Annotated in this window: 55 protein-coding genes and 1 pseudogene (2 of these 56 cut by a window edge); 27 read left to right on the forward strand and 29 right to left on the reverse strand. The window is 64.1% G+C overall.

Features of this window, described 5'->3' with window-relative positions; all coding sequences use genetic code 11:
* The 3 genes from NVV79_RS08525 to NVV79_RS08535 form a co-directional block, all read left to right on the forward strand.
* Nucleotides 1-474, forward strand: the 3' portion of a protein-coding gene (locus NVV79_RS08525; protein WP_303988062.1) for a TIM barrel protein. 381 nt of this gene lie to the left of the window's left edge; 474 of the gene's 855 nt are visible here — the last part of the coding sequence; the start codon falls outside the window, past its left edge; its stop codon occupies nucleotides 472-474.
* Complete coding sequence (locus tag NVV79_RS08530; RefSeq protein WP_303988064.1) at nucleotides 471-1541, forward strand: Gfo/Idh/MocA family protein; 1071 nt, start codon at nucleotides 471-473, stop codon at nucleotides 1539-1541. Before NVV79_RS08525 ends, NVV79_RS08530 begins: the two co-directional genes overlap by 4 nt.
* A gap of 114 nt (nucleotides 1542-1655) precedes the next feature.
* Nucleotides 1656-2249: a hypothetical protein gene (locus NVV79_RS08535; RefSeq protein WP_303988065.1), complete on the forward strand. Its 594-nt coding sequence runs from the start codon at nucleotides 1656-1658 to the stop codon at nucleotides 2247-2249.
* 13 nt (nucleotides 2250-2262) lie between these two features.
* Here the strand turns inward: NVV79_RS08535 and NVV79_RS08540 are convergent, their stop codons facing one another.
* Complete coding sequence (locus tag NVV79_RS08540) at nucleotides 2263-2967, reverse strand: GntR family transcriptional regulator (protein WP_303988067.1); 705 nt, start codon at nucleotides 2965-2967, stop codon at nucleotides 2263-2265.
* Nucleotides 2968-3093: 126 nt separating this feature from the next.
* Here NVV79_RS08540 and NVV79_RS08545 point away from each other — a divergent pair, with 126 nt between their 5' ends.
* Both NVV79_RS08545 and NVV79_RS08550 read left to right on the forward strand, forming a co-directional pair.
* A complete protein-coding gene (locus NVV79_RS08545; protein ID WP_303988069.1) occupies nucleotides 3094-3852 on the forward strand; it encodes an enoyl-CoA hydratase/isomerase family protein in 759 nt (252 codons plus the stop codon).
* Nucleotides 3852-5012, forward strand: a complete 1161-nt coding sequence (locus NVV79_RS08550) for an ABC transporter substrate-binding protein (protein WP_303988071.1) — start codon at nucleotides 3852-3854, stop codon at nucleotides 5010-5012. Before NVV79_RS08545 ends, NVV79_RS08550 begins: the two co-directional genes overlap by 1 nt.
* Here NVV79_RS08550 and NVV79_RS08555 read toward each other — a convergent pair.
* On the reverse strand, nucleotides 4996-6054 hold the full coding sequence (locus NVV79_RS08555; protein ID WP_303988072.1) for a Gfo/Idh/MocA family protein: 1059 nt from the start codon (nucleotides 6052-6054) through the stop codon (nucleotides 4996-4998). The two genes, NVV79_RS08550 and NVV79_RS08555, sit on opposite strands and share 17 nt — an antisense overlap.
* Before the next feature lie 114 nt (nucleotides 6055-6168).
* Between NVV79_RS08555 and NVV79_RS22580 the strand changes: the two are divergent.
* From NVV79_RS22580 to NVV79_RS08575, 4 genes and pseudogenes are all read left to right on the forward strand, one after another.
* Nucleotides 6169-6441: pseudogene (locus NVV79_RS22580) on the forward strand (D-galactonate dehydratase); the annotation flags it as partial.
* Between the two features lie 88 nt (nucleotides 6442-6529).
* Nucleotides 6530-7333: a mandelate racemase/muconate lactonizing enzyme family protein gene (locus tag NVV79_RS08565; protein ID WP_303988077.1), complete on the forward strand. Its 804-nt coding sequence runs from the start codon at nucleotides 6530-6532 to the stop codon at nucleotides 7331-7333.
* Nucleotides 7334-7564: 231 nt separating this feature from the next.
* Nucleotides 7565-8362: a FadR/GntR family transcriptional regulator gene (locus NVV79_RS08570; protein ID WP_303988079.1), complete on the forward strand. Its 798-nt coding sequence runs from the start codon at nucleotides 7565-7567 to the stop codon at nucleotides 8360-8362.
* Nucleotides 8363-8379: 17 nt separating this feature from the next.
* Nucleotides 8380-9465, forward strand: a complete 1086-nt coding sequence (locus NVV79_RS08575; RefSeq protein ID WP_303988081.1) for a glycoside hydrolase family 88 protein — start codon at nucleotides 8380-8382, stop codon at nucleotides 9463-9465.
* A 39-nt stretch (nucleotides 9466-9504) separates the two neighbouring features.
* Here the strand turns inward: NVV79_RS08575 and NVV79_RS08580 are convergent, their stop codons facing one another.
* A complete protein-coding gene (locus NVV79_RS08580; protein ID WP_303988082.1) occupies nucleotides 9505-10404 on the reverse strand; it encodes an SMP-30/gluconolactonase/LRE family protein in 900 nt (299 codons plus the stop codon).
* Between the two features lie 14 nt (nucleotides 10405-10418).
* Nucleotides 10419-11189: an SDR family oxidoreductase gene (locus NVV79_RS08585; RefSeq protein ID WP_303988083.1), complete on the reverse strand. Its 771-nt coding sequence runs from the start codon at nucleotides 11187-11189 to the stop codon at nucleotides 10419-10421.
* A gap of 145 nt (nucleotides 11190-11334) precedes the next feature.
* Here NVV79_RS08585 and NVV79_RS08590 point away from each other — a divergent pair, with 145 nt between their 5' ends.
* From NVV79_RS08590 to NVV79_RS08625, 8 genes are all read left to right on the forward strand, one after another.
* Nucleotides 11335-12315: a substrate-binding domain-containing protein gene (locus tag NVV79_RS08590; protein WP_303988085.1), complete on the forward strand. Its 981-nt coding sequence runs from the start codon at nucleotides 11335-11337 to the stop codon at nucleotides 12313-12315.
* Between the two features lie 69 nt (nucleotides 12316-12384).
* Nucleotides 12385-13884 (forward strand): sugar ABC transporter ATP-binding protein, encoded by a 1500-nt coding sequence (locus NVV79_RS08595; RefSeq protein ID WP_303988087.1) that lies wholly within the window; start codon nucleotides 12385-12387, stop codon nucleotides 13882-13884.
* A gap of 22 nt (nucleotides 13885-13906) precedes the next feature.
* Nucleotides 13907-14953 (forward strand): ABC transporter permease, encoded by a 1047-nt coding sequence (locus NVV79_RS08600; protein ID WP_303988089.1) that lies wholly within the window; start codon nucleotides 13907-13909, stop codon nucleotides 14951-14953.
* Nucleotides 14954-14961: 8 nt separating this feature from the next.
* Nucleotides 14962-15846, forward strand: a complete 885-nt coding sequence (locus NVV79_RS08605; protein ID WP_303988090.1) for a hypothetical protein — start codon at nucleotides 14962-14964, stop codon at nucleotides 15844-15846.
* A gap of 16 nt (nucleotides 15847-15862) precedes the next feature.
* Complete coding sequence (locus NVV79_RS08610) at nucleotides 15863-16651, forward strand: enoyl-CoA hydratase/isomerase family protein (RefSeq protein ID WP_303988091.1); 789 nt, start codon at nucleotides 15863-15865, stop codon at nucleotides 16649-16651.
* Nucleotides 16651-17913 (forward strand): CaiB/BaiF CoA-transferase family protein, encoded by a 1263-nt coding sequence (locus tag NVV79_RS08615; protein WP_303988092.1) that lies wholly within the window; start codon nucleotides 16651-16653, stop codon nucleotides 17911-17913. The genes NVV79_RS08610 and NVV79_RS08615 overlap by 1 nt, the downstream gene beginning before the upstream one ends.
* Nucleotides 17913-18680, forward strand: coding sequence for a glucose 1-dehydrogenase (locus NVV79_RS08620; protein ID WP_303988093.1), 768 nt, complete (start codon nucleotides 17913-17915; stop codon nucleotides 18678-18680). Before NVV79_RS08615 ends, NVV79_RS08620 begins: the two co-directional genes overlap by 1 nt.
* A 48-nt stretch (nucleotides 18681-18728) precedes the next feature.
* On the forward strand, nucleotides 18729-19475 hold the full coding sequence (locus tag NVV79_RS08625) for an SDR family NAD(P)-dependent oxidoreductase (protein ID WP_303988094.1): 747 nt from the start codon (nucleotides 18729-18731) through the stop codon (nucleotides 19473-19475).
* Between the two features lie 49 nt (nucleotides 19476-19524).
* Here NVV79_RS08625 and NVV79_RS08630 read toward each other — a convergent pair whose 3' ends face one another.
* The gene (locus NVV79_RS08630; protein ID WP_303988095.1) at nucleotides 19525-21795 is read right to left on the reverse strand and encodes an NADP-dependent malic enzyme; all 2271 of its coding nucleotides are present in this window, start codon (nucleotides 21793-21795) and stop codon (nucleotides 19525-19527) included.
* Nucleotides 21796-22049: 254 nt separating this feature from the next.
* Complete coding sequence (locus NVV79_RS08635; RefSeq protein WP_303988096.1) at nucleotides 22050-22727, reverse strand: gamma-glutamyl-gamma-aminobutyrate hydrolase family protein; 678 nt, start codon at nucleotides 22725-22727, stop codon at nucleotides 22050-22052.
* A 226-nt stretch (nucleotides 22728-22953) separates the two neighbouring features.
* Here NVV79_RS08635 and NVV79_RS08640 point away from each other — a divergent pair, with 226 nt between their 5' ends.
* The 6 genes from NVV79_RS08640 (at nucleotide 22954) to NVV79_RS08665 (ending at nucleotide 30148) form a co-directional block, all read left to right on the forward strand.
* The gene (locus tag NVV79_RS08640; protein ID WP_303988097.1) at nucleotides 22954-23889 is read left to right on the forward strand and encodes an N-formylglutamate amidohydrolase; all 936 of its coding nucleotides are present in this window, start codon (nucleotides 22954-22956) and stop codon (nucleotides 23887-23889) included.
* The gene (locus NVV79_RS08645) at nucleotides 23882-25480 is read left to right on the forward strand and encodes an ABC transporter substrate-binding protein (RefSeq protein WP_303988098.1); all 1599 of its coding nucleotides are present in this window, start codon (nucleotides 23882-23884) and stop codon (nucleotides 25478-25480) included. Before NVV79_RS08640 ends, NVV79_RS08645 begins: the two co-directional genes overlap by 8 nt.
* Before the next feature lie 91 nt (nucleotides 25481-25571).
* On the forward strand, nucleotides 25572-26537 hold the full coding sequence (locus NVV79_RS08650; protein ID WP_303988099.1) for an ABC transporter permease: 966 nt from the start codon (nucleotides 25572-25574) through the stop codon (nucleotides 26535-26537).
* Nucleotides 26538-26545: 8 nt separating this feature from the next.
* Nucleotides 26546-27436, forward strand: coding sequence for an ABC transporter permease (locus NVV79_RS08655; RefSeq protein ID WP_303988100.1), 891 nt, complete (start codon nucleotides 26546-26548; stop codon nucleotides 27434-27436).
* 2 nt (nucleotides 27437-27438) lie between these two features.
* Entirely contained in the window at nucleotides 27439-29112 is a 1674-nt protein-coding gene (locus NVV79_RS08660; protein ID WP_303988101.1) for an ABC transporter ATP-binding protein, read from the forward strand.
* 31 nt (nucleotides 29113-29143) lie between these two features.
* A complete protein-coding gene (locus NVV79_RS08665) occupies nucleotides 29144-30148 on the forward strand; it encodes a LysR family transcriptional regulator (RefSeq protein ID WP_303988102.1) in 1005 nt (334 codons plus the stop codon).
* Between the two features lie 9 nt (nucleotides 30149-30157).
* Here the strand turns inward: NVV79_RS08665 and NVV79_RS08670 are convergent, their stop codons facing one another.
* The 7 genes from NVV79_RS08670 to NVV79_RS08700 form a co-directional block, all read right to left on the reverse strand.
* On the reverse strand, nucleotides 30158-30772 hold the full coding sequence (locus NVV79_RS08670) for a flavin reductase family protein (protein ID WP_303988103.1): 615 nt from the start codon (nucleotides 30770-30772) through the stop codon (nucleotides 30158-30160).
* A gap of 22 nt (nucleotides 30773-30794) precedes the next feature.
* A complete protein-coding gene (locus NVV79_RS08675; RefSeq protein ID WP_303988104.1) occupies nucleotides 30795-31700 on the reverse strand; it encodes a 2-hydroxyacid dehydrogenase in 906 nt (301 codons plus the stop codon).
* A complete protein-coding gene (locus NVV79_RS08680) occupies nucleotides 31690-33216 on the reverse strand; it encodes a tripartite tricarboxylate transporter permease (protein ID WP_303988105.1) in 1527 nt (508 codons plus the stop codon). The genes NVV79_RS08675 and NVV79_RS08680 overlap by 11 nt, the downstream gene beginning before the upstream one ends.
* A gap of 3 nt (nucleotides 33217-33219) precedes the next feature.
* Nucleotides 33220-33675, reverse strand: a complete 456-nt coding sequence (locus NVV79_RS08685; protein ID WP_303988106.1) for a tripartite tricarboxylate transporter TctB family protein — start codon at nucleotides 33673-33675, stop codon at nucleotides 33220-33222.
* Nucleotides 33672-34184 (reverse strand): hypothetical protein, encoded by a 513-nt coding sequence (locus NVV79_RS08690; protein ID WP_303988107.1) that lies wholly within the window; start codon nucleotides 34182-34184, stop codon nucleotides 33672-33674. Before NVV79_RS08690 ends, NVV79_RS08685 begins: the two co-directional genes overlap by 4 nt.
* A 51-nt stretch (nucleotides 34185-34235) precedes the next feature.
* A complete protein-coding gene (locus tag NVV79_RS08695; RefSeq protein WP_303988108.1) occupies nucleotides 34236-35210 on the reverse strand; it encodes a tripartite tricarboxylate transporter substrate binding protein in 975 nt (324 codons plus the stop codon).
* A 75-nt stretch (nucleotides 35211-35285) separates the two neighbouring features.
* Nucleotides 35286-37355, reverse strand: coding sequence for a 3-hydroxyacyl-CoA dehydrogenase NAD-binding domain-containing protein (locus tag NVV79_RS08700; RefSeq protein WP_303988109.1), 2070 nt, complete (start codon nucleotides 37353-37355; stop codon nucleotides 35286-35288).
* Between the two features lie 133 nt (nucleotides 37356-37488).
* Here NVV79_RS08700 and NVV79_RS08705 point away from each other — a divergent pair, with 133 nt between their 5' ends.
* The gene (locus NVV79_RS08705; protein WP_303988110.1) at nucleotides 37489-38250 is read left to right on the forward strand and encodes an enoyl-CoA hydratase-related protein; all 762 of its coding nucleotides are present in this window, start codon (nucleotides 37489-37491) and stop codon (nucleotides 38248-38250) included.
* Between the two features lie 45 nt (nucleotides 38251-38295).
* Nucleotides 38296-39024, forward strand: coding sequence for a GntR family transcriptional regulator (locus tag NVV79_RS08710; protein ID WP_146290686.1), 729 nt, complete (start codon nucleotides 38296-38298; stop codon nucleotides 39022-39024).
* On the opposite strand, the gene NVV79_RS08715 is transcribed toward NVV79_RS08710, so the two are convergent.
* The 16 genes from NVV79_RS08715 to NVV79_RS08790 all read right to left on the reverse strand — a co-directional run bounded on the left by NVV79_RS08715 (nucleotide 39021) and on the right by NVV79_RS08790 (nucleotide 54513).
* Nucleotides 39021-40280, reverse strand: a complete 1260-nt coding sequence (locus tag NVV79_RS08715) for an aconitase family protein (RefSeq protein WP_303988111.1) — start codon at nucleotides 40278-40280, stop codon at nucleotides 39021-39023. The genes NVV79_RS08710 and NVV79_RS08715 overlap by 4 nt on opposite strands.
* 14 nt (nucleotides 40281-40294) lie before the next feature.
* The gene (locus NVV79_RS08720) at nucleotides 40295-40909 is read right to left on the reverse strand and encodes a fumarate hydratase C-terminal domain-containing protein (RefSeq protein WP_303988112.1); all 615 of its coding nucleotides are present in this window, start codon (nucleotides 40907-40909) and stop codon (nucleotides 40295-40297) included.
* 4 nt (nucleotides 40910-40913) lie between these two features.
* Nucleotides 40914-41783, reverse strand: coding sequence for a fumarate hydratase (locus NVV79_RS08725; protein WP_303988113.1), 870 nt, complete (start codon nucleotides 41781-41783; stop codon nucleotides 40914-40916).
* The gene (locus tag NVV79_RS08730; RefSeq protein WP_303988114.1) at nucleotides 41780-42412 is read right to left on the reverse strand and encodes a carboxymuconolactone decarboxylase family protein; all 633 of its coding nucleotides are present in this window, start codon (nucleotides 42410-42412) and stop codon (nucleotides 41780-41782) included. Before NVV79_RS08730 ends, NVV79_RS08725 begins: the two co-directional genes overlap by 4 nt.
* Nucleotide 42413: 1 nt before the next feature.
* Nucleotides 42414-43589, reverse strand: a complete 1176-nt coding sequence (locus tag NVV79_RS08735; RefSeq protein WP_303988115.1) for a CaiB/BaiF CoA-transferase family protein — start codon at nucleotides 43587-43589, stop codon at nucleotides 42414-42416.
* A 2-nt stretch (nucleotides 43590-43591) separates the two neighbouring features.
* Complete coding sequence (locus NVV79_RS08740) at nucleotides 43592-44257, reverse strand: glutathione S-transferase family protein (protein ID WP_303988116.1); 666 nt, start codon at nucleotides 44255-44257, stop codon at nucleotides 43592-43594.
* Between the two features lie 65 nt (nucleotides 44258-44322).
* A complete protein-coding gene (locus tag NVV79_RS08745) occupies nucleotides 44323-45117 on the reverse strand; it encodes an alpha/beta fold hydrolase (RefSeq protein ID WP_303988117.1) in 795 nt (264 codons plus the stop codon).
* Between the two features lie 89 nt (nucleotides 45118-45206).
* Nucleotides 45207-45980: an exodeoxyribonuclease III gene (locus NVV79_RS08750; RefSeq protein ID WP_303988118.1), complete on the reverse strand. Its 774-nt coding sequence runs from the start codon at nucleotides 45978-45980 to the stop codon at nucleotides 45207-45209.
* A complete protein-coding gene (locus NVV79_RS08755) occupies nucleotides 45977-46621 on the reverse strand; it encodes an alpha/beta family hydrolase (RefSeq protein WP_303988119.1) in 645 nt (214 codons plus the stop codon). Before NVV79_RS08755 ends, NVV79_RS08750 begins: the two co-directional genes overlap by 4 nt.
* Nucleotides 46622-46796: 175 nt before the next feature.
* Nucleotides 46797-47873 carry a tetratricopeptide repeat protein gene (locus tag NVV79_RS08760; protein WP_303988120.1) on the reverse strand — a complete coding sequence of 359 codons (1077 nt, stop codon included), beginning with the start codon at nucleotides 47871-47873 and terminating at the stop codon, nucleotides 46797-46799.
* A gap of 5 nt (nucleotides 47874-47878) precedes the next feature.
* Entirely contained in the window at nucleotides 47879-48784 is a 906-nt protein-coding gene (locus NVV79_RS08765) for a Ku protein (protein WP_303988121.1), read from the reverse strand.
* Nucleotides 48785-48827: 43 nt separating this feature from the next.
* On the reverse strand, nucleotides 48828-51263 hold the full coding sequence (gene ligD / locus NVV79_RS08770; RefSeq protein WP_303988122.1) for a DNA ligase D: 2436 nt from the start codon (nucleotides 51261-51263) through the stop codon (nucleotides 48828-48830).
* Nucleotides 51264-51469: 206 nt separating this feature from the next.
* Entirely contained in the window at nucleotides 51470-51706 is a 237-nt protein-coding gene (locus NVV79_RS08775) for a VOC family protein (protein WP_303988123.1), read from the reverse strand.
* A 233-nt stretch (nucleotides 51707-51939) separates the two neighbouring features.
* The gene (locus NVV79_RS08780; RefSeq protein ID WP_303988124.1) at nucleotides 51940-53208 is read right to left on the reverse strand and encodes an RNA polymerase sigma factor; all 1269 of its coding nucleotides are present in this window, start codon (nucleotides 53206-53208) and stop codon (nucleotides 51940-51942) included.
* Nucleotides 53208-53579 carry a YciI family protein gene (locus tag NVV79_RS08785; protein WP_303988125.1) on the reverse strand — a complete coding sequence of 124 codons (372 nt, stop codon included), beginning with the start codon at nucleotides 53577-53579 and terminating at the stop codon, nucleotides 53208-53210. Before NVV79_RS08785 ends, NVV79_RS08780 begins: the two co-directional genes overlap by 1 nt.
* A 67-nt stretch (nucleotides 53580-53646) precedes the next feature.
* A complete protein-coding gene (locus NVV79_RS08790) occupies nucleotides 53647-54513 on the reverse strand; it encodes an EamA family transporter (RefSeq protein WP_303988126.1) in 867 nt (288 codons plus the stop codon).
* Between the two features lie 253 nt (nucleotides 54514-54766).
* Between NVV79_RS08790 and NVV79_RS08795 the strand changes: the two genes are divergently transcribed.
* Together NVV79_RS08795 and NVV79_RS08800 are read left to right on the forward strand one after the other, a co-directional pair.
* Nucleotides 54767-55828 carry an aldo/keto reductase gene (locus NVV79_RS08795; RefSeq protein ID WP_303988127.1) on the forward strand — a complete coding sequence of 354 codons (1062 nt, stop codon included), beginning with the start codon at nucleotides 54767-54769 and terminating at the stop codon, nucleotides 55826-55828.
* 54 nt (nucleotides 55829-55882) lie between these two features.
* Nucleotides 55883-56556: the 5' portion of an ATP-dependent RecD-like DNA helicase gene (locus NVV79_RS08800; RefSeq protein ID WP_303988128.1), read on the forward strand. The gene runs 415 nt beyond the window's last position; only the first 674 of its 1089 coding nucleotides appear in the window; its start codon is at nucleotides 55883-55885; the stop codon falls past the right edge of the window.

Consider the following 56556-nt stretch of genomic DNA (forward strand, 5'->3'; position numbering starts at 1 on the left):
ATGGTCCGTGATGCGCAAAGCCTGGTCGAAGGCGAATATGGCCTCAAGCTCAGCTTCCATCCTCATATCGGCACTGCCGTCGAAAAGGAGGACCAGATCGACCGCCTGCTGGCCGAAACCGCTATCGATCTCTGCTTCGATACCGGCCACCACGCCTTCTGGGACCAGGACCCGCTGGCCTATATGGAAAAGACCTTCCCCCGCATCGCCTATGTGCATCTCAAGAATGTCGACCCCAAAGTCCGCGCGCGCGTGCTGTCGGGCGAGCTGTCGGTAGCCGACTCCTATGGCGCGGGTGTCATGTGTCCCTTGCCCGATGGCATCGTCGATATTCAGGCCGTCATGCAGCTCTTGCAGCAGCGCCATTTCACCGGCCCCATCGTGGTCGAGCAGGACGTCGCCAGCAATGCCGTCGAGACGCCATTGCAACTCGCGGCCCGCAACCTTGCCTATATGAACGGGATCAATTCATGAGCGCGCCGATCAAGGTCGGGCTGATCGGCCTGGGCGAAGTTGCCCAGCTCATGCATCTGCCACTTCTTGCTGACGACCCGCGATTCTCCATCGCTGCCATCAGCGACGTGTCGCCCAGCCTTCTCGAGCATGTCGGCAACCGCTACGGCGTCGCAGTGCGGCATCTCGATGCTAACAGTCTGTTAGCGAATTCGACCCTCGATGCTATTTTTATCCTCACGCCGGACCACCTCCATGCCGAGCTGCTGGAACAGGCCATCCGCACGGGAAAACACGTCTTCATCGAGAAACCCGCCTGCCTCACCGCGGCCCAGCTCGAACCGATCCTGTCGGTACCGCGCCGGCCGGGCCAGGTGGTTTTCGTCGGCTATATGCGGCGGTTTTCCCGGGCTTTCCTTGCCCTCAAGCAGCGCCTGCCGCCGCTCGAAACCATCCGCCATGTCCGCATCCGCGACATCATCCGCGAGGCGCCATTCTTCGTCGCGCAGACCCGTAACGTCTTCAAACCAAACGATGTTTCTCCCGATCTCATCGCCGAAGGCCGCGCCCGCACGCAGGCCATGCTGCGCTCGGTCATGGGCGAAGACTGCCTGCCGGATGCCCTGCGCGCCTACCAGGTTCTGACCGGCCTGTCCTCGCACAGCTTCTCGGCCATGCGCGACCTGCTGGGGCCGCCCAAAGGCGTGCGCCATGCCACCCAGCACAATGGCGAAACCGTCATTGCCCTCTTCGACTACGGCCATTTCACCGCGCTCTACGAAGCCGTCATCGACGACGTCTCCCGCTTCGACGCCGGCATCGAGGTGCTGACCCAGACCCAGCATTTCAGGATGAATTACGACACGCCCTATATCCGTAACCTCCCGACACGCCTCGAAATTACCACGTCATCGGACACGGAAACCGGCACCGAAATCATCGGCCCGATCTACGAAGATCCCTTCCGCATCGAGCTCAATGCCTTCCGCGACAGCATGGTCAACGGCACCCCGAACAAGACCAGCCTCGAAGACTCGCTCGAGGATTTGAAGCTGTTTGCCGAGGTCGGCCGCCATTTCCGGGCCTAGGCGCTGTAGCGGATTTGCTGAAAATTCTAGGCATGGCCCCAAGGAGAGGCCAAGCTGCATCGTCTTCTTCATAGGCGCGGCAACCGCGCGATTTTGATTCGAGGAGTTTCAGCCATGCCTGCCATCACCCGCTATGCCGCAGCCGCTCTTGTTGCGCTGTCCTTCTGCACCGGGCCGGCGCTGGCCCAGGATGTTACCGATTATCTTGGTGTTCCCGGCCCCATCACCTTCGACGGCACGGATTATCTGCTGAGCTGGTCGTCGCAGCCCAATGCCCAATATACCAAGCAGGAATATGTGCCCGCCGGCCAGACGGTCGAGACCTATGACAGCATGATCATGGTCGAGTTCCTTGCCTCCGAGCTGACCCCGCTGCAGATGGCGGGCGCCCAGGCCAACATGCTCAACGAGCGCAAGGCCACCGATCCGCTGGTCAATATGGATATCATGCAGAATGACCAGACCGGCGAAGTGCTGCTGGACTTCATCGTCTCGGCCAAGGACGAGAAGGGCGAATATATCGTCGAGTGGAACGGCTATCGCTATGCCAGCACGCAGAATGCCGAGGGAGAAGCCGGCGGCATGCTCTTCGCCATCAGCCATCGCGCCTATGGCAATGAGGCATCCCAGGCCTTCATGAGCACGCTCCGTGACTTCAAGGGCACGCAGATAACCGAACTCTCCAGGGCGGCATTGCCCGAGCTATAGGCCGGGTATCACCTCACTGGCGGCTGGAATCCGAATGAGGCGTCAGCCTCTCCTGGCCGTTGAGAATGTGCTGTCGGATCGTCTGGCGGGCAACGCCATGAGAGCCTTGTTCCAGCGCATCGATGATCGTCTCGTGCTCGGCGACCAGCTTGGCAATGTCGGGCACGCCGCGGCCATGCAGGACCTGCATGATGCGCTGGTGATAGGCGAGAGTGCGGTACGCCTCGATGATGAAGGGATTGCCCGACAGGCCGACGACCTTTCCGTGGAAGACGGCATTAAGCTTGACGAAGTCGACATAGCTTTCGAACGTCTTGCCATAGGTGCCGCGGCGCATCTGGGCATTGATTTCGCGCAGTTCGGCGATCAGTTCCGGGTTGACGAGCGGTATGGCCGTTTCCAGCGCACCGACCTCGAGAATAAGCCGGGCGCTGAACAGGTGGTGCAGCTCCAGGGCATCGGGCGGGGCCGCGACGCGATAGCCCTTGTTGGCCTCGAAGGAAACCAGTCGCTCGGCATGCAGCCGCGCCAGGGCTTCGCGCACCGGGATGAGACTGGTGCCGAATTCCTGCGCCAGCGCATCGATGATCAGTCGCTCGCCCTGGGCAATCTCGCCATTGGTGATGCGCTTGTGGATTTCCTCATGCGCGAGGTCGACCAGGCTGCGGCTGCGAATGAGCGTGGCAGGCTTGCGCGGTGTTTCGGGCGATTTGCTCATCGCGGCATCCTCCAGCGTCGGTCATGAATCCGCAAGACTCCGCTTGCGAAATCCCCGATCACTCCATAATCATATATAATCGATTATCATGAAGCGGAAGGCTCTTTCCGCTTGGGGAGCTCCACCATGACCGACCATATTCAGTTCACGCGTATCGACGAGGGCGTTGCCGAACTGGTGCTCAATCGCCCGGAAAAGCACAATGCCATCAGCCCGGAAATGGCGAGCGCCATCCGCGATGCCCGTCGCGCCATCAACGACGACGAGTCCATCCGAGCGGTGGTGGTGCGCGGGGCGGGGGAGAAGGCGTTCTGCGCGGGCACCGATATCGGCCGGCTCGACAGCTTCAAGGACGCCTGGGATTTCCGCAACCGCGTCTGCTACGCCACCGAATTCCGCCGCATCAAGAAGCCGACCATCGCGGCGCTCAAGGGCTGGGCCGTGGGCGGGGGGCTGGAAATCGCCATCAATTGCGATATCCGCATCGCGGCGCCTTCCACCAAGATCGGCGCGCCCGAGGTCAAACATGGCTGGCTCGGCGGCGGGGGACAGACGCAGATGCTGACGCGGCTGGTCGGCTACGGCAAGGCCATGATGATGTGTCTTACCGGCGATACCTATGACAGCGAGCAGGCCTATCGCATGGGCGTGGTCGAGCAACTGGTGGGCGAGGGCGAGGAGGTGGCCGCGGCGCGGTCGATGGCCGCGCGGATCGCCGGGCATACCGCCATTGCCACGATGACGGTCAAGGAAGGCATAAGGGCCGCGCTCAACGGAACGCTGGATGGAGCCTCGCGCTACGAGAACGACCTGATGGTCCTGGCCTTCGCGCTGGGCAACCAGCGCAAGGGGATCGATGCCTTCACCAGCCGGAAGGACGGCTGATGACGCGGATCGTCCTCAAGGGCTTGAGCTGGGGTCATCGGCGCGCGACCGGGCCGCTGGAACCGCTGGTCGACCGGTTCCGGGAGAGCCACCCCGAGATCGAAATCCAGTGGACGGTGCGGCCGCTGAGCGATTTCGAACACCAGGGCCTTGCCGGCGTCGCCGAGCTGTTCGACCTCATCATCTACGATCATCCGTTCAGCGGCGACCTCGTGGCGAGCGGGGCTTTCGTACCGCTCGACCAGCATCTTCCGGGACTGACCACGGACGATGATGCGCGCTTCGCCGGGGCGTCGCTGACCAGCTATCGTTATGCGGGGGCGGTCTGGGGCGCGCCGATCGACGGGGCGACGCAGCACGCGCTCTATCGCGCCGATCTGCTGGGTGATCGCCCTCTGCCCCAGGCCTGGGACGAGGTGCTGGCGCTGGGTCGTATATTGCGAAAGGAAGGGCTCTATCTGGGGCTCGCCGGCGAGACACCGCATGCCGGCCTGGTGGTGGCGGCGCTGATGGCGAATGCCGGCACGCCCTGGTCCACCGATCCGGGTCGGCCGTTCCACATCGACCGGACGGCGCTCGGCGCGGCGCTGGAGCAGACGGCGGCGGTGATGGCACTCTCTCCGCCCGAGGCAATCGGCTGGAACTCGATCGACCTGCACGATCAGATGGTGGCGCGTGACGACATTGTCTATGCGCCCTGCGTCTATGGCTATGCCACCTATGGCGAGGCCGATATGGGGCGCCGGCTGAGTTTCGGGCCGTTCCCGGGCGTGGTGGCGCCCTATCACGCGGGAACGGCGATCGGCGGCACGGCAATAGGACTGTCGCGGCACTGCGCCAACAAGGATGCGGCTTTGGCCTTTATCGAATTCGCGCTGTCGCACGAGGCGCAATGCGAGATCATCCCGGCCCATCACGGGCAGCCGGCGCTTGCCGCCGCGTGGGACGACACTGCGACCGATACCCGCTTCAATGGGTTCTTCTCTGCGACCCGTTCGAGCATCGAGACGGCATGGATCCGGCCACGGCTGCCGGGCTACCCGGTGTTCCAGAAGGAGATGGGCGTGGTGGTGCGCCGGTTCCTCGCCGGGGAGATGGGTATGGCCGATGCGCTCGACGGGATCGAAAAGCTGACCGCCGGGGTCAATCGCGGCGTCTAGACGGCTCGGCATTGCCGGATTTTGCCGAGCGCAGCATGGCGGCCACCACTTCGACGGCCCGCGCCCCGACAAGGGCCGGGCCGGCATTCTCGACGGCGAGGCCCTTGCATAGATCGACGAAGCGGTTGACCGGCTCGATGCAGGCATAGGCGCCATCGCCGGGTGCGACGGGAACGACGATCTCGGTGCCGTCGAGGCGCTGGATCACGCAACGCTCGCGCTCGACATCGAGCAGCAGCATGCCTTCGCTGCCATAGAGGCGCAGGTCGAGCTGGAACGGTTTGCCGTCGGGCACGGTAGCGGCACCGGACAGGGCGGCAGTGGCACCGCCAGCGAATTGCAGCGAGACGGAATTGAACAGATCGGCCCCCAGCTCCGATTTGCCGGTGAAGGCGAAGACGCGCTCGGGGGCGAGGTCGGCGAGATAGAACATGCCGCCCAGCAGGTGGACGAGCTGGCCCCAGCCATAGCCGCCATTCTGCGGATTGGCCCAGGTTTCGGGGTTGGGGCGAAAGAGCTCGTGTTCGGTGCCGGGCATCTGCTGGCCCGACATCAGCTCGCCGATGGGCGAGGCCATGACGGCCGAGATGTGGCGGATGGTCCCGATCTGACCTTCGGCCACCAGGCGCCGGGCTTCGGCGAAATAGGGGCGGAAGTTCCAGCCATAGGGCACGACGACATGGCGTTGCCGCGCTGCGGCCAGGGTGACGATGGCGCGGGCCTCGTCGGCATCCACGGTCATCGGCTTTTCGACGAGTACATGGAGGTTCTTTTCCAGCGCCTGGAGGGTCTGGGCGCCGTGCAGGCGATGGGGCGAGGCGACGATCATCGCATCCATCGGCACGGTTTCGAGCAGTTCTTCATAGGACTCGGTGCCGTAGGGAATGCCGAAGGTTTGTTGAACCTTGGCGAGTTCGTCCCTGCCGAGGCGGCAGACGCCGACCAGCTCGACATCGGGACGCGCCATGAGGATCGGCAGGTGATTGGCCGCTGCCCACCAGCCGACGCCGACGATGCCGATACGAACCTTGCCTTCACTCATGATTTCCCTCCCGCTTTTCCCAAGAACATATATGATCGATTTTATAGGTCAACGGTAGGGACGTTGACGGAAGGGCCGGCGCCACGTCCCAATGCTCGCAAAGAGGAGACGCAGATGAAGATCACCGCCATCAGGACTTTCGTGGTCAATGCCAGGCTGCGGAACTGGATCTTCGTACGAGTCGAGACCGACCAGCCGGGGCTCTACGGGCTGGGCGAGGCGACCATGGAATTCCAGACCCGCGCGGTGACCGGCGCGGTCGAGGATATCGGCATGCTGATCCTGGGGGAGGACCCACGCAATATCGAGCATCTGTGGCAGGTGATGTTCCGGCATCCGTTCTTCAAAGGCGGCATCGTCACCATGTCGGCGCTGTCGGGCATCGACCAGGCGTTGCACGATCTCAAGGCCAAGAATCTCGGGATACCCCTGTGGCAACTGATCGGCGGGCTGAGCCGCAAGCGGCTTCGCATGTATGACCATCTGGGCGGGGGCGACTCGACATCGGTCTATAACAGCGCGGCGTCGGACGCCTTCGCCGAAAAAGGCGGCGCGTTCGCGGGCCGACGGCTTTTCCGCGGTCAAGATTCTTGCGGTCGGCAAGACGGCGCCGCTCGATGGCCATGCCGCGCTCGCCGAAGCCGAGGCGCTGATGGCGGCGGCGCGCGAGGGCGCCGGCGAGGACATGGATATCATGGTGGACCTGCATGGACGCACCACGGCGGCCATGGCCATCGAATATGCCAAGGTGCTCGAACCCTATCGGCCGTTCTTTCTCGAAGAACCCTGCCAGCCGGAAGACTGGCAGGGCACGGCGCGGGTGGCGGCCTCGACCAGCATCCCCATCGCGGCGGGCGAGCGGCTGGTGCATCGGCATGAATTCCTGCACCTGCTGCAGGCCGGCGCCATTGCGGTGGCGCAGCCCGATGTCTGCCATGCCGGCGGCATCACCGAAACGCGCCGCATCGCGACCCTCTGCGAGACGTTCGGGGTGTCGATGGCGCCGCATAATCCGCTTGGCCCCATCGCGACGATGGTCAATATCCATCTCGGCTTCGCCACGCCGAACTTCCTCATCCAGGAGGTGATGCGCTCCGATGTGCCGTGGCGTGACGAGATCATCTCCGGCGTGACGCCGATCGTCGGCGGCTATGTCGAGCCGAGCCAGGCGCCCGGTATCGGCGTCGAGATCAATTTCGAGGCGGCGGCAAAGCACCCCTTCGAGGAGGTCAGGCCGATCCAGTGGTATCACCACGATGGCAGCGTGGCTGACTGGTAGGCCACGACTGTTCCGCAGATTGCCGGCCAGCCTGGCCTGAAGAAGGTATGGGGCATCGGAACGATGCCCGTGGCTTGCTTAGGTGAGATTTCCTCATTCCCGGAAGGCGCGCTTGCGTGCTGCCTTACTTTATATGATAAACATATAAAGTAGCGAAGATGCAGTTGGAGGAGGGGTAGAGGGGCAAGTACACACTTGACGGGAGGCTTTGGAACACAGATCGAATTGGCAATGGTCAGACGCTCAACAACATCGAATCGCGAGGATATGCCGCTTGGCGGGTTGATGCCGGTCCGCGGCATTCTCGGGGAAGTCGTCAGCGACCTCGGCCGCCGCATCGTGGCGGGCGAGTGGAAGACCGACGAGACCCTGCCGACCGAGACCGAGTTGATGAACGAGCTCAAGGTGGGGCGTTCGGTGGTGCGCGAATCCATTCGCATTCTCAATGCGAAGGGGCTGGTGCGCAGCCGGCAGATGGCGGGCACCACGGTGATGCCGCGGTCCGTCTGGCGATTGCTCGATCCCGATCTGATCCAGTGGCGCATGCAGGCGGCCGACCGCAAGGTGCTGCTCAAGGACCTGCTGCAGGTGCGGCTGACACTGGAGCCCGGTGTCGCCTGGGCCGCGACCGCCAATGGCAGCGAGGCCGCCAAGGCCCGCATCCACGCGGCCTGGCAGGGCAAGATCGCCGTGCTGCACGAAGAATCCGTCACGCCCGAAGAACAGCGCCAGCATTTCATCACGCATGATCTCGAATTTCACCGCGCGTTCCTGGCGGCGGTGGGGTCGGAAATTCTCGAGCAGCTCTTTTCGGTGATCGAGGCGGCTTTGTCGCTGATGATCGACGTGCAGATGCAGGCTCGCGGTTCGACCACCGCACTTGTCGGAATGGAAGAGACCAACCAGTTGCATCAGGACGTCTACGACGCCTTTGCCGCTGGCGATGCCGACGGGGCTGAGAAGGCCATGCGGCATCTCATCCAGAGCGCCATCATTGACGCTAACAGGGGTTTTTCGCTCACCGAGTGAGCCCCGCAAGGATCGACATGACAGAACCGACGGAAGCCCAGCGCGAGCTGTTCAAGCGGGTGGCAGAGCGGCTGCAGCAACACGACTTCAAGGGCTGGTTTTACGGCGACTCGGTGGGCTTCGAGGGCCTTATTGCAGCCGGCGACCTGCTCGGCCTCTCCACCTGGCAGGATTTTTCGCAGGGCTTCTTCCGCGCCTGGTCGACCCGGCGCGAGCCCTGGCAGCTCGACGACAATACCGCGCCCGGCCATGTCATGTGCGAGATCGTCAAGCGCACGGGCGACGAGGTGTTGCTGAAGGCCGTGATCGAACTGGCCGAGCATCTCTACTCGCGCCGAAGGGTACGGGGCGTTGCCATTACCTTCGAGGATACGTTGCGGGCGCTGCGCCAGCCTTATGGTGGCCCGGCGCTCGATGCGGCGCAGCAGGAGCAGATGCGCAATCCCGGCGCTGGCACCTGGCTCGACTGCATGCATTTCGACCCGCCATTCTACGCCCATCTCGCCAGGATCGGCGGCGGGGCTGAATGGTCGCAGCGGGCGGTGGACGAGATACTCGCCTATCGCGAGCTGCTGTTCGATGCGGAACTCGGGCTCTACAACCACTTCTGGCTCGAAAAGACCGAACGGTCCTATATTCGCGGCTGGGGCCGCGGGCAGGGCTGGGGACTGCTCGGGCTGATCGACGTCGCCGAGCATGCCGACAAGGGATCGACCCGCTACGGTGAGGTGGTGCGCAACGCCCAGGACTTGGCTGCGGCGATGCTGAAATGGCAACTGCCTGACGGCAATTGGTGGGCGATGGTGCATGAGCCGGAATCCGGCCCCGAATCCTCGACCGCGGCCTTCATGGCCGGCGCCTTCTATCGCGGCATCAGGCTGGGGCTGCTGCCGGCCGAGACTTTCCGCGCCCCCGCCGACAGGGCTTATGAGGCCATGCTCGCCAATCTCGATGCCGACGGCAACCTGCAGGGCGTCTCGGCGGCGGTCTATGCGGCGCTGACGCAGGAACACTACTGGCACGTGCCGCGCGGCTATATCGTGCCATGGGGGCAGGGCCCGGTATTGACCGCGGCGCTCGCCCGGCAGCAGGTCGACCTTTAGGGAGCTTGAGGCGGGGCACCGGCCCCGCCTTTTTCCCGCCTAGCCAAATTCAGCCGCCAACTGGCCTTTGACCCCGGGCCGGCAGACGAAAAGGTTGCCTGCATCGGGCGCGGCGGCGCGTTCGGCCTCGCTCATGCCATAGCTGGCGGTGGTGATGTAGAGCTGGTCGAGATCGGGGCCGGCGAAGGCGCAACTCGTCACCTTGGCGACGGGCAGCTCGATAACCTTGTCGACTTCGCCGCGCGGGTTGAAGCGGACGACGCAGCCGCCATCCCAGCGCGCATTCCACAGATAGCCTTCGGCATCGACGCAGGAGCCATCCGGCGCGCCACGGTCGAATTCGGCAAAGGCGCGCTTGTTGGAGACGACGCCGTCATCGAGATCGAAATCATAGGCGGAGATGACGCCCGAGGCCGTATCGCAGAAATACATGGTGCGGTTGTCCGGGCTCCAGCACACCGTGTTGGACACCCAGATGCCGGTTTCGAACGGGGTGAGCGTCAGGTCCTTGTCGAGGCGATAGAGCGTGCCGGCGCCGGCGATGAGATCGATGCCATCGCCATTGGGCTGGATATTGTTCTGCATGGTGCCGAACCAGAAGCGGCCGCGCGCGTCGGTGCCGGCGTCATTGGAGCGGTTATAGGGCAGTTGCGGCTCGGGATTGAGCAGGTGCGTCAGCTTGCCGGTGGCGTAGTCGAAGCTGCTGATGCCGCTGTGGCAGGCCACGATCAGCCCGGTTCCGTCCTTCTTCGCCCGGACGGCGGTGATCATCTCGGGCATGTCGTAGCTCTGGACTTCTCCGCTGGCCGGGTCGAGGCAAAACAGCCGCGAGGGCAGGGGGACGTCCAGCCACCACAGCCGGCCGCGCCTTGCGTCCCAGTAGGTGCCTTCGCCCAGGACATTGCGGCAGGCGACGGCAGTGGAAACCTCGATAGTCATGATCGGCTCTCTCCCTATTCGTACATGCGGATGGTAACGCCGCCATCGACGACGATATTGGCGCCGACAATGAAGCGGGCTTCGTCCGAAGCCAGCATGGCGGCGACGGCGGCGATTTCCTCGGGGCGACCGAGGCGCTTGAGCGGCTGGCGCGCTTCGACCTTGGCCCGGGCATCGGGGTCCGGATCGTCCTCGAACATCTTCCGGTTGAGCGGCGTGTCGATATAGCCGGGCGAGATGGCGTTCACGATGACGCCGCGCTCGGCATATTCGAGCGCCAGCGAGCGGGTGAGGCCGAGCAGGCCATGCTTGGCGATGGGGTAAGGGAAGGTGTTGCGGATGACCTGGAAGGAATGGTTGGATGCGATATTGACGATGGCGCCCGCGCCCCTGGCCAGCATGTGCGGCAGCACCGCGCGGCAGCAATACCACGCCCCGTCGAGATCGACGGACATGCAGCGCTGCCAGTCGGCGTCGGTGATCTGGAGCGGGTCGCCGAAGACGGCGATGCCGGCATTGTTGACCAGGATATCGGGCGGGCCGAAAGCCGAAACGGTTGCGGCGACCATGGCTTCGACGCTTTGGGCATCGGCGACATCGGTGCCGATACAGAGCGCTTCGGCGCCGCTGTCGCGGAGATCGTCGGCGACGGCCTCACCGCGGTCACGTTCGCGTTCGGCGATGACCACGCGCGCGCCTTCGGCCACGAAGCGCCGCGCAATGGCTTCGCCAATGCCCTGACCCGCACCGGTGACGATGGCGATTTTGCCAGCAAGACGCTGCATGTTTTCCTCCGCCGCAACTCGATGTTTCGATGTTGCGTTGACTTTGTATGATAAACAGATAATCCTTCATTTCGTCAACCGGACGTCCCCGTCGAGGAGAATGGGAGCGCGCGGGATGATCATGAAATAGGTCAGGGAGGACCAAATGACCACATTCGCCCGCCTGCTCGGCAGCACCGTTTTGGCCGCGAGCCTGTCCGCCGCGGCCTTTGCCGGCGCCGCCACGGCGCAGGACAAGCTCATCGTCAACATCAACAAGAGCGGCACCCAGCAGTACTTCATCGATCAGGGAGACGGTTTCACCGCCGCCGCCGAAGAGCTTGGCTACCAGGCCAGCGTGATCAATGTCGAACTCGACGCCAACCTCGCGATCAGCGCCATGACCGACGCCATCGCGGCCGGCGCCAAGGGCATCGCCATCACCGTTCCGGACCAGGCTATCGGGCCGGCGGTCGCCACGGCGGCAGCCGATGCCGGTATCCTGCTGGTCGGCACCAACGACAATATCGCCGATGCCGCCGGCAACCCGATTCCGCTCGTCGGCTTCGACGGCAAGGATATGGGCACCAAGGTCGGCATTGCTGCCGGCGAACTGCTCAACGAAAGCGACTGGCTGAGCGGTGGTACCTACGGCATCCTGTCTGTCGAAGTGCAGACGCTCTCGGTCTGCAACGACCGTACCGATGCCTCGCGGTCCGAGATCACCAAGGCCGGCGCCGACGCGGCCAGGATATTCCCGGTGACCTATGACGGCACGACCAACTCGGCTCTCGAAGCGGCCGGTCCCGTCGTCACTGCGCATCCCGATGTCGACAAGTGGGTGGTCTTCGGCTGCAATGACGAAGGCGTGCTCGGCACGCTCAACGCGCTGACCAATGCCGGCTTCGCGCCGGATGACATCATCGCCGTCGGCCTGGGTGCTTACGAAGCCTGCCGCCCCTGGGCTGCCGGCCAGCCGAGCGGCTTCAAGGCCGCGCTCTACATCAGCGGCACCGATGTCGGTGCGGCTGCGGCCAAGGTGCTGATTGCCGCGCTCGAGGATGGTGCGGAACTGCCCGCCAATACGGTGGCAGACACCTCGATCGTCACGCCGGAAAACTATCAGGACCATATGCCCTGCACCTGAGGCGTGCTCCGGCGGGCCGCTTCGTGCGGCCCGCCTCATTGTTTTATGCAGATATATCCGGTTGGTATGATGGCTGAGACCCCCGTCGTTGATATTCGCCGCGTGGGCAAGGCGTTCCCGAATGTGCGGGCGCTCGCCGACCTCACATTCGACGTGCGCCGCGGCGAAGTGGTCGCCTTCGTCGGCGAGAACGGTGCCGGCAAGTCCACCTTGCTCAAGATTCTTTCGGGCGACTATCAGCTCGATGAAGGCGAGGTGCTGCTCGACGGCCAGGAGGCCAGCCATGTCAGTCCGCGCGAGGCCCGGCAGGCGGGGTTCCGCCTGGTTCGCCAGGAGCCGGAGATCGTTCCCCATATCAGCGCCGCCGAGAATATCTTCGTGGGCGAGTTGCCGCAGCGGCACGGCGTCGTCGATTTCGCCAGGCTTCGTGCCGATGCCTGGGCCCTGCTCGAGGAATGCGGCTTCGATGGTCTCATCGATCCGGCCGCCATGGGCGACACGCTGTCCCCAGCGCAGAAACATATCGTCGAGATTGCCCGGGCGCTGAAGCCCGGCGTCAAGGTGGTGGCCTTCGACGAGCCGACATCCTCGCTCACCTCGGACGAAACCGAGCGGCTGTTCACCTTGATCCGCAAGCTGCGCGATCGCGGGCTGGGCGTCATCTACGTCACCCATCGCCTGCACGAGGTGATGGAGATTTCGGATCGCATCGTCATCCTGCGCGATGGCCGGCTGGTCGATGTCTGCGAAACGCAATCGGTGACGCCGGACGATGTCGTCCGCATGATGGTGGGGCGCGACCTGTCCTATGGCTTTGCCCGCACCGAAACGACGCGGCCCGAAGTCGTGCTGGAGGTGTCGAACCTGTCGAGCCGCTACCACGAGAATATCAGCTTCAAGATCCATGCCGGCGAAATCCTCGGCTTTGCCGGGCTGGTCGGTGCCGGCCGCACCGAACTCGCCAAGGTCATCTTTGGCGACATTCACAAGCGCAGCGGCGAGGTGCTGGTGGTGGGGCAGCGCACGCGCATCCGGGCGCCATCCGACGCGATTGCCGCCAGTATCGGCTTTGCCCCGGAAGACCGGAAGGGCGAGGGGCTGATCCTGGTCCGCTCGGTGATGGAGAATGCCTCGATGGCGGTCTTTTCGACGCTGAGCCGCTTCGGCATCCTGCGCAACAGGATGATGATCGATACCGTGTCACCACTGATCGACAGCCTCGAGATCAAGACCCCGTCACTGGAGCAGGAGGTCGGCAAGCTGTCGGGTGGCAACCAGCAGAAAGTCGTGCTGGCCCGCTGGCTGGCGGCCAAGCCGAAGGTGCTGATCCTCGACGAGCCGACACGCGCGGTCGATGTCGGCGCCAAGGCCGAAATCTACCGGCTGATCGACAGCCTCGCCAAAAGCGGCATCGCCATCATGCTGATCTCGTCGGAAATGCCGGAACTGCTGGCACTGGCCGATCGCATCGTCGTCATGCATGCCGGTCGGCTCTCCGACCCAATTGAAAAGAGCGAAGCGTCGGAAGAACGCATCCTCAACGCCGCGCTCGGCCAGCAAGCCGCGTAGCGAGACATTACCAGAGGTGTCCATGACCAACATGTCCCAAACCACCACGCAACGCTCCACAGAGAACCCACTCAAGGCCATCACCCGTTTCGTCGGTGCGGAGAACCTGTCCCTGGTAATCGCGCTGGTGCTACTGGTGATCCTGATCGCCAGCCAGACGCCGTTTTTCTTCGTGCCACGCAACCTGATGAATATCGGCATGAACCTGGCGGTGGTGGGGCTGCTCGGCGTCGGCATGACCATCGTCATCGTTTCGGGCGCCCTCGACATTTCGGTGGGGTCCATCGCCGGCGTCGCCTCGGTGGTCTCGGCCATCTTCGTCACCTATGTCGGCACGGTCACCGGTGGCGTCTTCATGGGGGTATTGGCGGGCGCGCTGCTGGGTGTGGTGAATGCCGCGATCATCTCCTATCTCAGGGTCAATGCGGTGGTGGCGACGCTTGCCACGCTCTCGGCCTATCGCGGCATCGCCTTTCTCGTCGCGCCCGAGGGCCGGCCGATCGGCGTGCTCGACCAGAGCTTTGCCTATATCGGCTCGGGCCGCGTGCTCGAAAGCGGCAGTTTTCCCGGCATCCCGGTAGCCTTGCTGCTGCTTGTCGCCGTTGCCGTGGTCGCCCATTTCGTCATGAGCTCGACCGTCTTCGGCCGTGCCGTCTATTCGATGGGCGGCAATCCCGCAGCGGCTCGCCTGGCGGGCATCAACCTGACCCGGATGAAGTTCTACATCTTCACCATTTCCGGAGCGCTGGCCGGACTTGCCGGCGTGCTGGTGACGGCGCGAACCAGTTCGGGCCAGCCGGCTTCTGGCACGCAGGGGCTCGAACTCGAAGCGATTACCGCGGTATTCCTCGGCGGTGCCATCCTGGCGGGTGGCAAGGGCACGATCGTCGGGACCATGCTGGCCGTGGTGCTGCTGGCGACGCTGAGCAACGGCATGAACCTGCTCAACATCCCGACATTCTATCAGCTCGTCGCCAAGGGTTTCCTGCTGATCGTCGCGGTGGCCATCGGCCAGTGGCGCATGGCGCGAGCGGAGCGGGCGCAGGCACGCGCCTCGCTGGCCGGCTGAGGCATGCAATGGCCATTGTCACGATAGAAAGCAACGCGCTGCAGGTCGAGGTCGATCCGGATTTCGGCGCCCGCGTCGTCAGCCTCATCGACCGCCGTTCCGGCCGGGACTGGATGGCCAAGGGGCCGCAGAGTTCGCAGATCGGCGAGGACGCCGTCTATGCTGCTGACGAGGCGGTGGGCTGGGACGAATGTTTCCCTACCGTTGCGCCCTGGGACGCGAGCGAAACGGCGCATGGCCGCCGGCTGCGCGACCACGGCGACCTCTGGGGCCGACCTTTTGCCATCGAGGCGCAGGCAACTGACAGCCTGGCGCTGAGCCGGACCGCCGGCGGCTTCCGCTTCGCGCGGCGGCTGAGCGTGCGGGATGGCGTGCTGACTGCCGACTACACGGTCGACAATGTCGGCGCCGTGGCGCTGCCCTATATGTGGGCGCTGCATGGCCTGCTCGCGGTGACGCCGGAAGATCGTATCGTGCTTGGCGTCGATGCCGTTTCGGCCACTTACCTTTCCCGCGACGGCAAGACCATCGTCCCGCCGCAACTGGCCTGGCCCGGGCCTGACCCGGTGCTCGGTTTGCCGCTGGATGTGGTGCATCCGGCCGCCATGCAGTTCGCCGGCAAGCTCTATGCCAGCGCGGTTCCCGGTGCTCGCGCCTCGGTGAGCGGCCCGCGCGGTGCCATCGATATCGCCTGGGACGGGGTCGCCCATCTGGGCATCTGGCTCAACTATGGCGGCTGGCCGGTGCCCGGCAACGGCCATCACATCGCGCTCGAACCCACCACCGCGCCGGTCGATCATCTCGGCCAGGCGCTGGAGCAGGGCAGCGCGGCGACACTCGCACCCGGCGCCAGCGCGCGCTGGACGATTACCATGACGCTCTGCGCCTCCTAGTTACGGACCCCAAACGATGACCGAAGAACCCCATATCCTCTACAATGTCGACAACGGCATCGCCCATATGGTGATGAACCGCCCCAACAAGCTCAACGCCATCACGGCGGCGATGGGCGGCGAGTTCGTGCGTATCTGCCGCGAGGTCGACTATCGCGACGATATCAAGGTGCTGGTGATCTCGGGTGCCGGCGAGCGCGCCTTCTCGGCCGGTAGTGACGTCACTGCGCTCGATGACCTGGGCGGGCCGTGGGAGCAGCGCAACCGCGCAGAATATGATCGCGACTATATCGCGCCGCTCCTCAAGCTGCGCAAACCCTCCATCGCCATGATCGATGGCTACTGCCTCGGCGGGGGGCTCGAAGTGGCCATGAGCTGCGATATTCGCGTGGCGACGGACCGCTCGCGCTTCGGCGCGCCGGAAGTGCAGCGCGGCTGGCATGCCGGCTCGGGCAACACGTCCATCCTGCCGCGCCTGATCGGCTACGGCAATGCGGCGCGCTGGATCCTGACGGGCGAGATATTCCCGGCTGCCGAGGCGCATCGCGTTGGTTTCGTGCAGGACCTCGTGCCGGTCGAAGAACTCGAGGCCCGGACCATGGCGATCGCTGCAAGGCTAGCCAAGAACCCGCCCATCGCCGTGCAGTCGGCCAAGAACATCATCAAGCAGAGCCAGGGCACGTCCATCGCCCAGGGTCTCGCCTGGGAGAATGACGGCTATACGCTCTGCATGTCCACCGAGGATGCCGCCGAAGGCATCAGGGCCTTCAGCGAGAAGCGCGAACCGGTATTCCGGGGGCGTTGATGAACCAGATCCAACCCAATATGAGCGGCAAAACCATGTCCAGTACCGGCCCCCTGGCGGGCCTTCGCGTCCTCGATCTCACCATTGCCCTGGCCGGCCCCATGTGCACGCAGCGCATGGGCGAAATGGGCGCCGATATCGTCAAGATCGAAGCGCCCGGCGGGGGCGATTTCTCGCGCTATTCCACCATGGCGGGCATCACCAGGTTCGGCGATGCGACGACCTTCGTGACCCTCAACCGCAACAAGCGCTCACTGATCCTCGACCTCAAATCCGATGCCGGGCGTGAGGTGCTGTATCGCATGGTCAAGGATGCGGACGTGCTGGTGCAGAATTTCCGGCCGCGCGTCGCCAGCAGGCTGGGCATCGATTATGCGACCCTGAGCGCCATCAATCCGCGGCTGGTCTATGGCTCGATCAGCGGCTATGGCGAGGATGGGCCGCTGAAGGACCGGCCGGGGCAGGACCTGCTGCTGCAGAGCTTTTCCGGCCTGACCATGAATGCCGGCCGTTCCAGCGAACTGCCGCATCCTTCGCCGCTCTATATGGTCGACGTCTCGGCCTCCCATCACCTGACCGAGGGTGTGCTGGCCGCTCTGGTCGCTCGCGCCACGACTGGACGCGGCCAGGAAATCAAGGTCACCATGGTCTCGGCGATCATGGAGATGCAGGTGCAGGAACTGACCTCGTTTATGGCGGCAGAGGCGCCGCCGACCCGTTCGGGGAGCCCGCAGGCCTCGATCTATATGGAGCCGCCCTATGGCATCTATCAGTGCGCAGATGCCCATATTGCGCTGGCGCAGGTCGATCTCGATCTTCTCGGCGACGTCATCGGCGTACCGGTGCTGAAGACGCTCAAGGCGTCGCGACCGCCGCAGAAGGACAGCGCGGCGCTGATGCAATGGCGCGACGCCATCTACGACGCCGTTGCCGCGCGCCTGCGCGAAGACACCGTCGCGCATTGGGACGAGCTGCTCACCGAGCATGGCCTGTGGTGCGGCCCGGTCAACGACTATGCGACATTCCTCGCTCATCCGCAGACCCAGCGCTATCTGACGACTATGACGCATTCGAAGGGCGGTGAATATCGGACGGTGGCGCCGGCCATCCGCTTCTCGGAGGATCCCGATCCGTCGCTGCGCGGCTCGCCGCGCTATGGTGAACACAGCCGCGAGGTCTTGCTCGAAGCCGGCTTCAGCATTGCCGAAGTGGACAAGCTCTTCGCGGACCGCGTGGCGGTTTCGCCAACGGCAGACGCATAATGGGCGGACGGTTGGAGAACGGCCATGTCTTCGTCACTGGCGGCAGCCGGGGGATCGGCGCGGCTATCGTCGAAAAGGCGCTGGCCGAAGGGGCGAGCGTCACCATGGTCGATCTCGACCGCGCGGCCGGCGAGGCTTTCGTCGCCGGACTTGCCGATCGCGATCGGGTGCATTTCGAGGCCGGCGATATCCGCCGCATCGCGGACATTTCGCGCGTGCATGACGCGGGCGTCAAAAAGTTCGGCGCGGTGACGGGCCTCGTCAACAATGCCGGCCGCAATTCCAATGCCGACCCGGTGGCGATGACCGAGGCGGAATGGGACGATGTGTTTTCGGTCGATCTCAAGGCCGCCTGGCTCTGCGCCAAGGTGATGCTGCCGGCCATGCTGGAGGCCAAGGCCGGGTCGATCGTCAATATCGCCTCGGTCCATGCCGACCATACCTTTCCCGGCTATTTTCCCTACGCGGCCGCGAAGTCCGGTCTTGTGGGCCTCACCCGGTCCCTGGCGCTGGAAGTCGGGCCGCGGCAGGTCCGCGTCAACGCCATCTCGCCCGGCTGGACCGAAACCAAGCTCGTAGCCGAATATCTTGCCACCCAGCCGCCGGAGATGCGCCAGCAGGTGCTCGACGTGCATCCCATGGCCCGCATCGCCAGGCCGTCCGAGATCGCCAATTGCGTCGTCTTCCTGCTTTCGGACGAGGCGTCTTTTGTCACCGGCGCGAACTGGCGGGTTGATGGCGGCCTTGGCGCTCGCTTTGCCGGCTGAGTAAGTTGAACGGATCGGCGTGCGCCGTCCGCATCATGGGAAAAACACATGAACAAGATCGACCTGCAAGACCAGACCGCCGTCATCACCGGGGGCGCCCAGGGCCTGGGCTTCGCCATGGCTCATCGTATCCTGCAATCGGGGGCGAAGGTCAGCCTCTGGGATCGCGATGGTGCCATGCTGGATCAGGCCGTCGCTGCGCTCGGTCAGGGCGCTTCCAGCAAGGTCGTAGACATTACCGACCTTGATGGTCTGGCGAGGGTTCATGCGGAGGTCGAGGCGGAGCTGGGTCCGGTCTCGATCCTGGTCAATTCGGCCGGCATTGCCGGCAGCAATACCAGCCTTGACCAGTATGATCCGGACGAATGGCGCCGGGTCATCGAGGTCAATCTCAATGGCACCTTCTACGTCAACAAGGTGGTCGTGCCTTCGATGAAGGCGAACAATTACGGCCGCATCGTCAACATCGCCTCGGTGGCCGGCAAGGAGGGCAATCCGAACCTGTCCGCCTATTCCGCCGCCAAGGCCGGCGTCATCGGCCTGACCAAGTCACTCGGCAAGGAACTGGCGGGATATGACATCGCGGTCAACGCCATCACGCCCGCCACGGCCAAGACCCGGATTCTCGACACCCTTACCGAGGAATTCATCAACTACATGCTGGTCCGCATTCCGCGCGGCCGGTTCCTCGATGTCGAAGAGGCCGCGGCCATGGTCGCCTGGCTGGTTTCCAAAGAAAACAGCTTCACCACCGCCTCGGTTTTCGACCTGTCTGGCGGGCGCTGCACCTACTGACCATGCGCGGCGAACAGGCCTGGCGCTACCGCCGGCCCGTTCGTAATGGTCACCCGCCGATGGCCTCATTGGCCGCGATTGTCGCCATGTTGATGATGCCGCGGCTGGTGACTGACGGCGCCAGGATATGCGCCGGCTGGCGGGTGCCCATCAGGATCGGCCCTACGGGCAGCGCGTTGTTGAGTTCCTTGAGCAGGGTCACCGACAGATTGGCTGCTTCCAGATTGGGGAAGATCAGCAGGTTCGCCTCGCCCTTCAGCACCGAATTGGGCACATAGCGCTCGCGCAGGCTTTCGTTGATCGCCAGGTCGCCCTGCATTTCGCCATCGACGACGAGATCGGGCGCCACATGCTTGAGCGTCTCGTAGACGACGCGCATTTTCTCGCTGGTCGTCCCGTCGCGCGAGCCGAAATTGGAATAGCTCAGCAGGGCTGCCTTGGCCTCGATGTTGAAGCGCTTGAGGTGGTTATGCGCCTGCAGCGTGATGGCGACGATTTCCTCGGCCGTCGGGTCGATATTGACATAGGTATCGGCGAGGAAGAACACGCCGCGGTTCATCACCAGCATGGAGAGGGCGGATAACTGCCTTGAATCGGCGGCCAGCCCGATCACCGACTGGATGTCGCGCGCATGCTTGATGAAGCGCCCCTGCAAGCCGCAGATCAGCGCATCGGCCTCGCCACGCCGCACCGCCAGCGCCCCGATGACCGTGGTATTGGTGCGCACGATGGTACGCGCCGTATCCGGCGTCACGCCCTTGCGCCCGACCAGTTCATGGAAATCGGCGACATAGTCGCGATAGCGCGGATCGTCCTCGGGATTGACCACGTCGAAGTCCCGCCCCGCCTGCAGCGTCAGCCCGAAGCGCTCGATGCGCTGCTCGATCACCGAAGGCCGGCCGATCAGGATGGAGCGGCCGATATTGTCCTCCAGCATGACCTGGGTGGCGCGCAGCACGCGTTCGTCCTCGCCATCGGCAAAGATGATGCGCTTGTTCTGTCCCTGCGCCCGCTCGATCATCGGCTTCATCACCAGGCCCGAGCGGAACACGAAGCGGTTGAGCGTGTCGCGATAGGCGGCGAAGTCGGTGATCGGGCGCTTGGCAACGCCGGATTCCATCGCCGCCTTGGCCACGGCCGGCGCGATGCGCAGGATCAGCCGCTGGTCGAAGGGGTTGGGGATGAGATAGTCCGGCCCGAAAATGGCCGGCACGCCATGCGCGCTGGCTTCCAGCCCCGGCTCATGCGCCAGCCGGGCGATGGCATGGGCGGCCGCGGCCTTCATTTCCTCGTTGATGACAGTGGCGCCGCAATCCAGCGCACCGCGGAACAGGAAGGGGAAGCAGAGGACGTTGTTGACCTGGTTGGGATAGTCCGAGCGCCCGGTGCAGATCATGGCATCGGGACGCGCTTCGCGCGCCAGCTCGGGCATGATCTCGGGAATGGGGTTGGAGAGGGCCAGGATCAGCGGATTCTCCGCCATATCCTTCAACATCTCGGGCTTGAGCGCACCGGCCTTGGAGAGCCCGACATAGATATCGGCGCCGGCCATGACCTCGCTCAGCTCGGTCTTGTCACTGGCCTGTGCGAAGGCGCCGCGCCAGCGATCGACGCTATTGTCGCGCTTTTTGGTCACCAGCCCCTTGGAATCGGCGATCCAGATATTCTCGCGCTTGGCCCCCACCGCGATCAGCATGTTCATGCAGGCAATGGCGGCGGCCCCGGCGCCTGACGTGACGATCTTGGCTTTGGCGATATCCTTGCTCACCAGTTGCATGGCATTGAGCACCGCGGCGGCCACGATGATGGCGGTGCCATGCTGGTCGTCATGGAAGACGGGGATGTTCATGCGCTCGCGCAGGGCCTCCTCGATCTCGAAGCATTCCGGCGCCTTGATGTCCTCGAGATTGATGCCGCCGAAGCTCGGCTCGAGCGGCGCGACGATCTCGATGAAGCGCTGGGGGTCCTGCTCGTTGACCTCGATATCGATGGAATCGATGCCGGCGAATTTCTTGAACAGCACCGCCTTGCCTTCCATGACCGGCTTGGATGCCAGCGCGCCGATATTGCCCAGGCCCAGCACGGCAGTGCCGTTGGAGATCACGGCCACCAGGTTTCCCTTGGAGGTATATTTGTAGGCGGCCTGCGGATCGGCGGCGATTTCCTCGCAGGGAATGGCGACACCGGGCGAATAGGCGAGGGACAGGTCGCGGGTATTGGCCAGCGGCTTGGTCGCCACGATTTCGAGTTTCCCGGGCTTGGGAAATTCGTGAAAATGCAAAGCTGCCTCGCGCAGGCTTGCTGCCTTGTCCTCGGCCATGTTGTCCCTCCTCAGCTAGTCACCGGTTGCTTTTCTTGAACCTGCACCCTTTGCGGGGCAGCGGTTCGGTATAGCATTCGAGAGGCCAGAGGCTCCTGAAAATGAGAACCGAAACGGTGGTGGACGCTATACTTTCGGAGTATTCGGGCGCCATTGGACGATAGGCTTGGTCGTCTCCGCAGACGTGGCGCAACGCCATGGGCCGAGGCGATCGGTGCGAGGGTCGGTTTCTGATCGCGGTTGCGGCGAGCTGACTAAAGGCCGCGTGCCTGGGTCACCAGATTGGCGAAAAGCTGCGCCTGGGCGGGCTGGTCGACCAGCTCTTCGGGGTGCCACTGCACGGCAAGGATGCGGTGCGCCTCGGCTTCGTAGCCTTCGACCAGGCCGTCCCGGGTGTGAACCGTTGCCGCAAGGCCCTGGCCCAGCGACCTGATGCCCTGGCGGTGGATGCTGTTCACATCGAAGGGCTCATTGCCGAAAATGTCACCCAGCGCGCTACCCTGCGCCTGCACGCTATGGGCCAGGCCATGGCGCGGCAGGTCCGGGCGGTGAGTGTCCTCCCAGCCCTCTGCGGCCAGGTTCTGAGTCAGTGTGCCGCCGAAATAGACATTGATCATCTGAAAGCCGCGGCAGATTCCGAGGATTGGCAGGCCGCGCGCGAGCGCCTGCTCCATCAGGCCCCATTCCATCGCATCGCGCGGCTCATCGACCGCCTTCCGGATATTGGGGTCCAGCTCCTGCCCGAAGCGCGACGGATGCACTGCCGCGCCGCCACAGAACACGATGCCCTGCGCCTGCTCCGGCAGCACCGGCCCGGGCATGTCGGGGGTCATGACGAGAGCCTCGCCGCCGGCGCGTTCGACCGCCCGAACATAGGGAATGGGATCGGTTGCCGAACCGACCGAGACGACGATGAGCGGGTGCAAGGACATGCCTGTAATCCAAAAGCGCGGCTTCGACCCTTCTCTAGAATCTCCTGCCGGCCAGGTCCACGCTATTGCCCAAGCCGAACCAGCCATCGGCTTCGGTTATGGGGCAGGCCATAGGCCAGCCTTATGGGGGCAGTGGGTCCGTCAATATTCTTTTGCGCCCTGGGCGAAGTCGCTAGCGTGCCCGGAAATCGCGGCAATAGCGGCGTATAGCGCGGAGTAGACGGCGTTGAATCCTGATGCTGATGTGATCGATGCGGCGATCACCGACCAGAATGTGACGGTAAACTGGAATGCAGACTGCACGGTGCCGCTGCTGCTGTCCTTCCCGCATAGCGGGACGCGCTATCCCGATGATTTCGGCTATGCGCCTGGCCTGGCCTTCAACGTCATCGACTACCCCTCGGACAGGTATGTCGATGAGCTGTTCGCGCATGCCGATGTGCTTGGGCTGAGTTCCATCCGGGCGAATTTTCCGCGCGCCTATATCGATGTGAACCGCCATCAGCACGATATCGACCGGGCCATGCTGGAGGAGCCGGAACGCTGGTATGGCCGGCTTCAGCCTACCGCCGTGCTCAATGGCACCACGCTGTTCTGGTCCAGGGCCAAGGAAACCGACATCTACGACCGCAAGCTCAGCCATGCCGAGGCCAAGCGGCGGCTGGCGACGTGTCATGTGGTCTATCATCAGGCGCTGACGACGATGGTCGAGGCCCTGCGGCGCCGCTTCGGCTCGAGCGTGGTCATCGATTGCCACTCGATGATGCAGTTCGACACCAAGGCGCAGGGCGGCCGGGCCCGTCCCGAAGTCGATATCGGCACCCGCCACGGCGAATCCTGCGATCCGGCCCTGGCGCAAAAGCTTCTGGAATGCTTCGAACGGCGCGGCTACGACGTCGGCCTCAATCGGCGCTTTGCGGGCGGGGAGATCACGCTTCGCTATGGCTGGCCGGAAATCAACCAGCATTTGATCCAGATCGAGTTGCGGCGCGACCTCTACATGGATGAGGAGACGCGCCTCAGGAATGACCGTTTTGAAGCGGTCAAACAGGACTGCGCGGACATCCTGACGGAGTTCAAGCAGTTCATCGAAAATCAGCAAGGTGGCCACAAGACCACCCAGGATCGGGAACATCAGGAAATGGAAAACTCCAATGGGTAGATCATTCGTTACAGCGCTTCTGCTGGCGTCGTGCAGCGCCTTCGTCGTCAGCCCGGCTTCGGCCGAAACACTCCGCATGGCCTATGGCACCGCTCCGGTCAGTGCGGATCCGTATCCCTATAGCGACACGCAGACCGGCTCGCTGGCCGAGCATGTCTTCGAGATGCTGGTGGGACTCGATGATGCGCCGCTGCTGGCGACCGAGTGGGAGTGGGATAGCCCGACCTCGATGGTCTTCAAGCTGCGCGAGGGCGTGAACTTTTCCAACGGCGCCCCGTTCGTGGCGCGGGACGTGGTCTACAGCATGTGCCGCATGATGTATCGCGTCGATGGCCGGGCCAATGTCGTGACCTCGGCGCTCGGCCCGGTCACCAATGTCGTTGCCGTGGATGATCACACGGTGCGCTTCGAGACCACCGCACCCTATCCGATCATCACCCAGAAGCTCAAATTCCTCAAAATCCTGTCGGCGGAAGCCGCCGGTGTCGAAGGCGATATCACCTTCGATCAGGATGGCGATTGCGGCCTTGTCGATGCCTATCCGAGCCAGGCCGATTTCGACACCGGTTCGGCCGCCATCGGCACCGGTCCCTATATCTACGAAAGCTTCCAGTCGACGGGCGATGCAGACCTCGTCCGCAACGAGAATTACTGGGGTGAATTGCCCGAATGGGATCGGGTCGAAATCCGTTCGGTGCCCAATAACGGTGCCCGTATCGCGGGCCTGCTCGCCGGTGACTATGACATTGTCGAACGGCCCAGCGCCGAGGACCTTCAGGTCATCGAACGCGACGAGAATTTCGACTTCAGCACCGTGCCGGGCCTGCAGACGATGTTCATCGTTCTCGATACCAGCGCCGATGGCGCGGGCGGCGTGACCGCTGCCGACGGGTCCAATCCCCTGGCTGATACCCGCGTCCGCCAGGCGCTCTCCATGGCGATCGACCGCAATGCCATCACCGAACGTCTGTTCGCCGGCAATGCCACACCCGCCAGCCAGTTCGCGCCCAGCTATATGCCCGGCGCCCCGGCAATGCCCGACCTGGTGACCGATCTCGACCAGGCAAAGGCCCTGCTGGCCGAGGCCGGCTATGCCGATGGCTTCGCGCTCGAACTGAACGTTCCCGCGGACCGCTATACCAATGGTCCGCTTGTCGCCCAGGCCATCACGCAATATTGGACGCGTCTGGGTGTCGATGTCACCCTGCGCACCGAGCCCTGGTCCGTGTTCCAGACCCGGCGCACCGAAGGGGAAATGGGTGCCTTCATGTATGGCTGGGGCCATCCGCAGGGGGCCGCCCAGTTGATCTCGGGCGCCTTTGCGCAGCGCAATGACGATCTCGGTCTGGGTGCGGCCAACTTCTCCAACTACAACAGCCCCGCATTCGAAGAGGCCATGCAGGCCTGGGCCGTGGAAGTGGATCCTGCCCGTTCCCAGGAGCTGGTCGCCGAGGCGATGAAGCAGGCCGTTGCCGACATGCCGGGCATCCCGCTCTACTATAACCACGAGCTCTGGGCGCATCGTGCCGATATCGAGCTGGTCGGCGGCGCCGAAGGGCGTACTGTCGCCACCATGGCCCGTTCGAAGTAAACGCAACAGGCGAGCTCGCGGCGGCACCGGCCGCGGGCATGCCGTTTCTGGCCATGAAAGCAACTGCGCCGATGACTGGACTGACCAATCCATGATGAGTTTCGTGCTGCGCCGGCCGGGCCAGAGTGCCATCCTGCTGCTGATCATGTCGGTGCTGGTCTTTGCCGGCATGTATGTCATCAGCGACCCGGTCGCGGTCATGGCCGGCGAGGACGCGACGCAGGCCGACCGCCAGGCGCTGGCCGCTGCCCTCGGCCTCGATCGCCCGCTGCCGGTGCAATATCTCACCTTTCTCGGCAATATCCTTCGCGGCGATTTCGGCACGTCCTTCGTCTATGGGCGCCCGGTGCTCGACCTGATCTTCGAGCGGCTGCCGGCGACGCTGGAAGTGGTGTTCCTGGCCATGGTGCTGGGCCTGGCCTTCGGCATTCCGATGGGCATCTATTCCGGCCTCAACCGCAAGAAGCCGGCGACCAAGCTGATCAGCATGGTCACCACGATCGGTTATTCCATCCCCAATTTCTGGCAGGCCCTGCTGTTCATCCTGATCTTTGCGGTCTGGCTGCGGGTGCTGCCCGCCACCGGGCGTGGGCCGACTACCGAATTCCTCGGCATGCAGCTCTCCCTGCTCAATCCGGAAGGGTTGCGCTACATGCTGCTGCCGGCGGCCAACCTGGGCGTGGCCCTCATCTGCATGCAGACCCGGCTGGCCCGTTCGGGCACCCAGGAGGTCATGTATCAGGACTACATGATGTTCGCCCGGGCCAAGGGCATCGCCCCGCCGCGCCTCATCGGGCGGCATCTGCTGCGCAACATCCTCATACCCATCGTCACCATCACCGCGCTCGAACTGGGCACGCTCATTGCCTTCTCGACAGTGACCGAGACGGTCTTTTCCTGGCCGGGCATCGGCAAACTGCTGCTCGATGCCATCTATCGCTCCGACCGGCCGGTGGTCGTCGCCTACATGATCCTCATCACCCTGATGTTCGTGCTCATCAACCTGGTTGCCGACATCATCTACGCCATTCTCGATCCGCGGATCCGTTACTCATGAGCGCGAGCATGTCCGAACCCGGCCTGCGCCGCCTCGAGCCGTTCCGGGCCATCTTCCGAGGCTATCCGGCGGCCGCGGCCGGCCTGGTCGGCGTCGTCATCTGCGCTCTCATTGCTCTCCTGGCACCCGTGCTGGCGCCGCAGAATCCGTTCAACCAGAACGAACTCGACATCATGAACGGCCTGCTGCCACCCATGGGGGAGATGATGGATGGCAGCGTCAGCCTGCTGGGTACCGATGCGGTGGGCCGCGATATTCTTTCGGCCGTGATGTATGGCATGCGCACCTCGCTGCTGGTCGCTATCCTCTCCGTCAGCATCGGCATGGTCGTCGGCGTGGTGCTCGGCCTGGTCGCGACCATGCGCGGCGGCTGGGTGGACGCCATCATCATGCGCGCCGTCGATCTCACGGTCAGCTTTCCCGGCGTATTGCTGGCGCTGATGCTGCTGGCCGTGTTCGGTTCGGGGGTCGACAAGGTCATCTTTGCCCTGGCCATCGGCATCTGGGCGCAGAACGCCCGTCTGGTGCGTGCGGTGGGTCTTTCCGAAATGAAGAAGGATTATATCGCCGCGGCCCGTATCGGCGGGATCAGCGACCTGCGCATCATGTTTCATTTCCTCCTGCCCAATGCCATCTCGCCCGTGCTGGTCATCCTGCCCATGGCCATATCGGGCGCCATCGTCGCCGAGGCGACCCTGTCCTTCCTCGGCGTCGGCGTTCCCATCACCGAACCCTCGCTGGGCCTGCTGATCTCGAACGGTAATGACTATCTGCTGTCCGGCCGCTGGTGGATCAGCGTTGTGCCCGGCCTGGTGCTCGTGCTGATGGTGCTTTCCATCAATGTCGTCGCCGACCGGCTGCGCGATCATGCCAACCCCTATCTCCAGGCAAAGGGGTGAGCATGGCACTTCTCACCATCACCGATCTCTCGATTGCCTATGGCCTGGCCGACGGCCGCGAGCTTGAGGCGATCAAGGATTTCTCGCTGACGCTCCAGCGCGGACAGATCGTCGGCATTGTCGGCCAGAGCGGCGCCGGAAAATCGACGATCGGCAAGGCCATCCTGGGCCTGCTCGGCGAGAATGCCCGCATCTCTGATGGCGAAATCCTGCTCGGCTCCGAGAACATCGCCCGGTTTTCCGAGCGGCAGTTCGGCGCCATTCGCGGCAAGCGCGTGGGCTATATCTACCAGAATCCCATGACTGCCCTGAACCCGGTATTGTCCGTCGGCGAGCAGCTTATCGAAGCGATCGAGGCCAATACCCACCGGCGCGGCCAGGCCGCGCGCGACCATGCCATCGCCCTGCTGACCAGCGCCGAAGTCAGCCATCCGGAAGAGCGGCTATCGAAATATCCGCACCAGCTCTCGGGCGGCCTGTGCCAGCGCATCGTCTTTGCCATCGCCATTGCGGCCCAACCCGACCTCATCATTGCCGATGAGCCGACGACGGCGCTCGATGTCACCGTGCAGCAGGCGGTGCTGGGTACGCTGAAGCGTCTGGCATTGCAGGAACAGATCGCCATCATCCTCATCACCCATGACATGGGCGTGGTGTCCCAGATGTGCGACGAGGTCTATGTGCTGTCGCGCGGCAGGCTGGTGGAGCATGGCGCGACGGCCCGGATCATCGGCGCACCGCGCGAGCGCTATACGCGGGACCTGATGGCGGCGATTCCCAGCGTCGATGAAAAGCGCCCGCGCTTCGACGTGCTCGACGCCTTCGAGGAAACCCCCGGTCGTCGCCGCGGCATCGACTATCTCAAATCCGGCATTGCCTCCGATGTGGGGCAAACGATCCTGCTCTCCGTCCGCGATCTCTCCAAGACCTTCAAGGGCGAGAAACGTGGCGAGGGCTTCAGGGCGCTGGACCAGGTGAGCTTCGAGGTCATCGCTGGCGAGACCTTCGGGATTGTCGGGGAATCCGGCTCGGGCAAGTCCACCATCGGGCGGGCAATCCTGGGGCTGGTCGAGCCCGATGCCGGCGCGACCATATCTCTTGCCGGCCGCGCCATCGCGTCCGGCGACCGCAAAGGCCTGTCGCAGCGGCTGCAATGCATTTTCCAGGACCCCTATTCCTCGCTGAACCCGCGCATGGATGCGGGCACCAACATCATCTATGGCATCGTCGCCCAGGGTCTGGTGGATCGTAGGAGTGCCAGGGTGCTGGCCGAGGACCTGCTCGAAGTGGTCGGCCTGCCGCGCGCCGCCTCGCGCAAGATGCCGCATGCCTTTTCCGGCGGTGAAAGGCAACGCATCGGCATTGCCCGGGCGCTGGCCTATCGTCCCGAACTGATCTTCTGCGACGAGCCGACATCGGCGCTGGATGTCACGGTCCAGGCCGAAGTGCTCAACCTGCTCAAGGAGTTGCAGGAGAGCCTGGGGCTGACGCTGGTCTTTGTCAGCCACGATCTGGCCGTGGTCCGGCAGATGTGCGACCGCCTGATCGTCATGAAGGCCGGGCAGATCGTCGAGCGCGGATCGGCCGAACAGGTCTTGACCGAACCCGGCGAGCCCTATACGGGCCAATTGCTCGCTGCCATGCCGCGCGTTCTGCGCAGCGCCGAACCTTCGTGACTTCAGGCGGCAGATCGCCTCGGTTTGCCCCGTGAGCACGGAGGACCGCAATATGGCCGGCCTCGCCGGCGCAGGGCAGGTGATGACCCAGGCTCCACCGCGCAATATCCGCCGGCTCAAATATATCGAGGCCTTCTCGGCCGTCATCATGACCGGCTCGATCTCCGCCGCCGCCCGCCAGCTCAACATGTCGCAACCGGCGGTGAGCCAGCTCATCAGCAATCTGGAAAAATCGGTCGGGGTCGCCCTGTTCGTCCGGCGCAACGGCGCGATCTTCCCGACCCAGCGCGCCGAAGCGCTGCATGACGATGCGCGCGACCTGCTGGCCCTGATCGATCGCATCGAGATGCATCTCAAGCCGCGGAACGACAAGCTGCTGTCGCAGATCCGCATTTCGGCGACGATGTCCTTCCTGACCGAGATACTGCCCCTGCTGCTGGGCGAATTGCACAGGCATCACCCCACCGGCAGCTTCGCGGTGAGTTCGAACGCCGTCGATGGGATGACCAATGCCGTGGCCGAGGGCCATGTCGATTTCGCGTTTCATACGCGGCCGCTGGAGCACGCCAATATCGTCAACCTGCTGCAATGCGAAGTGCCGCAGGTCTGCATCATGCGCGCCGACCATCCCCTGGCGCAGTTCGAACGGATCCAGTTGAGCCAGATCAATGGTCACGATGTCATCTGGCCATCGCGCCGCGATCCCTATTTTCAGTATTATCGCGACCTGTTCCGCCGCCACAGGCTGAACTGCCGCACGGCGCTGCAATCGCCGTTTGCCAATTTTTCCATCCGCATGACCGAAGTCCTCAATGCGCTGTCGTTCAACAATGCGCTGATGGCCTCGATCATCTGCCAGACCAACAGCAACATGGTCTGGCGTCCCGTCGAGGGCATCGACGCCAGGACGAAATTCTACCTGTCTTTTCCCGAAGTGCTGTCCGGCACCGAGACGCAGTTGCTGATGCAAACCTGCTTCGCCTCGGTCATATCAGATGCCCTCGCCGAGCTTGAATGGCTGCAGGACCCGGCATAGCCCCATCCGTCACGGATGCGGCAGGTCATCCTGCGGGCGGATCATCGAGAAGGTGCTGACCACCTGGGTATAGTCGCGATAGCCCAGCCGGGCGATCGGGCCGGCGGTGATCACGTCGAACAGGCCATCCTTCAGGCAGTCCGGGGCTATGTGGATGCCCGTCACCTGTCCGATAATGTGGCTGTTGCCGGTTTGCGTGCCATCCAGTGTGACGACAGGGGTGATGCTGACCAGCCTGCATTCCAGGGCCGCCGGCGCCCGCGCGACGCGAGGTGGGCGTACGGTCTGGCTGGGGGCCTTTTCCAGCCCGGCCAGTTCGAATTCGTCCACGCCGAACGGCACGCGGGCCGAGGTCAGGTTCATCGCCTGGGCCAGCGCGCCCGAGGCCATGTTGACCACGAATTCTCCCGTTTGCACGATGTTCGCAGCGGTGTGCTTCAGGCCCTCGCTGGAAAAGCCGACCATGGGCGGCTTGCCGCATATGGCGTTGAAGAAGCTGTAGGGCGCCAGGTTGACGCCGCCTTCTGCATCAATGGTCGAAATCCAGCCGATGGGGCGCGGCGAGACGAGTGAGGTGAATGGATCATGGGGCAGGCCATGACCATCTTCCGGCCGATAAAACATATGAACACCGAATCCGATCGTGTCAGGGCAGGGCAGCGAATTGATGCGAGATCGCGCCGTGCAGGATATCGGCCATCGCTTCGCGTGCTTCCGCGGTGACAGTTGCATAATGGGGCTGGAGAACCACGTTCTCCAGGGCGAAGAAGCGCTCGTCGATACCAGGTTCGTTGCTGAAGACATCGAGCCCGGCGCCGGCAAGGCGACCGGCGGTGAGGGCATCGAGCAGCGCCGCCTCGTCCACGACCGAGCCGCGCGACACATTGATGAGAAAGCCCCGCGGCCCCAACGCGTCGAGCACCGCGCCGTTTACCAGCCCGGCCGTTTCCGGCCCGCCGGAACAGCAGAGCACGAGAATATCCACCTCCCTCGCCAGCGCCTCGGCGCTGGGGTGGAAATCATAGGGCAGGTCCGGCTTGGGGGAACGCGCGGTATAGGCGACGCTCATGCCCAGCCCGGCTGCGCGGCGCGCCACGGCCTTGCCGATCTTGCCCAGCCCGACAATGCCGAGGCGACGGGAGAACACGCGCCTGGCGGGCGTCATGCGCTCGCTGCGCCAGCGCCCGGCGCGCACGAAGCGGTCGGCCTCGGGGATGCGCCGCAGCGCGGCATAGATCAGGCCGATGGCAAAATCAGCCGTATCCTCGGTTACCACGTCAGGGGTGTTCTGCACCGTGATGCCGCGTGCCTCGGCGGCCACCAGGTCGATCAGATCCAGCCCGGTGCCGTTGCAGGCGATCAGCCGCAGATCGGGCAGCGCGTCCATCATTTCGGCGCTGGCGCCGGCCATGCTTGTCGTGACCAGGATGGTGTGCGGCAGGCGTTCGGCCGGCTCGGGTTTGCGCTGCAGCAGCGTGAAATCGGCCGCGAGCCGGCGCTCGAGTTCGGGCGGAATGGGCGCGACGACGAGGAGTTCCCGGCTAGAGCTCAAGGCTGGCCTCCTCGACCTTGCGGGTGCCCGAACGCACATGCTGGATGACGCTCTTGGCCGAGAGGATGAGCATCACCAGGGTGATGACCAGCAGGACGGCGCTGATGGGGCGTTCCCAGAAGATGGAGAAGGATCCGCGCGACATCAGCAAAGCACGGCCGAAATGCTCTTCCATCATCGGGCCTAGCACGAAGCCGAGCAGGATCGGTGCCGGCGGATAGCCGAACTTGATCATGATGAAGCCCATAAAGCCGAAGAACAGCACGGCGATGACGTCGAACACCTGGAAGTTGATGGCGAAGACACCGATGCAGATGAAGAACAGCATGGTGGGATAGAGCACCTTGTAGGGGATGGTCAGGATGCGCACCCAGACGCCGATCAGCGGGATGTTGAGGATCAGCAGGAAGACATTGCCGATCCAGAAACTGGCCACCAGGCCCCAGAACATGACCGGCTGGTCGACGAGGAAGCGCGGCCCCGGCACGATGCCATGGATCATCATGGCGCCCAGCAGGAAGGCCATCAGGGCGTCACCCGGAATGCCCAGGCTGAGCGTGGGCATAAAGGCGGCCTGCACGGCCGAATTGTTGGCGGCCTCGGGAGCCACGACGCCCTCTATCGCGCCCTTGCCGAAGCGGGACGGGTCCTTGGCGACCTTCTTTTCAGCGGCATAGGCCATGAAGGTGGCGACGGTTGCGCCGGCGCCGGGCAGGGCGCCGATCAGGGCGCCGATGCCGGTGCCGCGCAAGGTCGGCATGACGGAAGCCTTCAGCTCCGCCTTGCTCGGCAGCATGGATTTGAAGGTGACGTGCTTGGCGTCGATCGGCGTGCCGGAATCGCGGCCAATGCTGGAGATGATTTCGGCGACGCCGAACAGGCCCATGGCGATGGCGACCAGGCTCACCCCGTCGCTGAGTTCGAGAATGCCGAAGGTGAAGCGCATGGCGCCCGAGGCGCTGTCGGTCCCGACCGTCCCCAGCGCCAGGCCGACCACGACCATGATCAGGCTCTTGAGCGGCGAGCCGGGCGCGATGGTGGCTGCCGTGATCAGGCCAAGTGCCATGATCATGAAATATTCGGCGGAGGAGAATTTCAGCGCGAAGGCCGCGACGGCCGGCGTGAACAGCATCATCAGCACGATGGCGATCGAGCCGCCGATGAACGAGGTGATCGTCACCATGAACAGGGCGACGCCGGCCTTGCCCTGCTGGGCCATCGGATAACCGTCGAGGCACGTCACAGCGGAGGTGACGGTGCCCGGCACGTTGAGCAGGATGGAAGCGGTCGAGCTGCCATATTGCGCGCCGTAGAAAATGCCCGCGAGCATGATCAGGGCGACGGTCGGATCCATGTAGAAAGTGATGGGCAGGCACAGCGCGACGGCTGCCATGGCGCCCACGCCGGGCAGGACGCCGACGAAGGTGCCGATGGTGACGCCGAAGAAGCAGAACAGCAAGGCGTCGAGCGACAGCGCCCGCTCAAAACCCAGCGCGATATTCGTGAACAGATCCATTTGTCACCACCAGAAGGGCTTGAGCGGCAGGTTGAAGCCGAGAATGAAAACCAGCCAGGCGAAGAATGCGACGCCGGCGGCCAGGATGAGCGAGTTCCGGATATTGGTTCCGGGTTCGGCGAAGCGGCTGATGAAGACCAGCGCGAAAGTGGCCGGGATCAGCCCCGCCGTGGTCACCAGTGCGGCGAAAGCCACGAGGCCCGCGACGATCACCCCGCTGATGCGGCGGGGGATATCGGGCTTCTTGGCGAGGCTGTAGCGGGCTTCAAAACCGACGGCGACGGCGAGCAGCATCAGCAGGACGCCGATGCTGACCGGAAAGAAGCCGGGGCCGATGCGGGTAATGGTGCCGACGCCATAGCCATAGCCCTCGAAGGCCATGAAAGCGCCAAGTACGAAAAAGATGGCAGCGGCGCCCAGCTCCCACGGGTTGAGGGTTCGGCGAGATTGCGTGCTCAATTGGTGTTCTCCGAAACGAGGCGGGCCTTGAGGGCAGGGGCAAGCCCGCCAGCCTGCCAGACTTCAATCATCTGCGGGGCAAACGGCCTGAACTGCAGGCTGGCGCCGGTATCGACATTACGAACGAAACCCTCGGCAATATCGACCGCGACGGTTTGGTGATGGGTCACCATGGCACTGATGCCGCGGCAGGAAATAATGGGTAGCCCGACATTGAGGGCCTTGCGGACAAAGGCGGAGTCGGTGCTTTCGACCAGCACGGCCTTGATCCCGGATTCTTTCATCGCCACGCAGGCATGGGGGTGGCTGTGGTGGCCGAAATTCTTGCCGGCGACGATGATATCGCCGTCGCGCACCTGGCTGGGGAATTCGGGCTTCAGCGTCAGGAAGCACATCGCCTTGAGGGCGGGAATATCGAAGCTGCCCAGGTCGGGAACCTGGGAATATTGGATAATGCCGTCATCGGCGCTGATGTTGTCGCCAAAGGTCCAGGCGCGCCCTTGTATCATTTGCCGTCTCCCCAAGCGTGGGGAGCGCCGCTGGCGCTCCCCCTGATCCAGTTATTGTGCGCCTTCGACGCCGGAGGTCTCGATCAGGCCGAGAACGGTTTCGGCGTCGGACTTGATGAAGTCAATGAATTCGGGCGTGGACTTGTAGAAGATATCGACGCCCGACTGCTGCAGGCGCTCCTGCACTTCGGGATTGTCCAGGGCTTCGGCAATCGCGGCGTCCAGCTTGGCGATCACGTCGGCGGGCGTGCCGGCGGGCGCCGAGACGCCGTACCAGGTGCCCATTTCATAGTCGCCATAGCCCAGTTCGCCCATGGTCTGCACGTCGGGCAGCAGGCTGGCCCGCTTGGTGGCGGCCACGGCCAGCGGGATCATGTCCCCGCTCTGGATATGGGCGACCAGCGGCGGCGCATTGAGGAAGCCGGTATCGACATTGCCGGCCAGGATATCGACCGTGGCCGGCGCCACGCCGGCATAGGGGATATGCAGCATCTGGGCGCCGATACGCTGCGAGAACATGAGCGCGGTGAGGTGGGGCAGGCTGCCGCTGCCGACCGAGGCGTAGGAGACGGTGTCGGGCGCCGAAAGCGCCTTCTCGGCCAGTTCGTCGATCGAGGTAATGCCCGATTCCTTGGAAACCACCAGCACGTTGGGAACGCTGGCGACGGCCGAAACAAAGGCGAAATCGTCGATCCCATTATAGCCGGCTGCCGGGTTCAGGGCGGGGGTGATGACATGGGTGGGCGATCCGGCCAGCAGGATCGTATAGCCGTCGGGCGCGGCATGGGCGACATAGGCGGCGGCGATGGCGGTTGCAGCGCCAGTGCGGTTTTCCACCACCACGGGCTGGCCGAGCGTACGGCCCATATATTCGGCGATCGTGCGCGCGATGAGATCGGCGGAGCCACCGGCGGCATAGGGGTTGATCAGGGCGATCGGACGCGTCGGATAATCCTGCGCCTGGACCGCCGTTACGCCCGCCGAAGCGAGCAGCGTTGCGAGCCCAATGCTCAAAAGCTTTTTCACGAATTTTCCTCCCTTAGGAACGTTGCCGTTTGTTTGCGCCGGCATGAAGGCACTATAAACCAGTTAAATGACTTTTCAAGCGGATCGACGATCCTGATCGGCGATCCGCCGCAGCATGGCGTCGAGGCCCGGCGCGGTCGGCCGACCACTCATGGCGCGTATCTGCGCGAGCTCGGCATGCAGGATTTCCGGGGATTGCAGCGTGGCCCAATAGAGCGGCCCGCCCAGATGCCGGGGGAAGCCGAAGCCGTTGCAGAAGGCCACGTCGATATCTTCGGGCTGGGCGGAAACCCCTTCGGCCACCACCCATCCTGCCTCGTTGACCATGGCGGCGAGCAGCAGCGAAACGATCCTGTCGGCAGTAAAGGCCTGCCGGGCAATGCCCGCGGCGCCGGACGCGTCTTCGATCAGGCGCGTGACCTCCGGGCTGGGAACCGGCTTGCCCGCCTCATAATCGTACCACCCCTTGTCCATCTTCCTGCCGAAGCGGCCCAGTTCGCACAGTGTGTCGGGAATGGTGACGTAACGCTCCTCGGCATTGCGGGTGGCGGCAAGACGTTTGCGCATGGCCCAGGCGATATCGAGACCGGCCAGGTCGAACACTTCGAACGGCCCCATGGCCATGCCGAATTCGCGCATGGCGCGGTCGATCTCTTCAGGCAGGCAACCTTCTTCGAGCAGATATTCGCATTGGCGGCGATAGGCGGCGAAAATCCGGTTGCCGACGAAGCCCTCGCCGACCCGGGTCAGGATCGGCAGTTTGCCGATGCGGCGGGCGAGCTGGAGCACGCTGGCCAGCACATCCTGTCCGGTCTGCGCAGCCTGCACGACTTCGACGAGTTTCAGCACCGATGCGGGGTTGAAGAAATGCAGGCCGACCACGCGGTCCTTGCTTGTCACGGCCTCGGCCATGGCGTCGATATCGAGGTAGGAGGTGTTGGTGGCCAGGATCGCGTCCGGTCCCACGATGGTCTGCAACTGCGCGAATAGCGCGGACTTGGCCGCCATATCCTCGGGAATGGCTTCCACCACCAGGTCGCAACCGCCCAATTGCTCCAGCGTAACGGGACGGATGCGGTCGAGCAGGTCGGTCACTACCGGCAATTCGCCGCGCTTGACCAGTCGTTCACCCGATTGGGTGATGCGCCCCATGGCCTGGGCCAGCACATCGGCATTGGCCTCGACCAGCAGCACCGAAAGCCCACCGCGCGCCAGAGCATAGGCGATGTCGCTGCCCATCCGCCCCGCGCCGATCACGCCGACCTGGCGGATGGGACGGCCCGTGACACGGGCCGGCAGCCGGCCGGCCCGCCGTTCGGCCTGGAACAGGTAGCGCAGGGCCCTCGATTGCGGCGAGAGGCGCAGGCGCAGGGAATAGGCGCGCTCCAGTGCCAGCGCATCGGCCGGGGGCAGGGTCAGCCCGCGCTGCAGGGCTTCGATCGCCACAGGCACGGCGTCGGCGCCGCGGGCCTTGGCGGCAAGTGCAGCACCAGTTGCGGCCAGAGCTTGCTGGTCATGAGGGGGAGCCGGCAAGTCGAGGCAACGGCGCTTTTGCTTATGCGTCTCGAGCCAGGCAAGACAGGTGGCGATGAGATCGCCATCCGCTATCTGGTCCACGAGCCCGGCTTCGAGCGCCCGCGCCGCGGTGAGGCGCTGTCCCGTCGCCACCATGTTCAGCGCCAGCTCCGCCCCGACGAGGCGCGGGAGCCTGACCGTGCCGCCGGCGCCGGGGATCAGGCCAAGCGTAACTTCGGGCAGGCCCAGAACCGCATCGGCGGATGCCACTCGCCAGTCGCAACCCAGCGCCAGCTCGCACCCCCCGCCCAAAGCCGCACCCCTGATGGCGGCAATAACCGGCATGGGCAGGCTTTCCAGCCGCTCGATGATTTCGGGCAGATGCGGAGCTAGTGGTGGGGCATCGAATTCGCGGATATCCGATCCGGCGACGAAGTTGGCGCCGCCGCCGACCAGCACGATTCCGGCAAGGTCGGTGCGGTCCGCCAGGGCGTCCAGCGCCGCCAGCAGAGCCGACCGCATGGCATGGGAGCCCACATTCAGCGGCGGGAAATCGATGGTGATCACAGCGACCGGGCTGGTCGTCAGGATTTCGGTCTCGACGGTGCCAGGAGCCGGGATACTGGACATCGTTTCCTCGTTCAGCCAAAAATGCAGGTCAATGAGCTTTATGTGAAAAAGCTCCAGATGCGGTCGCTTGTCAACCACGTTAAATCTCTTTAACTGGTTTTATGACCTTTTGGTAGTTGAACTGGAGTTTCGAATGTCCCTGGTGGTGGAACGAGCAGGCAAGGTTGCAACGGTCAAGATCGATCGCCCGCCCGCCAATGCCCTGACGCTGGCGCTCTACGAGGAGATTGCCGATCTGTTCGACGAACTCTCCGGTGACAGCGCCGTCAGTTGCATCATCCTGACCGCCACCGGATCGCGGGCCTTCTGCGCCGGGCTGGACCTCAAGGAATTCATCACCGCGACGGTCGAGGAAGACCCCCATCGCGCGCAGATCGTGCGGCGCACTTTCGCGGCGGTTCGTCACGCCAAGGTTCCGGTTATCGCTGCCGTCAACGGCCCGGCTCTGGGCGCTGGATGCGTGCTGGCCTCGGTCTGCGATATCCGGCTGGCCGCGCCCAATGCCACTTTCGGCCTGCCCGAGGTCAATGTCGGGCGCTGCGGCGGCACGGCCCATATGGGCCGGCACCTGCCGCAGGGAATCCTGCGCCAGATGGTATTCACCGGCAAGCCGATCTCGGCCGACGAGGCGTATCGCTTCGGTTTCGTCAACGCCATTCATGCGGGAGATGCACTGCTGGGTGCGGCCGAGGAGATGGCCGCGATCATTGCCGAAAAGGCGCCGCTGGGACTGCGGCTGGGCAAGGAGTCCATGAATGCCGCCGAGTTCATGGCGGTGGATGATGGATATGCGCTTGAGCAGACTTATAGTACTCGTTTAATGACGACCGAGGACGCCAGAGAGGCGGCACGCGCAGTGGTCGAAAAACGCGCTCCGATCTTTGTCGGACGATGAATATATGCCACCGCACTGGCGGGTATCTGGAACAGTGAGACCAATATGGCCGGCATTGACCTAAATCGAAGCAGCGTTTCCCGTTATCTCCAGCTGGCTTCATTGTTTCGCGAAAAGATCAATTCGGGGCAGTGGAAGGTCGATCAGCAGATTCCCACGGTCGAAGATCTGGCGAGCGAATATGGCGTGGCGCGCGCCACGATCCGGCAGGCGCTGGATCAGTTGGGGCGCGACGGGCTGATCGAGCGCTTCCGTGCCAAGGGTACGTTCGTGCGCGGTAATTCGCAGCCGGAACTGTGGTGCTCGGTGGGCACGGACTGGTCGGGCCTGCTGCAGCCCACGGCCGATGCGCGCATCGAAGTGCTGGATGACGAAGCCGATATCGTGCTGTCCGACGTGCCCTATCTGATCGGGGAACTGGCGCCGCTCTATCGCCGCCTGAGGCGGCGGCACTGGCGCAACGACACGGCGTTCCTCTTGACCGAGGTCTATATCGACGAGCGGCTGCGCAAGTTCCTGACCGCCGAGGACATTGCGTCCAAGACGGCGTTGCGGTTGGTGCACGATATTCCGGGTCTGGCCATCCAGGATGCCCAGCAGACCCTGATCGTGGGTTCTGCCGATGTCGAGACGGCGGCGGCGCTGGATATGCAGTTGAACGCCCCGGTGGCCAATGTCTATCGGCGCGTGGTGGATGCCGACGGCATTGCGGTGCTGATCGCCAAGGGCACCTATCAGGGCCACCTGGTGCGTTTCGACATCAAGCTCCGCTAGCTTGCCAGCAGGGTCCGCGGGTCGACGACCTGGCCGGCCACTGCCGCTGCCGCCACCACATAGGGGCTGGACAGGTACGAGCGTGCCTCGCGGCTGCCATTGCGGCCGTGATAGTTCATCTGGTGCGTGGAAAGCTGCACTTCGCCGGGATTGAGGAAGCCCTCATAGCCCCAGCAGGTGGTGCATCCGGGCGCCAGCACGGTGGCGCCGGCCTGCATGAAGATCTCCAGCAGGCCTTCGCGCGCCGCGCTGGCATAGACCTCGCGGCTGCCAGGCGTGATGTAAAAGGTGACATGGGGGGCGATGCTGCGTCCCTTGAGGATTTCGGCCGCCGCCCGCATGTCGTCCAGCCGCGAATTGGCGCAGGAGCCCAAAGCCGCCTGGTCGATCTTCAGCCCGGCAAGGCTGCTCGCGGGCACGGCATTGTGCAGTTCGGGCGGCGGGGAAATCATCGGCTCGATCGCCGACAGGTCATAATCGTGCTCGTAGTCGTAATGCGCGCCGACGTCGCTGGCGATGGCTTCGATATCCGCTCCGCCCCGCTCCCGCGCATAGGCCAAAGCCAGTTCGTCCACCGGCATCAGGGCGCTGTCGGCCCCGGCATGGTAGGAGCAGGCCAGCAGCGACTGGCGCTCGTCCAGGCTCAGGCCGGCAATGGCCGGGCCGGCATATTCGATACAGGCCTGGCTCAGCAGGTCGGTCTGGGCGAAATCGCGAATGATGACCTGCACCAGGTCGCGGGTCATCACGCCGGCCGGCAGCTTGCCATGGAGGTTGAAGCGCACCGAGCGGGGCACCATCATCCAGTTCTCATCGGTGAGTTGGGACACCACGACTTCGGACGACATGGCGATGTTCAGTGCCCCGACTACGCCGACAGTGGCGATATTGGGCTCGTCGGAAAAGATCAGGTCGCCGGGCTTGGCAAAGCCATTCTCGGTCATCACCAGATGGCGCAGGCCCGAGCCGGGGCCATAGAAACGGGCGCCGGTTTCGCGGGCGAAATCCTGCATTTCCCGATGCGCCTGATAATAGGGCGTGCCCATGCTGGCCGAGGTGGTGTGGTCGACGACCATGACCACCTTTTCCGGCCGCTTGAGCGTGCTGCAGCCGGCCTGCTGCATGATGCGCTTGCGCGGCCCCCAGGAGATTTCCTGGCAGACGGTATAGGCGGGGGACACGGTGACATATTCGCCAGGCAGGACGGTTTCGCGTCCCGCAGCGCGCGCCACGATCTTTTCGGCCATTGTCAGCATGATGGGTCTCCGGCCTATTGTGTCGCTGCCCGCTGGCGGGCGAGTTGTTCGAGAATGCCGGCCCGCTTGGCGGCGGCGGTTTCGTCAATGTCCTGATAGAGGCTGCGGCCCTGCGCATCGATCGCCACTGTCAGGGGACCCAGCGCCTCGACCTCCAGCTCGACCAGCCGGTAATGGGAAATCAGGTCGTCCCAGGCCACCTGCCTGATCTGCCTTATGGCCGATGAAATGATCGGCGCGCCGCCTCCGAGAAAGGACAGGTAAACGCCCCCGACCTCGCCCAAAGCCTTGGCGCATTCGGCATCGAGCCCACCCTTGCCGCCGATGCAGCGCAAGCCGAAATGCCGGATGATCCTGGGCATCAGGTCGTTGAAGCGCGTGCTGGTGGTCGGGTTCATATAGAGGATTTCGAAGCCGTTCTCGGTTTCCTGGCTGTAGCTGCCGAGATGGAAAAAGGCGCTTTCCTGCAAGTCGATCGGAGTCGGCTTGCCACTCTCGATGCAGTCGATGATGCGGTGATGCGTCGGAATGCCCGCCGTCACCACGATGGGCCCTGATAGCGTGACCATGTCGCCCAGCTTGAGGTCGGCCACGTCGGCCCGCGTGGCGGGCAGGGTGATATTGCGCATGACTCTACTCCAGCCGTTCGATACGCCCATCGCTATGGATGCGCGCGATCGACCGGCGGTTGATCCAGCAGTTGAATTCGACCGCAACGGGGGTAAAGCCGTGCCCGGCGGCATAGTTGATGTGGACGCCCAGCACGGTGGTGTCGCCGCCAGTGCCCATCGGGCCGTAGCCGAGCTGGTTCACCGCGTCATAGAGGCGCTTTTCCATGGCGGCGACCATCGGCTCGGGATGCGGCTGGCCGATCTCGCGCAAAGTGCCTTCCTTGGCCATCTTGGCGCAGTAGTCGAAGGTGCCGCCAATGCCCACGCCCATGACGGTCGGCGGGCAATGCTGCGAGCCGGCCTTGATGGCGACATCCAGGATATAGGTCTCGATGGTTTCGAGCGTCGGGAAGGTGAACAGCTCCATCGCCGCCCAGCGGCCCGAACCCAGTGCCTTGGGCGAGCAGACGATCTCGATGTAATCGGCATCCTCGATCAGGTCATAGGTGATGATCGGCATGTCCTTGCCGTGATAGCCTCGCTCCAGCGTGAGCGGGTTTGTCACATGCTTGAGCAGCGGCGGGTCGATGGTCTCGACCAGATGCTCGAAACCGGCGCGGATGGCCGATTTGATATTGGCGTTCCAGTCGGCCTTGGTGCCGATGCGCACGACATAAACCGGCACACCGGCATCAGAGCAGACATAGCGGTCGGCGCTTTCGGCCGCCATGGCGCTATGCAGCATCATGTTGAGCGTCTTGCGCGCTGTCTCGTTGGTCTCGGTTTCCCGCGCGCGGCTCAGTGCTGCCTTGGTGTCGTCGGGCACCCGGCGCAAAGCCCAGGAATAGAGATCCTTGGTGGCCTCGAAAATATGCTCGTCGCGAATAGTCATGCGCGAACCTCGCTGGCGGGCAATTCGGTCAGCGCCGCGCCCAGCGGGCGGATGCCCGACCCTTCGCCCTCGGGCACCGGGACCAGATGCGTGTTCACCATCATCGCCACCATGGTGTAATAGCCGACAATGCCGGTCAGCTCCACCACGCCGCGATCGCCCCAGCGCTGCCGTACGGCGGCATAGATGTCGTCGGGCACCTGACCATGCTGCAGCAGGAAGCGGGTGAATTCGTAGATTTCATGCTCCGGCTGGCCGGAAAATTGCACTGGCTGTGCATTTTCGATCTGCTCGAGCGCGGCAGCGGAAATGCCGGCAGCCTTGGCGATGCGGCTATGGACCGCCCATTCCACGTCGCTGTTCCAGCGGCGGCCGCAGACCACGATGGCCAGTTCCTTCAGCGCCTCGGGCAGCACGGTGCGATAGCGGATCAGCGCGCCGAGCTGCTGCCATTTGTCGGCCAGTTCGGGGCTGTGGATGACCGCGCGCAGCGGCCCCACCATGCGGCCGCGCGGGCCGCTGACCACGGTGTCATGCACCGCCCGCTGCTCGGCGGTCATGTCTTCCGGCTGCGGCAGCTCGATGCGGGCAGCGGGGGAAACGGGGAAGCCGTAATCATGCCTGCTCATGTCAGTCCCCGATCTCCTTGAGGATTTCGGCAGTATGCTCGCCCAGGCGTGGCGGCAGGCGCTCGAATTCCAGGCTGTGATGGGCGAATTTCATCGGGCTGAGCACCTGCGGCACATCGCGGCCGGCGGTATCCGTGAAGGTTTTCAGCATCTCACGATGCACGACCTGTTCTTCCCTGAACACCCGGCTCACCTCGTTGATCGGTCCGCAGGGAATGCCGAATTCCTCCAGCCGCGCCAGCCAGTCATCGAGGTCGCGCTGCAGCAGCATCTCGCTGACCAGCGGGTGCAGGCTGTCCAGGTTCTGCACCCTTGCGGCGTTGGTCGCATAGCGTTCATCACTGGCGAGTTCGGGATTGCCGACGGCCTCGGCAAAGCGGCGGAACTGTTCATCGTTACCCACGGCGAGAACGATGTGGCCGTCCCGCACGGCAAACACATCCTGGGGCTGGATATTGGGGTGGCGATTGCCCCGGCGCACCGGGTCCTTCTGCGACACCAGATAGTTCATCGCCTGGTTGGCCAGCATGGCCACCGAAACATCGAGCATGGCCACGTCGATATGGTCGCCCTTGCCGGTCTTGGCGCGGCCGACCAGCCCGCCCAGCACCGCGACAGCGGCATACATGCCCGTCATCAGGTCGATGATCGGCACGCCGACCTTCTGGGGGCCGCCGCCGCGCTCGTCGCTCTCGCCCGTTACGCTCATCAACCCGCCCATGCCCTGGATCATGAAGTCATAGGCCACCTGCGCCTTGCGCGGTCCGGTCAGCCCGAAGCCGGTCACCGAGCAATAGAGCAGGCCGGGATTGTCCGCCGCCAGATCGTTGTAGCCCAGCCCGTAGCGATCGAGCGTGCCGACCTTGAAATTCTCCAGCACCACGTCCGAGCGCGCGGCCAGCGTCTTGACGGTGGCGATATCGGCGGGGTCGTTGAAGTCGATCTCGATGGAGCGCTTGCCGCGATTGGCCGACAGGTAATAGCCCGATTCCCGGCTCTTGCCGTTTTCGGCATCGTCGAGATAGGGCGGGCCCCAACTGCGGGTATCGTCGCCGACGCCCTTGCGCTCCACCTTGATGACATCCGCACCGAGATCCGCCAGCACTTGCCCCGCCCAGGGGCCGGCCAGCACGCGGCTGAGGTCGAGAACACGAATTCCAGTCAGGGGGCCGGCCATTATTATGATTTCTGCATGAAATTGATAAGGGAAGTGGAGTCCTTGGCAGCCGGGGGCGCGTCGTCCTTCGCCGCCGTTACCGCCAGCGACGGGCGCCGGGAAACCCCGGCATACCAGTCGGCAAGGCGTGGGGCGGCGAGCCGCCAATTGCTCTGCGCAAAGCGCAGGTCGAGTTGGCCCAGCGTGCAGGCAATGCTGATATGGCCCAGGCCGAACGGGGTGGCGGTCAGTTCGCCCGCTTCGCCTTCCAGCGCCTTGAGGCTGGCTCTTGTCTTGCGCTCGAACCCTTCCAGCAGGGCCGGATCGGGGTGGTCGCGCAGATATTCGAAGCGGAACAGCAGCAATATGTCGGTAAAGCCGTCGCCGAAAGCCTGCCAGCGCAGATGGGTAATTCTCTCCGCGCCTTCGGCGGGCAGCAGGCGCGGACCACTATGCTGCGTGTCGAGATATTCGCAGATCACCCGGGAATCGAACAGGCAACTGCCGTCATCGAGAACGAGGGCCGGAATCTTGCCCAGGGGATTGTCGTTGAGGATGTCGTCACCGGGCGGCGTCGCCAGCGCGACGACCGTGCGCACGCGCTCGACATTTTCAAGCTGACCCGTCTCGTGCAGCACGATCATGACCTTGCGGACGAACGGGGATCGCGGGGACCAATGCAGCTTCAAAAAACGCCTCCACAACACGATTACCGATGCCGAACCTAGAGTTCGGGCACATAAAAGTCAATTAGCTAGCTTTTAGTAATAAAGGTCAGGAATGCTTCCATGGCGCGGTTGAAAACCTCGGGCTTTTCCACATTGGGAATGTGCCCGGCGCCCTCGATGACCGACAGGCTGGCGCCCGGAATCGTCTCGGCCATCGTGGCCATGACAGCGGGCATGGCGCCGTCATTGGCACCGGCCAGCAATTGCACCGGCACACTCAATCCTGCTGCGGCTGCGGTAAAATCATAGTCCTGCAAGGCCGTTGCGCAGGCGCAATAGCCCTCGGTTCGCATCTGCGCGGCAGCCTTGCGCAGAGACTCGGCGCCACCGCTGGCGATAAAGGCCGGGTCGAACCAGCGGGAGACCGTATCGTCGGCGACCTGCGCCATGCCCGTGGCCCGGGCCAGGTCGATGCGCGCCTGCCAGGTCTGCCGCCCGCTGGGCTGGGTCGCCATCTGGCCGTCGGACAGGATCATCGCTGTAACGCGACCGGGATTGCCGGCAGCAAAATTCAGCCCTGTCGGCACGCCCATGGAGAGGCCGACATAGATGCAGGCGGCGATGTCGAAATGGTCCAGCAACGCCCCAACGTCGCCCGACAAGTCGGCGAAGCTCACGCTGGCCGGCGCGTCGGAGCGGCCATGGCCGCGCTGGTCATAGGTCAGGATATTGTAGCGCCCGGCAAAATGGGCTTCCTGCGCCGCCCATATCGTATGGTCGGTCATCAGCGAGTTGGAAAAGACCAGCCATGGCGCGCCGGGGCGCGGCTCGGATATCCCGGCAAAGATCCGGCAGCCGCCGACCTCGACAAAGTGCTGCATGACTTTTATCACCCCATAGTTCATATGATTGAGCTAACATGGGCTTCGCGACGGGTTCAAGTCCCTAATTGGTCGGGTGGGTCTCCGCCTCAGTCCCGCAACTGGATCCAGGCCGGCGCATGGTCGCTGGCGCCATCCTCACCGCGAACATTGCGGTCCACGCCGGCGGCGGTCAGCTTGCGCGCCAGGCTTTTGCTCAGCAGCAGATGGTCCAGCCGCAGCCCGGCATTGCGGGGCCAGCGGTTCCGCATATAGTCCCAGAACGTATAGATGGTCTCGTCCGGATGCGACTTGCGGATGGCGTCGGTCCAGCCCTGCGCCAGCAGCGCGGCAAACAAGGCCCGGCTTTCGGGCTGCACCAGCGCATTGTCGCGATAGGATTTGGTCTCATAGATATCGCGCGGTTCGGGCACGATATTGTAATCCCCCACCAAAGCCACCGGCAGGCCGGTATCCCACAGGCCTTGGGCATGGGCCAGAAACCGCTGCATCCAGGCCAGCTTGTAGCTGAATTTCGGCCCCGGCTGCGGATTGCCATTGGGCGCATAGAGGCAGGCGATCAGCACACCATTGACCGCCGCTTCGATATAGCGCGCCTGCCTGTCATCCGGATTGCCCGGCAACTCGCCCTGCGTCAGCACCGGCTCGCTGCCGCGCGCCAATATGGCCACGCCGTTCCAGCTCGATTCCCCGCGCCATACCGCGCCATAGCCGGCATCGGCCAAAGCGGTAGCCGGGAACTGCCGGTCGCTGGCCTTGAGTTCCTGCAGGCACACCACGTCAGGCGCGCCATCGGCCAGCCACGCCATCAGGTTGGGCAGGCGCCTGTTGATGCCGTTGATATTGTAGGTGGCGATCTTCACTTCGCGATGCGCTTGGCCCAGGCGTCGATGCTGGTGGCGATGGTCTTGAGATGATCGGCCGTGGAGAAGCCGGACAGCGCCTTGCGCGGCTTCAGGTCATGGTCGCCGTCTTCGAGGAACTGCACCGTGATGGCGGGGGACAAGGTGTAGCCGGCAATTTCCTCGGGCGAGCCGAATTCGTCGCGCGTGCCGTGGAAGATCATGGTCGGCGTCCTCAGCTCGGCCAGATGCGCCGTGCGCAGGGTTTCGGGCTTGGCCGGCGGATGGAAGGGATAGCCGAGGCAGACCAGCCCCGTGATGCGTCCGGCTTCGAACAGACTGTCGGCCACCATGCTGGCCACGCGTCCGCCCATGGATTTGCCGCCGATCAGCAGCGGTCCATTGGTCGGGCCGAGATCGTCCACCGCGGCGATGAATTCGGGCATCACCTTGTCGGCCCGCGGCGGCGGCTTCTTGCCCGCATCGGTGCGACGGCTGGCCATGTAGGAGAATTCGAACCGGGCCACGCGCAGACCTTCGGCCGCAAGCGCCTTGGCGGTGGCATTAATCGACGCCGAATCCATCGGCGCGCCCGCGCCATGCGCGAGCAGGATGGTGACGCGGGCATCTTCGGGGCCGTCGAAGAGAAAGCTGGTGGGCATGGGTTTGGTCCGGTGATTTGGATCAACCTATCATGATGGAGAGATCGGAGTACCCCCTCCCAACCTCCCCCTGATAGGGGGAGGAGCCGCGCAGTGCTCGGGCAACATTGCACCACGCGCTCAATCTGTTCCTCCCCCTATCAGGGGGAGGCTAGGAGGGGGTATCCGCTAAAAACTACCCCGCCTTGTTCAACGTCCGATTGGCCAGCCCCACCCCGGCCCGCGCGCGTCGTGCCCAGTCCGAGTCACTGTCCAGCTCCAGATAGCGCAGCCACCATTGTCGCGCCGCCGCCAGGTCATGCGCGTCATATTCCAGCGCAGCGAGATTGTAGACCGCATCGGCATAATCAGGATCCAGTGCCACCGCCCTGGCCAGGTGCTCGCGCGCCGCCGCCACGCGACCCATGTCGCGCAGCACGCCGCCATGGTTGAACCAGGCCTCGACGAAATCGGGATCGCGCTTGATGGCGGTGATATAGGCCGTCGCCGCTTCGCCCAGATTGCCCAGCTTGCGCAGGCAATTGCCGAAATTGAACGCGGCCACGGCATCGGTCGGGTCGATGCTGGAGCAGTGTTCGTAAAGCGTGGCCGCCTCGGCGAAGAGTTCGGCCGCCTCCGCCGTTTCGGCCAGGCCGAAATAATCCTCGGCATCCTCATCCACTTCCGGCAGCGGCAGCAGGCGCTGGCCGTCCAGTTCCGCCAGCGAATGGGCGTCCCTGGCGACGATCCGCGCCGGCCCATCGGCCTGCAGGGTCAGCGCCGTCAGCGAGCCCACCGGGCCGATCCGGTGCACGGAGCGGGCAATGGCGCTCCAGCTCGCGCCTGATGCGACCAGTCCGGCATATTTCTTCGCCAGGATGACGTCGCGGAACGAGAAGGGCTCCACATGGTGCTCGAAGGCGTCGAACAGCGCCAGCAGGTCCAGCACCTCGCCATCGAGGCGCGACTGGTCGAGCATGGCCTGGCGGGTGATATTGGCCGTGGGCACTGGGGGCAGGCTGCGCAGCAGGCGCAGGAAGCCGTTTTCGCTCAGCAGCGGCACCTGCTTGTCGCGCGCCTCGGCGACGCGGCGTTCGATTTCGATCTCGTCCTTGCGGGCCAGCAGGGTGCGGCCCAGCACGACGGCGGTGGTGCCGCGGGTGATGTTGCGGTGCAGCCGCCCGCCCAGGCCCTGCACGCGCCGTGTCGCGAGCCGCAGCGGGAAGGCCTGCAGGGCGCCGATCACCCCATAGCTCTCCCCGCTTGCTCGCATCTAGGTCAGGCTTTCTTTTTTGCGGCCGCCTTTGGTGCTGCGGCCTTGGATGCTTCCAATGCGGCCTTGAGCGATGCCTTGGCGGCGGATTCCTTGGGCGCGGCAGCCGGCGCCTTGGCCTTGCTCCTGGCGGCCGGCTTGGCTTCGCCCAGGCTCGCCTTCAGCGCGTCCATCAGGTTGATAACATTGCCGCGTTCGGGCGCCGCTGCAATGATTGGTTTGTGGCCCTTGAGCTTTTCCTTGATCATCGACATCAGCGCCTGTTCGTAGCGGTCTTCATAGGCCTTGGGGTCGAAATGGGTGACCTTCTGGTCGATCAGCTTCTGCGCCAGGTCGAGCATTTCCGCATCGGGCTTGCCCTGCGGGATATTGTCGAAATATTCCGCCGTGCCGCGCACCTCGTTGGGATTGCGCAATGTGGTCACGAACATGCCCTTGTCGCGCGCGCCGATGGTGACGACGCGTTCGCGGCTCGACAACACCAGCCGGGCAATGGCCACCTTGCCGCTCTTGCGCAGGGCTTCGCGCAGCACGACGAAGGTTTCCTCGGCCATGGCCCCGTCGGGCGCCAGGTAATAGGGCGCGTCCTGGTAGATTACGTCCACCTCGCTCTCATCGACAAAGGCTTCGATATTGAGCGTGTGGTTGGATTCGATGCGGACGGCTTCGAGGTCTTCGTCCTCGATGATGATATATTGCTTGTCTTCGTATTCGTAGCCGCGCACCAGGTCGGCGCGCTCGACCAGCCCCAGTTCGGGGTCGACCGGCTTCATGTTGATGCGGTTATGCGTGTCCTTGTGGAGCTGGTTGAAGCTGATGCGGTCCGACGTCGATGTCGCCGGGAACATCTTCACCGCGCAGCTCACCAGGCTCAGTCTGATATGGCCCTTCCAACTGGCTCTGGGTGCCATTTGTCGTCTCCTACGCGCGAATACTACCGCAACAACGCTTCGATCATGGCGCCAGATCCTGTGCCGACTCATTAATGTCGGCCCACGGGTCGCCCGCCGTGGTTAATAAACCCGGAAGAGTAGAATAATTCAGGTCTTCGGGAGAGTCGATGGATTCCAGATCCCGCCAGTCCAGCGGGGTGCTGGCCGGCAGATGCGGCCGCGCCCGCAGCGAATAGGCCGCCACCGCCGTCGCGCTGCGGGCATTGCGGTGATAGTCGATGAAGATGCGGTTCTTGCGGTTCTCGGCGCCCATCGTCGTGGTGAAGGTATCGCGCCCGGTTTTCGCCAGTTCCACCGCAATGGCGGCGCAGGCGGCATGGGTCTGTTTCCAGGTCAGCTTCTTCGTCGTCGGCACGACGATATGCACGCCCTTGCCGCCCGAGGTCTTGACGAAGGGTTTGAGCCCCATCCCCTCCAGCTCCCCGCGCAGATGCACGGCGGCATTGACCACGTCACGCCACTGCACGCCTTCACCGGGGTCGAGATCGAAGATCACCCGGTCGGGCTTGTCGATATGGCTCTGATGCGTGCCCCATGCGTGGAATTCCACCACGCCGAACTGCGCCAAAGCCAGATAGCCCCTGGCGTCCTCGACCGAGATATAGGTCTGCTTCTCGCCTTCCGAATTCTGTGTCTCGAAGCTCTTGAGACCGTCAGGCATGCCGGTAAAGGGGTGGCGCTGGAAGAAGCAGTCATGCGGCTTGCCCGTGGGGCAGCGGAACAGCGAGACCGGCCGGCTGAACAGGTGCGGCAGCATATAGTCGCCCACACCGGCATAATAGACCGCAATATCGAGCTTGGTCGGCCCGGTCTTGCCGAACAGCCGCCGCGTCGGATTGGTTACCCAGATGCCGGCAAGATCGGCGTCGGAAATGATGCGCTTGACCGGCGCACTCACCGGCGTCGTCAGCTCCGCCTGCCGCAACCCCCTGAACACGGCGTGGCGCAGCATGCCGTCATTGGTCTGGTTGGCATATTGCACGCGGGCGGTGAGAATGGGCCGCACCGGGAGGATCTCCTTGGGCGCGCCTTCCAGTTTCTCGTCGATGCGCAATGGCGCCAGCCGGGCTACCAGCGACTTCATCGTGGCGGCGTCAAACCCGGTGCCCACCTTGCCGCGATAGACCAGTTCCCCCTCGACCCATTCGGCCACCGCCAGCGCGCCGATGCCGCCATTGGCGGCGCTGTCGCTATAGCCCGCAATGACATAGTCGCCGGTCTTCAGCGCCTTGATCTTGAGCCAGTTCGATGACCGCCCGGCGCTATGCTTGCTGTCGGCGCGCTTGGAAACCACGCCTTCCAGCCCCAGTTCGGAGGCATGGTCAAGCAGCACCTGCCCGTCGCCCTCGACATGGTCGGAATATTGAATGGCCGAACGCGGCGTCACATGGCCGGACAGCAATTGCGCCAACAGCGCCTTGCGCTTGACCAGCGGCACCTGGCGCAGGTCCCAGCCATCGAGATGCAGCAGGTCGAAGGCATAGAAGACCAGCTTGTTGCCGGCCCCTTCCGACAGCGCATCCTGCAGCATGGAAAAGCGACTGATCCCCTGCTTGTCGAGCACCACGATCTCGCCATCGATGACAGCCTCGCGGCAATTGAGCTCCCCGAACGCTTTGGGCAGGTCTCCATAGCGCTTGGTCCAGTCCAGCCCGCCCCGCGTGATCAGCCGGGTCTTGCCGCCTTCGACAAAGGCCAACGTGCGATAGCCGTCGAACTTGATTTCGTGCAGGTATTTCGCATCGGCCGGCGGCACTTTTTCAGCCGGTGAGGCCAGTTGCAGCTCCATCGTCGCGGGCAGGGGCGCCTTCACGGCACCGGTCAGCTTGCCCGGCTGCGGCTTGGCGGCTTTCCTGATCGGAGCAGGGGGCGGCGCCACCAGTTCCTCGATCCGCCGTCCGGTCTTGACGCTTTCCGGGCGCGTTTCGAGAATATTCTCCTCGGTGCTCATGAAAGTGTCCCGTTCCTTGAACAGGATCCAGCCCTCCTTGCCTTTGTCCTCTGGCTTGCCCTTGAGCCGTGCCAGCATCCACCCGCCGCGCAGCTTTTCACCCACCAGGCGAAACTTGAAGGCGCCTTTGCGCAAATCCTCATGCGGGTCGCCCATCGGCGCCCAGGTGCCGGTGTCCCAGACGATCATCGGCCCGCCGCCATATTCGCCTTCGGGGATGACGCCCTCGAAGTCGATATAGTCGATGGGGTGATCCTCGGTGGCGGCAGCGAAGCGCTTGTCGGCCGGGTTGAGCGACGGCCCCTTGGGCACGGCCCAGCTTTTCAGCACGCCATCGAGTTCCAGCCGCAGGTCATAATGGTCGGCGGTGGCGTGATGCTTGTGAATGACAAAGCGATTGCCCGCGCTGCCCGGCGCACCCGCAGGCTCACTGGTGCGCTGGAAATCGCGTTTTTCGCGGTAGGATTTGAGCTTGTCGGTGGGCATGGCGGGACTTTAGCGCGTGGGAATGAATGGCAGCATAAGCATTGCGCGTGGGATACCCCCACCCTCATTCCCTCCCCCTTAAGGGGGAGGGAAGCCCGGCCGGTGCAAGGGGTAGTTTGTGCCACGGAAGGCAGTCCCATCGCCTCCCTCCCTTGATGGGGAGGGATTGAGGGTGGGGTGGGGCCGCGAGCAAAAAGCCAGTCGCCTCACCCCACCTGCTTCACACTCTGCCCAATGGCCCAGGTCACCCCGAACGGGTCCTCCAACTGCCCATAGATATCGCCCCAGAACTCCGTCTTGAGCGGCGAGGTCACCTTGCAGCCGGCAGCCACGGCGCGGTCCCACCATTTCTGGGCATCGTCGACATGGATATGCAGGTTGAAGCCCTGCGGCTTGACCGGCGCGAAGCCATATTCGGGGAAGAAGTCGCAGACGAAGAGCATGCTGCCATTGATCTCGATGGTGCTGTGGATCAGCTTTTTCGCTGTTCTCGGCCTGCATGGCCTCGTGCTCGATGGCGGCAAAGGCGGTCTTGTAGAAGTCGAGTGCCTTTCGGGCGCCGTCGACATTGAGATAGGGCGTAACGCCGGTCGTGGGGCGGGGTGCGGTCATGGCTGTTCTCCTCGATTGACGTATGCAAGCACGATGAGTGGCCCGGCGCCAGTTCGACGCGCCCTTATTTGATCGCGCTGGCCGGCGGCAAAGCCGGTTGCGCCGCCAGGCGGTCGAGATGGAGCCTGATATGCGCCGCCTCGGCCGGCGAGCCGGCCAGCGCAATGGCGCGGTTGAAGGCTTCGCGCGCCCCTGATGTATCGCCCAGTTGCAGCAGCAGCCCGCCGCGCACCCCGTGATAGTGGAAATAGCTGTCGAGCTTGTCGCCCAGAGGCGCGATCAGCGCCAAGGCCGCCGCCGGCCCGTATGCCTTGCTGACAGCCACGGCGCGGTTGAGCGTCACCACCGGCGAGGGCTGGATGACTTCGAGCGTCTGGTAGAGCCGGTCGATGGCGCCCCAATCGGTATCCTCGGCGCGCCTGGCCCGCGCATGCTGGGCGGCGATGGCGGCCTGCACCTGATAGGTGCCCGGCTCCTGGTGCCGCAAGGCCTTCTCCACCAGCGCCCGCCCCTCGGCCAGCATCGGCCCGTCCCACAGGCTGCGGTCCTGGTCTTCCAGCAGCACGATCTGGCCTTCGGCATCCACGCGCGCCTTGTGCCGGGCATGTTGCAGCAGCAGCAATGCCACCAGCCCCATGACTTCCGGCTCGCTGGGAAACAGCCGCTGCAACAGCCGGCCGAGCCTTATCGCCTCGTCGCAGAGCAGGGCCGCATCGGGGTCGGAATGGCCGCGCGAATAGCCCTCGTTGAAGACCAGGTAGATCATCACGGCCACCACGCCCAGCCGCTCCAGCCTTCCCTCGGCATCGGGCGGATCGAAGGGCACAGTATTGGCGGCGATACGCGCCTTGGCGCGGGTGATGCGCTGTTCCATGGCCACTTCGCTCACCAGGAACGCCCTGGCGATCTGCCGCAGCGGCAGGCCGGCCACCACGCGCAGAGCCAGCGCGATCTGCTGGTTGGCCGGCAGGTCGGGGTGGCAGCACACGAAGAGCAGCCGCAATATGTCGTCGCGATAATGGGCGCCATCCAGCCGCTCGGCGATATCGACCTCGGCATCGTCGAGGTCCGACAGGTGCTCCTCGGGCGGCAGGGCGACATTGTTCTTCACCTTGCGCAAAGCATCGATGCCGCTATTGCGCCCGACAAAGATCAGCCAGGCCACGGTGTCGCGCGGCGGTCCCTTGACGGGCCAGGTCCTGACGGCGCGGAGGCTGGCTTCCTGAAAAGCCTCCTCGGCGGCGTCGAGATTGCGGAAATAGCGCAGCAGGGCGCTCAACGCCTGGGGTCGGGCCGCCATGAGGGCCGCTGCTATCCAGGCGTTGTCGACCATTATCCAAGCTCGCTGGGGTGAAAGATGCCGACGGGACGGATTTCATAGCCGCCGCCGCTGGGATTGGCCTTGATCAGCTCCTTGGCAAAGGCGATGGCCTCGTCCAGCGAGTCGCAATCGGCCAGGTAGAAGCCGAGGAACTGTTCCTTGGTTTCGGCAAAGGGTCCGTCGATGATCAGGGGTTCGCCCGAGGTCTTGCGCAAAGTGGTGGCCGACGTGGTGGGCAGCAGCCGCGCCACCGGGCCCATCTTGCCCCTGGACTTCATGGAATCCTCGACCACGGCAAGGCGCGCCATGCAGGCGTCATCCTCCTCCTTGGTCCAGGTGGAAACGGCGTTTTCATCATTGTAGCAGAGGACAGCGTAAAGCATTGAGGCATCTCTCATCAGTGACATGACGAGCGACTATGCCCAATTCAGACAGCGGGTGAAGCGATTTTTACGCCACGGGCGGCGGCGTATTCCGCGCAATCGTCACCGTCGCGCCCAGCGATGCCACGATGATGGCAATGATGCCGCCCAGCTGCCACGGGCTCAGCGTCTCGCTGAGAATGAGAAAGCCCGACAGGGCGCCGAGCGCCGGCTGGCCGCTCATCAGGATACCGAACAACCGCGAGGGAATGTGCGGCAGCGCCACCATGTCGAGCGCATAGGGAATGGCGCTCGACAGCAGGGCCACGCCGAGCGCGACGGGCAGGATGGCCGGGTCGAGCAAAGCCGTGCCCGCCGTCGCCACCCCGAAGGGCAGGGCAATCACGGCGGCGACGGACACGCCGAGCGCGGTGATATGCGGCCCGCCGCCGGTCCCGGCGCGCTGGCCGAAAATGATATAGCCGGCCCAGCAGGCGCCCGCCGCCAGCGCCAGCAGCACGCCTGATATGCCGATCTCCCCCTGCGCCTGCCCCAGCGGCAGCAGCATGGCCAGCCCGGCCACGGCCAGCACGATCCAGGCGAAATCGAGCACCTTGCGCGATCCGGCCAGGGCCACGGCCAGCGGTCCGGTGAATTCGAGCGCCACGGCCACGCCGAGCGGAATGGTTTGCAGCGCCGCATAGAAGAACAGGTTCATCGCCCCCATGGCGCCGCCATAGGCCAGCACGGCGCGCCACTGCCTGGCATCGAGCTTTTGCCGCCAAGGCCGGAACACGGCCACCAGCACCACGGCGGCCAGCACCAGCCGCAAGGTCGTCGCCCCCGCCGCGCCCACCATGGGAAACAGCCCCTTGGCAAAACTCGCTCCGGTCTGGGTGAACACCATGCCCAAAGTGATGAGCAGGACGGAAAGGATGACGGATTGCGGCCGCACGGGGAGGGGCTTTCACTGAATGCGGATGCTCTAGCAGCGTTTGCAGCATCGTACCACGCCCTCGTGGTTCGAGGCGCTGAAGAAGCGCACCTCACCATGAGGGCTACTTTGAAATCCAGCGCTTCCAGTAGCCCTCATGGTGAGGTGCGAGCTCTTCGCGAGCCTCGAACCACGAGGGCGTGGCACGGAGCGCATTGACCCGACTCCGTTTGCCCTTTAGCCCTATCGCCGCCAGAACAAATGAGGAATGCCGATGGAATACCGTTATCTGGGCCGCTCCGGCCTCAAGGTCTCTGTTCTGACCATGGGCACCATGACCTTTGGTGGGTCGGAAAAGGTCGGCCATACCGAACAGGCCGATGCGACGCGCCAGATCGACCTCTGCCTCGATGCCGGCATCAACCTGCTCGACACGGCCAATGTCTACAATGCCGGCGTCTCCGAGGAGATGATCGGCGTGGCGCTGAGCGAGAATGGTCGTCGCCAGCGCGCGCTGGTCGCCACCAAGGTGCGCTTCAAGATGGGCGATGGGCCCAACGAGATCGGCCTTAGCCGTCACCACATCATCGCCCAGGCCGAAGCCAGTCTGAAGCGCCTCCAGACCGATGTCATCGACCTCTACCAGGTCCATGAATGGGACGGGCAGACCCCCATCGAGGAAACGATGGAGGCGCTCGATACGCTGGTGAAGAGGGGCTTGGTCCGCTATATCGGCTGTTCCAACTATGCCGGCTGGCATATCAGCAAGGCCCTGGCCGCCGCGGGCGCGCGCCATGGCGAGCGCTTCATCTCCCAGCAGATTCACTACACGCTGCATTCGCGCGAAGCCGAATATGAGCTGATCCCGATCAGCCAGGATCAGGGTCTCGGCGTGCTCATCTGGTCGCCTCTGGCCGGCGGGCTGCTCTCGGGCAAGTACCGCCGCGATGGCGGGCCGAAGGCCGGCCGGCATGTCGGCGGCTTCCGCGAGCCGCCGGTCTATGACTGGGACAAGCTCTACGACATTATCGACGTCCTGGTAGCCGTTGCCGAGGAGCGCGGCGTTTCCGGCGCGCAGGTGGCCCTGTCCTGGTTGCTTGGGCGGCCGGGCGTGACTTCGGTCATCATCGGCGGGCGCAACGAGGCGCAGTTCCAGGACAATCTGGCGGCGGCCGAATTCAAGCTCAGCGCCGACGAACGCGCCCGGCTCGATGCGGCCAGCCAGCCGCCCTTGCTCTACCCCTATTGGCACCAGTCCTTCACCGCGCAGGACCGGCTGGGCAAGATCGACCTCGACCTGATCGCCCCCTATGCCGAGGAGTTCAAGCGTGGCTGATTTCCTGTTCGACCCCTATGCCGGCATCGGCACGGTCAGGACGCGGATCGCCTGATGCCGGTCTGGTCGCCTCAGCAGGACGCGGCGCTCAAGGCCGTGTCCGATTGGCTCAAGGACCGGAACGGCCCGCAGGTCTTCCGCCTGTTCGGCTGGGCCGGTACCGGCAAGTCGACGCTCGCCGTACATCTGGCGCAGGATGTCCGAAGCGTCAAATATGCCGCCTTCACCGGCAAGGCGGCCCTGGTCATGCGCAAGCGCGGCTGCAAGGGCGCCCAGACCATCCATAGCCTGATCTATACTTTGGTCAGCGAGAAGGAAGGCGAGCCGCGCTTCGTGCTGGACGATGAATCGCCCGCCGCCGATGCCGATCTCATCGTCATCGACGAAGTCTCCATGGTGGACGAGCAACTGGGCAAAGACCTGCTGTCCTTCGGGGTCAAGGTGCTGGTGCTGGGCGATCCGTTCCAGTTGCCGCCGGTGCAGGGCGCCGGCTTCTTCACCGCTGACGAACCGGACATCATGCTGACCGAAATCCATCGGCAGGCGGCGGACAATCCGATCATCCATCTTTCCATGCAGGTGCGCGAAGGCGGTTTTCTCGAACGCGGCACCTATGGCGATTCCATCGTGGTGGGCCGCGACAATGTCGATCGCAATGCGGTGCTGGAGGCCGACCAGGTGCTGGTGGGCCGCAACAAGACCCGCCTGCAATACAATGACCGCCTGCG

It is taken from the genome of Devosia ginsengisoli (genome assembly GCF_024707105.1).
Lineage (GTDB): Bacteria > Pseudomonadota > Alphaproteobacteria > Rhizobiales > Devosiaceae > Devosia > Devosia ginsengisoli_A.

Coding starts and splice junctions, on each gene's coding strand:
- NVV79_RS08530 (WP_303988064.1), top strand. CDS start 471: ATGAGCGCGCCGATCAAGGTCGGGCTGATCGGCCTGGGCGAAGTTGCC.
- NVV79_RS08535 (WP_303988065.1), top strand. CDS start 1,656: ATGCCTGCCATCACCCGCTATGCCGCAGCCGCTCTTGTTGCGCTGTCC.
- NVV79_RS08540 (WP_303988067.1), bottom strand. CDS start 2,967: ATGAGCAAATCGCCCGAAACACCGCGCAAGCCTGCCACGCTCATTCGC.
- NVV79_RS08545 (WP_303988069.1), top strand. CDS start 3,094: ATGACCGACCATATTCAGTTCACGCGTATCGACGAGGGCGTTGCCGAA.
- NVV79_RS08550 (WP_303988071.1), top strand. CDS start 3,852: ATGACGCGGATCGTCCTCAAGGGCTTGAGCTGGGGTCATCGGCGCGCG.
- NVV79_RS08555 (WP_303988072.1), bottom strand. CDS start 6,054: ATGAGTGAAGGCAAGGTTCGTATCGGCATCGTCGGCGTCGGCTGGTGG.
- NVV79_RS08565 (WP_303988077.1), top strand. CDS start 6,530: ATGACCATCTGGGCGGGGGCGACTCGACATCGGTCTATAACAGCGCGG.
- NVV79_RS08570 (WP_303988079.1), top strand. CDS start 7,565: ATGGTCAGACGCTCAACAACATCGAATCGCGAGGATATGCCGCTTGGC.
- NVV79_RS08575 (WP_303988081.1), top strand. CDS start 8,380: ATGACAGAACCGACGGAAGCCCAGCGCGAGCTGTTCAAGCGGGTGGCA.
- NVV79_RS08580 (WP_303988082.1), bottom strand. CDS start 10,404: ATGACTATCGAGGTTTCCACTGCCGTCGCCTGCCGCAATGTCCTGGGC.
- NVV79_RS08585 (WP_303988083.1), bottom strand. CDS start 11,189: ATGCAGCGTCTTGCTGGCAAAATCGCCATCGTCACCGGTGCGGGTCAG.
- NVV79_RS08590 (WP_303988085.1), top strand. CDS start 11,335: ATGACCACATTCGCCCGCCTGCTCGGCAGCACCGTTTTGGCCGCGAGC.
- NVV79_RS08595 (WP_303988087.1), top strand. CDS start 12,385: ATGGCTGAGACCCCCGTCGTTGATATTCGCCGCGTGGGCAAGGCGTTC.
- NVV79_RS08600 (WP_303988089.1), top strand. CDS start 13,907: ATGACCAACATGTCCCAAACCACCACGCAACGCTCCACAGAGAACCCA.
- NVV79_RS08605 (WP_303988090.1), top strand. CDS start 14,962: ATGGCCATTGTCACGATAGAAAGCAACGCGCTGCAGGTCGAGGTCGAT.
- NVV79_RS08610 (WP_303988091.1), top strand. CDS start 15,863: ATGACCGAAGAACCCCATATCCTCTACAATGTCGACAACGGCATCGCC.
- NVV79_RS08615 (WP_303988092.1), top strand. CDS start 16,651: ATGAACCAGATCCAACCCAATATGAGCGGCAAAACCATGTCCAGTACC.
- NVV79_RS08620 (WP_303988093.1), top strand. CDS start 17,913: ATGGGCGGACGGTTGGAGAACGGCCATGTCTTCGTCACTGGCGGCAGC.
- NVV79_RS08625 (WP_303988094.1), top strand. CDS start 18,729: ATGAACAAGATCGACCTGCAAGACCAGACCGCCGTCATCACCGGGGGC.
- NVV79_RS08630 (WP_303988095.1), bottom strand. CDS start 21,795: ATGGCCGAGGACAAGGCAGCAAGCCTGCGCGAGGCAGCTTTGCATTTT.
- NVV79_RS08635 (WP_303988096.1), bottom strand. CDS start 22,727: ATGTCCTTGCACCCGCTCATCGTCGTCTCGGTCGGTTCGGCAACCGAT.
- NVV79_RS08645 (WP_303988098.1), top strand. CDS start 23,882: ATGGGTAGATCATTCGTTACAGCGCTTCTGCTGGCGTCGTGCAGCGCC.
- NVV79_RS08650 (WP_303988099.1), top strand. CDS start 25,572: ATGATGAGTTTCGTGCTGCGCCGGCCGGGCCAGAGTGCCATCCTGCTG.
- NVV79_RS08655 (WP_303988100.1), top strand. CDS start 26,546: ATGTCCGAACCCGGCCTGCGCCGCCTCGAGCCGTTCCGGGCCATCTTC.
- NVV79_RS08660 (WP_303988101.1), top strand. CDS start 27,439: ATGGCACTTCTCACCATCACCGATCTCTCGATTGCCTATGGCCTGGCC.
- NVV79_RS08670 (WP_303988103.1), bottom strand. CDS start 30,772: ATGTTTTATCGGCCGGAAGATGGTCATGGCCTGCCCCATGATCCATTC.
- NVV79_RS08680 (WP_303988105.1), bottom strand. CDS start 33,216: ATGGATCTGTTCACGAATATCGCGCTGGGTTTTGAGCGGGCGCTGTCG.
- NVV79_RS08690 (WP_303988107.1), bottom strand. CDS start 34,184: ATGATACAAGGGCGCGCCTGGACCTTTGGCGACAACATCAGCGCCGAT.
- NVV79_RS08700 (WP_303988109.1), bottom strand. CDS start 37,355: ATGTCCAGTATCCCGGCTCCTGGCACCGTCGAGACCGAAATCCTGACG.
- NVV79_RS08705 (WP_303988110.1), top strand. CDS start 37,489: ATGTCCCTGGTGGTGGAACGAGCAGGCAAGGTTGCAACGGTCAAGATC.
- NVV79_RS08710 (WP_146290686.1), top strand. CDS start 38,296: ATGGCCGGCATTGACCTAAATCGAAGCAGCGTTTCCCGTTATCTCCAG.
- NVV79_RS08715 (WP_303988111.1), bottom strand. CDS start 40,280: ATGCTGACAATGGCCGAAAAGATCGTGGCGCGCGCTGCGGGACGCGAA.
- NVV79_RS08720 (WP_303988112.1), bottom strand. CDS start 40,909: ATGCGCAATATCACCCTGCCCGCCACGCGGGCCGACGTGGCCGACCTC.
- NVV79_RS08725 (WP_303988113.1), bottom strand. CDS start 41,783: ATGACTATTCGCGACGAGCATATTTTCGAGGCCACCAAGGATCTCTAT.
- NVV79_RS08730 (WP_303988114.1), bottom strand. CDS start 42,412: ATGAGCAGGCATGATTACGGCTTCCCCGTTTCCCCCGCTGCCCGCATC.
- NVV79_RS08735 (WP_303988115.1), bottom strand. CDS start 43,589: ATGGCCGGCCCCCTGACTGGAATTCGTGTTCTCGACCTCAGCCGCGTG.
- NVV79_RS08745 (WP_303988117.1), bottom strand. CDS start 45,117: ATGCAGCACTTTGTCGAGGTCGGCGGCTGCCGGATCTTTGCCGGGATA.
- NVV79_RS08755 (WP_303988119.1), bottom strand. CDS start 46,621: ATGCCCACCAGCTTTCTCTTCGACGGCCCCGAAGATGCCCGCGTCACC.
- NVV79_RS08760 (WP_303988120.1), bottom strand. CDS start 47,873: ATGCGAGCAAGCGGGGAGAGCTATGGGGTGATCGGCGCCCTGCAGGCC.
- NVV79_RS08765 (WP_303988121.1), bottom strand. CDS start 48,784: ATGGCACCCAGAGCCAGTTGGAAGGGCCATATCAGACTGAGCCTGGTG.
- ligD (WP_303988122.1), bottom strand. CDS start 51,263: ATGCCCACCGACAAGCTCAAATCCTACCGCGAAAAACGCGATTTCCAG.
- NVV79_RS08775 (WP_303988123.1), bottom strand. CDS start 51,706: ATGCTCTTCGTCTGCGACTTCTTCCCCGAATATGGCTTCGCGCCGGTC.
- NVV79_RS08780 (WP_303988124.1), bottom strand. CDS start 53,208: ATGGTCGACAACGCCTGGATAGCAGCGGCCCTCATGGCGGCCCGACCC.
- NVV79_RS08785 (WP_303988125.1), bottom strand. CDS start 53,579: ATGCTTTACGCTGTCCTCTGCTACAATGATGAAAACGCCGTTTCCACC.
- NVV79_RS08795 (WP_303988127.1), top strand. CDS start 54,767: ATGGAATACCGTTATCTGGGCCGCTCCGGCCTCAAGGTCTCTGTTCTG.